Consider the following 57,671-nt stretch of genomic DNA (forward strand, 5'->3'; position numbering starts at 1 on the left):
CTTCTTACCATTAAGCCTACAGGAAAAAGGGCTAAACGGGACAGAGATAGGCTGGATAATGGCGGTAGGACCGCTTGTTTCGATATTTGCCCAACCATTTTGGGGTTATACAAGTGATAAGCGACAAACGGTAAAAAAAATAGTAATGCTTTGCTTAGTCGGTATTATGATTATGAGTCTGCTCTTTCTGCAGATGGAGACTGTACCGTTGTTACTATTAAGTGGTGCTGCTTTCTTTTTCTTCGCATCACCAATTGGGGCACTCGGAGACAGTTTATCTCAACGGCGCGCAGATCAATTGGGAGTTAGCTTCGGGTCCATTCGTACGTGGGGTTCAATTGGTTTTGCCACCTCTTCGCTACTGGTAGGTGAAATCCTCTCTCATACAGGAATCCATTTTATCGCCTGGCCATATTTTATTTTAGCGACTGCCGGTTTTCTGGTGAGTACGCAATTGGTGGATGTAAAGGTGGAAACACCTCCCATCCAATTTAAGGATATTAGTATGTTACTGAAAAAGAAACCATTTATTATCTTTCTTGTACTAATTGTTTTTATTACGATTGCGCATAGGGCGAACGACAGTTTTATTGGCATATACATAGCATCGCTGGGCGGCTCAGAGGATTTGATCGGTATTGCCTGGTTTGCAGGAGTAGCAAGTGAAGCAATTGTTTTTGCGACAGCAGGGTATTGGTTTCGTAAATATCATCCCCTTATTTTTATTATCGCTGCGGGTGTGCTTTATTCGATTCGCTGGTTTTTGTATGCCGTATTTAATGATCCGATGTTAATTGTAGCACTGCAATTTTTACATGGTCTAACATTCGGGGTATTTTATTTAACGGCTTTTCAGTATGTGACAAGGCTAATCCCTAAAATGCTTCAATCGACAGGTCATTTAGTTTTTGTATCTACCTTTTTTGGTTTATCAGGCATTATTGGTTCACTTTTGGGTGGTGTTATGATGGACAACTTAGGCGGTTCTACGCTCTACGCTTATATGGGAATCTTGACTTCAGCAGGGACAGTGATGATGCTTTTGTATCATTGGCTCCCTTTCGGAAAAGCATAATAGAAATGGTGTGATAAGATGGAATTTATCGGTGTATTGATCCCGATATTCAGTATATTTGCAATCGGTTATATAGGAATTAAGTTTTTGCCTATTGATATTAAATCGATTTCTACGATGACGCTTTATTTGATGTCGCCTTTTTTGGCATTTCGTACCTTTTATCAAAATGAGCTGAATATGGATTATATTTATTTGGGTGCATTCTTATTAGTATTATGTATGATCAGTCTGTTATTCAGTTATCTGGTAGGATATATTCGAAAGTGGGACCAGCAGGTGAAAAGTGGATTTGTTCTTTCCAGTGTTTTTATGAATAATGGAAATTACGGGGTACCGCTGATTTTACTCGTGTTTGGTGAGGAAGGTTTTCACTATGCGATTATATTAATGGTATTGCAGACGTTAATTATGTGTACAATCGGTATTTATTTTGCGGCAAAAGGTGGAGCGGATGGCAGAAGGATCAAGATATCGCCATTAAAAGATGTCGTGAAAGTGCCAATTGTGTATGGTGCCATACTTGGAATTCTGTTAAATCTGTTTCATTTACCTATTAATGATCAAATGATGACGGCAATTGATATGGTAGCTGATGCGACGATTCCGACCATTATGGTTGTATTAGGTATGCAACTGGCTAAAATTAAACTTGGAGATCTGGAGTTTGGTCGTGTAAGCTTGGCGGTTGTATTCCGCTTGTTGCTGGCTCCGGTTATTGCTTATTTTCTAACACTTCCTTTACCGGTTGATGAGATGGTTAAAGATATTTTGATCATTACCGCAGCAATGCCGACAGCGGCGAATACAACGATGTATGCTTTGCAATTCGGTTCAAGGCCAGGCTTCGTTTCGAGTGTAACACTCATTACGACTTTGTTGAGTCTGATCACATTGCCATTGCTTTTAACGATTTTAGTATAACAAGGAAGAGGAGGGGGAAAATATTAATACTCCCCTCCAAATATGTGTAATAATTATACAAAAAATTCTGAATTGTCAAAATACACAAATTTTACGAAAACCTATTGATTTTAAGAGTGAATTACTTTAAGATATTCGTTGTGAAATGTATAAATAATAACTGGAGTGAATATTTATGAATAAATGGATAAAAGGTTTTGCTGCTTTGTTACTCACTGTGCTAGTAGCATGTGGTACTGATGATAGTGCAGAACAAACTAACGGAAGCGATAAACCAACCTTAAAAGTAGTAACTGAAGCAGGATTTATGCCATTTACTTATTTAGATAAAGGCGAAGTAGTTGGTTTCGACATCGATTTACTTGCTGCGGTGATGGAAGAAGCAGGTTATAATTATGAGCTTGAGAATGTTGGCTGGGACGCGATGTTACTTTCAGTTGAACAAGGAGATGCTGATCTTGCAATTGCAGGTGTGACGGTGAACGATGAGCGTAAACAATCCTATGATTTCTCTTCTCCATATTTCGAATCAACACACAAAATCATTTTCCGCTCAGGTGAAAATATTACAAGCGGACAAGACATAAAAGATTTGAAAGTCGGTGTACAATCAGGAACTACTGGTGCAGAAGCAGTTGAAAAGATTCTTGGCAAAAACGCTGACAATATCTCGAAATATGATTCCAATACACTGGCATTAACCTCTCTACAATCAGGAGATGTAGATGCAGTTGTAACAGATAACGTTGTTGCGGATGAATATGTGGCAAACAATCCGGAGGCAGACGTTGAAATGATTTCAGATCCAGAAACGTTTGAATCTGAATATTATGGCATTATGTTCCCGAAAGGCAGTGACATCAAAAAAGATATTGATGCAGCTCTTCAAACGCTTATTGAAAATGGAACATATGCAGACATTTATAAAGAGTGGTTTGGTGTTGAACCAGATACTGCCGCGTTAGAACAATAATTTCACATCCTACGAAAAGCGTAGCGAACCCGTTGCGCTTTTCGTTTTGTTTGGTTTATGCAAGTATAAAAAAGGGAAACAAAAGCAAAGTAAAGTAAAGATAGAAAGGAGATTACAACATGGATTTCAGGTTTGATATCATCGTAGAATACTTCCCTTTCTTCATGAAGGGTATGGGGCTTACTGTTCTAATGTCTGTAATCGGCGTCTTAATGGGTTGTATTCTCGGTTTTTTTATAGCGTTAGGAAAGATGTCCCCTGTATGGATCGTACGGTTACCATTTGTCTGGTACATTAACTTTTTGAGGGGAACACCATTATTAGTGCAATTGTTCTTATTTCATTATGCGGTTCTACCGACGGTTATTGGAGAGACAACACCCGTTATTTCGGTGATTGTAACATTGTCGCTAAACTCTTCTGCTTATGTAGCGGAAATATTCCGTGCAGGCTTGCAGTCGATTGATAAAGGACAAGCGGAAGCGGCGCATTCATTAGGTATGAATAAATTCCAAGTCATGCGTCATGTTCTGCTGCCACAAGCGTTCAAGCGCTCCATTCCGCCGTTAGGAAATGAATTCATTGTCTTATTAAAGGACTCTTCATTAGGTGCCATGATTGCAGCTCAGGAAATCCTGTATTGGGGAAGAGCAGCGTCTGGACAATACTTAAGAGTGTGGGAGCCATACTTAATGGTAGCACTGCTTTATTTAATCTTAACGCTTGGTCTTACTTATTTATTAAATTATATAGAAAGAAGGTTTGATGTGAAATGATTTCGGTTAGAAATTTAAAAAAATCCTTTGGCGATTTGGAAGTATTAAAGGATATCAATGTTGATATTGATCAACAGGAAGTTGTTGTTGTCATCGGACCTTCTGGATCAGGTAAATCTACATTTCTCCGTTGTCTTAACTTAATTGAATCCGTTACGGACGGTACAGTGACTATTGATGGGCAGGAATTAACCGGAAAAGGTGTCGATATTAATAAACTACGTGCAGAAGTGGGAATGGTATTTCAGCAGTTTAACCTTTTTCCTCATAAGACGGTATTAGAAAATATTACGCTTCCGATTATGACCGTAAAAAAATGGGGGAAGCAGGAAGCAGAAAAGAAAGCGAAAGACTTGCTGCAAAAAGTTGGCTTGTTAGACAAGGCAGCGGCCTACCCTGAATCATTATCAGGTGGGCAAAAACAGCGTGTAGCCATCGCAAGAGCGTTAGGTATGGAACCGAAAGTAATGTTATTCGATGAACCAACATCTGCTTTAGACCCGGAAATGGTCGGCGAAGTATTAGGAGTTATGAAGCAGCTTGCAGAAGAAGGCATGACGATGGTTGTCGTAACGCACGAAATGGGCTTTGCACGAGAAGTCGGTGATCGCGTTATTTTCATGGATGAAGGATACGTGATCGAGGAAAACGAACCGAAGCAAATTTTCGAAAATCCACAGCATGATCGTACTAAGTCATTTTTGAGTAAAGTGTTGTAAAAGATCATTCTGGTTAGATAAAAAATATCAGTAATGCTCTAATTACGAGCAATACAGATTTGAAGCAAACTGCGAAGTAATGACGATCTCTGGTGATGCTTCACCTAACTAGCGTGAAGACCATTTTGAAATGGAGTAAGTGCTAGGATACCGCTCCCTCCAATCACTCTGCGTCCTGCGGGGCACGGCTGAAGCTAACTTTGTGAAGAAAACCACTTCACAAAGTGGATCTTCAGCACCTGCACGTCCCGCGGGAGTCTCCGTGGTTGGCCTACGCTATGATATTTGTTCTACAACTCGTGCAAGAGATAGTATATAGAGTGCTATAAATGAGTGTTCATACTAAGTCTAGCAATGCTTAATGCCTAGCACCATAGCTTTTAACTGTTGCAGTCGTTGTAGAACTTCCTTAAAGCGTAGGAAATAGGCGGAGACTCCCGTGGGATCAGCGCGAGCCGAAGATCCACTTAGTCTGTGCCTGTGTCTGCAAGTATCGCTTTGAAGCGGGCTTCCTCGGCACAAGGCAGCAATGAAGTAGTTCAAGTAGTAGCCTAGCTAAAGTCGTGCCCCACAGGACGCGGAGCCTATTTCCGGAGCTTGGCTTAGCACCTCAAAAATGTCAAAATCACCAAATTGAAATAAGCGTTTGTTTAAAGAGTTACTTCGCAGTATATACATACAGCACAAAAAAGCCGAACCTAACATGAACGTTATTTAATCAAAGTTTATGATAGGTTCGGCTATTACTTTGGCTTAAATTTTTTTGTCCCAGATTTATATTACTGGCAAAAGTAATCTACTTACTTTTGTTTACTTTGATAAACCCTTCAACCAGTTCCCAGATCAGTCCAATTACCATCAATATAAAAATGCATAATGTGGAATTTTCCCAGATAGAACTTACGGTTTGATAGGCATCGCTTCCTTCATTCAGTAAGCCTGCTTGAGTTAATTCAAGCATGAAGTTTGGATTCCAAAAATCCAGTCCGGTGATCATCAACATTACGGCTGCTAATTGTACCAAATTGAGTAGTAATATAAAGGTTGCCAACTTGGATGTCCATTCCCCAAATACGAGTTTTAATGCCTCTTTTATGATCCCAATCCCTAAATAAATGATGATTAATATCAGTTGAAAGTCGAATGTTTCTGTGTTTAAAAATGGTACCACTCCGGAGAATCCATCATCAAAAACCCAAATACCAAGATATTCGCTTGAAAACATAAAGGCGACGATCAGTATTGCTAAAAATGCAATGCCCACAATTGGTTCATGCTGCTTGATGCGGCCTTTTTTATTGGGAACGGGAGCTAATTTTGCCGGATGCCATTGCTTGTTAAACTCTACATCTTTCGGGTTTATTTTCTCCATATATTCAGCAATTCCAAAACCGAAAGCAGTCCAACCGAACGCTGCGGGAAGAATGGTTACGAGTGAAACGATAAATCCGACGAAATGATCCAGAATCGCAACAGGGTTTATAATGGACTGAACGATGAAAACGATAAAAATAGACAAAGCTGTTGAAATTAAAGTGATTTTAACTACAAGCATGAATGGATCGTATAATTCAGGTCCTATAAAATATTTTTTTGATCCACGATAATTTCTTGCTAATTCTCTAGGGTTTCCTAACTCCAGTAATACTTCTTCCACATCTTTTTCTGTAGCTCCTTCTCCTTGAACTCGTTCTGCCAGCATATCCTCAATCAGACCACGAAGCTCCATTTCAATATCCTTTTGTTGCGACTGTGGCAGCCTTTGGGTAACGGCATAAATATAACGGTCAATCATCTCCATTTTGTTTTTCTCCTTTCTCTTCTATCACATGATTTAGGCTCTGAACAATATTTTCCCATTCTGTAATAAGAAGGTCATAAACCTCTTTACCTGTTTCACTTAAAAAATAATACTTGCGTGGCCGGGATTCGTTGGTATCCCATTTCTGTTCAAGCAGACCTTGTTTTTCTAATCTTCTCAAGAGTGGATAGAGTGTCCCAGGTTCAACGTGAATCCCTTTTTCTCCAAGCATACTGACGAGAGAATATCCATACTGAGGTTCGGATAACTGACTTAATACTCCGATGGTAATGGTTCCACGACGTAATTCTTGTATTAGTTTATCCATATAATCTTTTGCTTCGCTCATATTATCAACTCCTGTTCACAGTATAGTGTATGTCGTACACTATTATAAATTACAAAATATTAAATTGAATTTATCATGATGTCACATAATTTAATAAATCCCTTTCAAGACTGGATGAAGTATAAATATGGATAATAAAATTCCGAAATATTTTGAGTTATTTTTCACTCTTAAACAAGGCGCTAACAGGTTCAGCAGATAATTACTACTTCGTGCAGTTCCTTGGTTGACACAAAGCGACAAATTGAAAAAATCAGGTGTGGTATAATAAGAAATAAATGGGAGGGAGATAGAGATGAAATTAGTACGTTATCGATTCAAACATCCATATGCCCAAAGTAGAATGGGGATTGTACAAGGAGATCATGTGCTTGATATTAGCGGATTACAACATGAGTTGATCGAACGAGGAACGCTGGATGCTGCCACTTATTTAATTCCGTCAGACCCACAAGCTTTTTATCAACAGGCTCAATTTCATATTGAACAAACAGAACAATTGCTTCCACACATGAAGGATACAGATTCTCTGCATATGCATAAGCGAGAAGATGTTGTATTAGAAGCACCTGTGCCAAATCCATCGAAAATTATTTGTACTGGCATCAATTACGCCAATCATGTAAAGGAAATGGGCAGTGATATCCCGAAATATCCAGTCCTGTTTTCTAAATTTAATAATGCATTAATTGGCCCAGAAGACGATATTCATAATCCGCAGACTACCAATAAATTAGATTATGAAGTAGAACTTGCGGTTGTTATCGGAAAAAGAGCTTCATATGTCAAAAAAGAAGACGCTCTTACATATGTTGCTGGTTATACGATTGCTAACGATATATCGGCACGTGATTTGCAAAAAAGAACACCGCAATGGTTGCAAGGAAAATCTTTGGATCATACTACGCCGATCGGTCCTTGGCTGGTAACGAGATCTGAACTGGCGGATCCAAGTAATCTAGCTATTACCTCCTATGTGAATCAAGAAGTCAGACAATCTTCGAATACAAAACATTTAATATTTGATATTGAATATTTAATAAGTTTTATTTCGAGTCTGATGACATTAGAGCCAGGGGATATTATTTTTACTGGTACACCAGATGGAGTAGGATTGGCTATGAACCCCTCTCGATTTTTGCAAGCAGGTGATACGGTTAAACTTGAAATAGAAAAAGTCGGTACGCTTACAAACCGAGTGATTGATAAATAAAAACAGCACCCACAGTTAAGTTATTGTGGGTGCTGTTTCTATCAGTAAGTAAAAGGTATTGTCGTAAATCCATTATTTTCGCAAGGGGATTATAGCGATAAAGTGAAAATAACACTTCTGATAATACGGATTATGTAAAGTGGAACTGTATGACAATAAGGTCATTTTGAAATATTTTACCTGCTATGCAAAGCTCCGGTAATATGCTCCGCAGGACGCGGAGTGGTTGGCCAGAGCTACAAATTATTTCAAAATTAACACTAATCTAGTAAGCTCCTAGTTAACATCACCCACATTATAGTTAGCTATATATTTTTAAGTTAGTAAGGATTGAGTAGGTTTAGGATGGGTTTTTTCATTTACTAAGGTGCGTGTTTAATTCGAACGTTTCTTCCACTTTTGTATATTTATACGAATTTATGTATATAAGCATTTTATGTAATATGCAAGGGATAGTATACGACATACTGGGAATTTTACATGGATAATTAGACGAATAGCTGTTTAAATAATGATTTTTTAAAAATGTTCATAAATAATATTGCATGAAAATACAAAATGGAGTATAATTATAAACTAATCAGACACGGAAATTAGGGGGAACTGTTGTGGATGTAGCAATAATAGGTGGAACGGGTTATGGTGCGGTAGAATTATTACGATTTTTGCATAACCATCCACATGTAAATGTAAAAAAAGTAATTTCACATTCAAATAGTGGGACGGATTTAGCGGATGTATATCCTCATCTTACAGAGGTAGCAGATATTCAAATGTCTGCTTTGGAAGTTGATACGCTTGCAGAGGAAGTGGAGCTTGTTTTCTTTGCGACACCATCCAATGTCAGTAAGAACGTTATCCCATCTTTAGTAGAAAAAGGTGTACGTTGTATCGACTTATCTGGCGATTTTCGCTTACGAAATGGTGACAAGTATCAGGAATATTACGGAGAAGAAATTGCTCCTTGGCAATATATTGATAAAGCAATTTACGGTTTATCCGAGATTAATAAAGAAAGCATTAAAGAAGCTAGTATTCTAGCAAATCCGGGATGTTATCCGACAGCAACAGCACTGGGTTTGATTCCGGCAATTGAGCAAGGGTTAATTGACTCACAATCAATTATTATAGATGCGAAAACGGGTGTTTCTGGTGCAGGGAGAGGGCTCTCCTTAAACTTCCATTTTTCTGAAATGACTGAAAATTTCCGAGCATATCAAGTAGGCGTTCATAAACACATTCCAGAAATAGAACAGACGTTATCAGAACTTTCTCATGAAAATATTCAGGTGATCTTCACACCACATGTAGTGCCGATGACAAGAGGGATTATGAGCACTATTTATGCAGATATGAGTGATGAATACCAAACGAAGCAGTTATTGGATATCTATCATTCTTACTACAAAGATCACCCTTTCGTAAGGGTCCGACCTGAAGGTGTGATTCCGGCTACGAAAGAAGTATATGGAAGTAATTATTGTGATATTGGTTTATACGCGGATGAAAGGACCGGAAAGCTAATCATTGTATCTGTTATTGACAATCTAGTAAAAGGTGCTTCCGGCCAAGCGATTCAAAATATGAATATTATGTATGGATGGGATGAGAAAACAGGCTTAGACCAGTTACCTATCTTTCCTTAAGGAGTGAACAAAGTGGTATTTACGGATCAACAAGACACATTTAAGCTATTGAAAAACGGAAATATTGCATCGGCAAAAGGTTTTCAGGCAGGTGGTTTACATTGTGGGCTAAGAAAGAAGAAAATTGATTTAGGATGGGTATATTCCGATGTACCTGCACAGGCAGCTGGCGTTTATACAACCAATGTGTTTCAAGCGGCCCCCTTAAAAGTAACGCAGGAAAGTATCGCTAAGGAAAATCAACTGCAAGGAATCATTGTTAACTCAGCCATTGCCAACGCCTGTACAGGTGAACAAGGGTTGCAGGATGCGTACGATATGCGAAAACAATTTGCAGAAACAGTCGGAATTGAGGAACACATGGCTGCTGTAGCATCTACTGGCTTAATAGGAGAATTATTGCCTATGGATCGTTTGCAAAAAGGCATCAGCCAGATCAATCACGAAGAGCACCTCGGCGCAGGTAAGTTTGAGACAGCGATTTTGACTACTGATACGAAAGAGAAAGGGATCGCGATCGAATTAGAAATCGACGGTCAAACCGTTACAATTGGTGGAGCGGCAAAAGGATCTGGAATGATCCATCCTAATATGGCGACAATGCTTAGTTTTGTGACAACAGATGCGAATATTGCGTCTGCTGCATTACATGACACACTTAAATCCATTACGAATAAATCATTTAACATGATCACAGTAGATGGTGATACAAGTACAAACGATATGGTGTTAGTATTGGCGAATGGTAAGGCTGGAAACCAGCCATTAACAGCTCAGCATCCACAATGGAACGATTTTTATCAGGCATTACAGTTTGTCTGCGAGTATTTAGCAAAAGAAATTGCTAGAGATGGTGAAGGAGCTACTCGCTTGGTAGAGGTGCAGGTAGATGGAGCTTTCACCGATGAGAGTGCAACAGCTATCGCAAAATCAATCATTTCTTCTAATTTGGTGAAGACGGCTATTCATGGTGCGGATGCGAACTGGGGACGGATCATTACTGCGATTGGCTATAGTGGTCAGGCATTAGATCCAGACAAAGTCAGTGTATATCTTGGTGAGATCTTAGTTGTAGAAAATGGAGTACCAGCTCCATTTAATGAAGAGCAAGCAAAGGAATACTTATTAGAGGATGAAGTTAAAATTATCGCCAAATTAGGCGATGCTAATGGAAAAGCAACAGCATGGGGCTGCGATCTTTCCTATGAATATGTAAGAATTAATGCTTCTTATCGTACGTGAGGAGGAAGTTTTATGAAGTATGTCGTAATTAAATGTGGTGGTAGTGTTTTCGAACAACTGCCTCCTTCTTTTTATCAGGATATTGTCACCATTCAAAAGCAAGGGGAGTGGCAGCCTATTATCGTCCATGGCGGTGGACCGTTGATATCCCACTTATTACAACAAACAGGTGTGGAGACCAAATTTGTCAATGGCTTACGTGTGACGACTAATGAGGTGCTGGATGTCGTTGAAATGGCACTGAGTGGTTCGATTAACAAGGGCATCGTTCGTAAGTTATCGAAAGCAAAAGGGAATGCCATCGGTATAAGTGGCGTGGATGGTACGTTGTTTGCAGCCAAACCAGTCGAGGAAACTGATTCACTTGGTTTTGTTGGCGAAGTAACGAATGTTAATACTAGCTTATTGGAATCGTTTGTTACACAAGGATTGATTCCAGTAGTGTCACCTCTAGGTATTGATGCTTTCGGTCAACGGTATAACATCAATGCTGACATGGCAGCCTCTGCAGTAGCACAGGCGTTAGGAGCAAAATTATGTTTTATTAGTGATATTCCTGGAATATTTCACGAAGTAAATGGGGAAAAACAGGTTTTTCATCAGTTAGACGAAGAAAAAATTGAAGAACTAATTGAACAAAAAATCATTCATGGTGGGATGATACCAAAAGTTCAGTCTGCTTTATCCGCATTGTATCGTAATGTAATGGAAGTATCGATTGTGGACGGAACGAAAGAGCACGGATTTGTTGATTTTATGCAAGGAAAGCAAATCGGTACAAGAATCGCACTAACTCAGGAGGTGCCATATGTCTAATCAAACTGAAACACTTCAACCAGTCATGCAAACATACGGAAGATTCCCGATCACATTAGTCGAGGGAAAAGGGAGTTATGTATGGGATGACCAAGGAACAAAATATTTAGATTATACGTCTGGTATTGCGACATGTAATTTAGGTCATGTCCCAGAACCAGTTGAAAAAGCTGTGAGCGAACAATTAACTAAGCTCTGGCATTGCTCCAATTTGTATCATATTCCGTCTCAGGAGAAATTAGCCAAAGCATTAACAGACAACAGTTGTGGGGACCAGGTGTTTTTCTGTAACAGTGGGGCGGAAGCAAATGAAGCGGCTATAAAAATTGCGAAAAAATATGGTCACGATGTATTAAAACAAGACAATCCACTTATTATTACGTTCCAGAACTCTTTCCACGGTAGAACAATGGCAACCTTGTCTGCTACAGGTCAGCAAAAAATTCAGGATGGATTTGCTCCATTAACACCAGGCTTTCAATATTTACCTTATAATGACCAAGAGGCATTACAACAATTAAGTGCACTTAAGCCTGCTGCTGTATTGTTAGAGCTTGTACAAGGTGAAGGTGGCGTCATTCCGGTTGATGTTGATTGGATAAAGGAGTTATCAGCCATCTGTAAAGAAAATGATATACTGTTGATGATAGATGAAATTCAAACAGGCATTGGCCGAACAGGGAAGTTATTTTCTTATCAGCATTACCAAATAGAGCCGGATGTGTTCACCATTGCAAAAGGTCTTGGCTCAGGCTTTGCAATTGGAGCTATGGTAGCCCAAGAACATGTAGCAAAAGTATTTACGCCTGGTACACACGGAAGTACTTTTGGTGGTAATCCAATGGCAGCAACTGCTGGTCTTGCTACAATTAAGCATGTAACAGAAAATAATGTCTTAGAGAAAGCGAATGAAGTAGCAGATGTTATTTGGTCTAAGCTTGAAGAATTAGTAAGTAAGAAGTCACAGGTGAAGTCAGTTCGCGGCCAAGGTCTTCTAATTGGCTTAGAGGTGGAAGGAAATGCGATCGACTATGTGAATAAAGCGCGTGAAGAACAGCAATTATTGATCGTAGTAGCCGGTCCATCGATTGTAAGAATTTTACCTCCGTTAACAACGACAGAAACAGAAGTGGAACATTTTATTAAAAAAATGGAGCAGGTTTTTTCGTAGAATACTTGACCCAACTGAATAAGATGGTAAAGTATTAATGGATAATAGTATAAAGTAGGGATCAAGATGAAAAGCTATATAGCGGAAAAACTGGAAACATTTAAAAAAAATAATAAGAATAGAGCGAGGCTGTTAATTAACTGTGATGATCAACCAGGTATTGTAGCGACGGTATCACAGTTTTTGTATGATCATCAGGCAAACATACTCGAATCCAATCAATACTCTACCGATCCAAATGGTGGTGGCGAGTTTTTTATTCGCATTGAATTTGAAATAGAAGATCTAAAAAATCAAGTTAATCAACTGGAGCAAGACTTTGAGGAAATTAAAGATCAGTTTCAGTTGGAAGCTACGTTTAAATATGTCGATCAAATTAAAAAAGTGGCGATTTTTGTATCGAAAGAGCCGCATTGTCTGTTGGAGCTGTTATGGGAATGGCAGAGTGGCGATCTGATGGCAGACATCAGTCTTGTTATCAGTAATCATGACACTTCTCGTGAGTTTGTGGAGCCATTGGGGATTCCGTATTATCATATACCAGCTAATAAAGATATACGTAAACAGGTAGAAGAAGAACAGATTGCATTGTTAAAGGAGCATGAAATCGATGTAATTGTGCTGGCTCGATATATGCAAATTTTAACACCTCATTTTGTAGAAACATTCAAAAACAAAATCATTAATATTCACCATTCATTTTTACCGGCATTTATTGGAGCGAAACCGTATGAGCGGGCATATCAGCGTGGAGTAAAATTAATTGGGGCTACTTCCCATTATGTAACCAATGATCTTGATGAAGGTCCGATCATTGAACAGGACATCAGTCGTGTCGATCACCGTGACAATGCCGAAGCAATGAAGAAAATCGGTCAATCGGTTGAAAGAAGTGTCTTAGCACGAGCGGTCAAATGGCAATTAGATGACAGAATTATCGTGTACGGCAACAAAACAATCGTATTTTAACTAAAAAAGCATTCCAGACATTACGGAAACGTCGGGAATGCTTTTTTCTTGTCAGTAAAGAAAGTACACAAGTACAGTCATTCATGCCAAATATAAGTTGGCTTCTTATAATATGGATTATGTCAAGCGTTGAAGTCATTTTGAAATGTTTAGTGTGCTGGCATACCGCTCCGGACAACCACTTCGCGTCCTGCGGGGCACGGCTGAAGCTCCACTTCGTCTGTGCCTCCGTCTGCAAGTATCGCTTCGAAGTGAGCTTCCTCGTCATAAGGTAGCAAAGAAGTTGTTCAAGTAGTAGCCTAGCTGAATCCGTGCCCCACAGGACGCGGAACATATTTCCGGAGCTTTGCATAGCAGATAAAATATTTCAAAATGACCTTATCGTCATACAGTTCCACATGACATAATCCATATTATAGGTAGCTGTATCTATTAAAGATAGATAGAAACGGGCTAGGATTTAAGTTTTGTTTTTCTTAGCGCATATTGAAAATGGGGGGAGTTGGTGAGATCAAATTAGGCACTTTCCTTAGTCGCCAACGCCTATTTAACGGCATATGTTATGGTGAGGTGATACAGGATGCGTATGTTTGATGTGCATATTCAAGGTGACCTGATTTGGGTTAGGCCACTATTTCCTGATCTGGCTTTTAAAGTATATGAGAATAACCTGCACCTGGCTGCAAACAGTAATTCACGCGAAGCCTATTTAACCTTGCAGAAGCCAGCCCCATCTACCTTGATCACCATTGAATATGTTGTAAATGATACATTGCAAAGAGAGCAATATCCGCTAAGACAGTATTTTGTTACAAGGGACCGGACATTCCAAGCGGGGGATATATTAGTAGCAAGTGATAATATAAAGGCAGAATTAACAGGTTATTTGGGGCATGCAGCTATCGTTATCAATGAGAAGGAGTTAACAGAAGCCCCAGGTAGCGAACCGGCGATCGTAAAGGATTCGATTCAGCAGTTCCTCGTAAAACACCCATTGCATGCACAATTTCGACCTAAACAAGCAAAAATAGGGAAAAAAGCTGCAGATTATGCGATTCAATATTTGCAAGATTATCATAATAATTTGAAAAAAGGGGTGCAACAACCAAAATTCTCTTTTAATCTTTCACAAGATTTGGATGATCCGTGGGAAGAAATTTATTGTTCTAAATTGGTATGGCTATGCTATCATTTTGGAGCTGATTATACATTTGAGAATGATTATTTATGGTTTTCACCGGAGGATATGTATCATCAGTTATTAGAAAATGATGACTTTGAACTTATCTATCAGCATCAGGATGTAGAGTTTCTAATTGATACCTAAAAGGATGTATAAAAGCGGCTGTTATTATGTGTACAGCTGCTTTTTTCCATTTTTAACCCTGAGCTGGATAGATTTCTTCAGAATGATTGATGCTTTCGTAGGAAATTTTATAAAAATATGATTTTATTATTGAATGTACGTACGAATTGTATTATTATGAAAGTAATTCATTTTACACATACGTACAAGAAAGAAATGAATAGTGAAAGGGTGTTAACAAAACATGCTTGAAACATTAAAAGAGCAAGTAGTGGAAGCAAATCGCGATTTACCAAAGTATGGATTAGTAACCTTTACTTGGGGTAATGTAAGCGGTTTCGACAAAGAATCAGGATTAATGGTCATCAAACCGAGTGGTGTACCATATGAAGAGTTAAAACCAAAAGATCTAGTTGTCTTAGATTTAGAAGGGAATATTGTTGAGGGTGATTTGAAGCCATCTTCAGATACACCAACACACCGTTTATTATATCAAAAATTCCCTGGTATCGGTGGAATAGTGCATACACATTCCCCGTGGGCGACAAGTTGGGCACAAGCAGGTAAAGGCGTTCCTGCGCTTGGAACGACTCAGGCAGATTATTTCTATGGCACGATTCCATGCACCAGAAGAATGACGAAGGAAGAAGTACAGGGTGAATATGAATGGGAAACTGGCAATGTAATTGTCGAAGCTTTCCAAGATCAAGATATTGATCCACTGCAAGTTCCAGGAGTCCTTGTCCACAGTCATGCACCATTTAATTGGGGTAAAGACCCGCACGAAGCCATTCATAATGCAGTAGTGCTGGAAGAAGTGGCTAAAATGGCATTGCACACTTATCAAATCAATCCTAACACAGAAGATATGGATTCATTCTTGCTAGACAAGCACTATTTAAGAAAGCATGGTGCAAATGCTTATTATGGTCAAGATAAAAAATAATTATATAATGTGCAAATTTGAGGAGGAAAATATATGTTAAAAGTACGTCCGTACACATTTTGGTTTGTGACAGGTAGTCAGCATTTATATGGTGAAGAAACATTACAGGAAGTAGCAGATAATTCAAAGCAAATCGTTGCTGGATTAAATGAAAAAGGTAACTTACCTTATCAAGTAGAGTTTAAAGAAGTATTAACAACTTCAACAGATATTCACCGTCTTCTTCAACAAGCAAATTCTGATGAAGGCTGTGCAGGTGTTATCACTTGGATGCACACATTCTCTCCGGCAAAAATGTGGATTACTGGTCTAAAATCATTGCAAAAACCATTATTACATTTGCACACACAATTTAACCGTGATATTCCATGGGAAAGCATCGACATGGATTTCATGAACACGAACCAAGCAGCACATGGTGATCGTGAATACGGCTTTATTGGAACAAGAATGGACGTTTCCCGTAAGGTAGTCGTTGGTCATTGGGAAAATTCAGAAGTAACTGGAAAAGTGTCTGATTGGATGAAGACTGCTGTTGCTGTATCAGAAGGCAGCAATATTCGCGTAGCACGTTTCGGTGATAACATGCGTAATGTTGCCGTGACAGATGGAGATAAAATAGAAGCACAAATTAAATTTGGCTGGGTTGTTGACTATTATGGTATTGGTGACCTTGTAGAAGAGATGGATAAGGTAACGGATGCAGAATTAGATGCTTTATATAAAGAATATCAAGAGCTTTATGAACTTCCTGCAGAAGCTAGTGAGCCAGGACCAGTTCGTGACTCTATTTTATACCAAGGTAAAATCGAATTAGGTTTAAAATCATTCTTGGCAAAAGGTAACTATACTGCGTTTACAACAAACTTCGAAGATCTTCACGGAATGAAACAATTACCAGGACTTGCGGCACAACGTTTAATGGCAGAAGGTTATGGGTTTGCTGGTGAAGGTGACTGGAGAACAGCAGCATTACTCCGTATGATGAAGATCATTTCTGATAATGAAGGGACTTCATTCATGGAAGATTATACGTATCACTTAGAGCCGGGTAATGAAATGATTTTAGGTTCACACATGTTGGAAATCTGTCCAACCGTTACGGCTACCAAGCCTAAAATTGTCGTGAATCCATTAGGTATCGGTGGAAAAGAAGATCCAGCTAGACTTGTATTTGATGGTCGCGGTGGTGATGCTGTTAATGCATCACTTGTTGAAATGGGTGGACGCTATCGTCTTGTCATCAATGAAGTGAAAGCAGAACAGCCAAAAATCGAAACACCAAATCTGCCAGTAGCAAAAGTATTGTGGAAGCCGCAGCCATCCTTGAGTGAAGCGACAGAAGCATGGATTTATGCAGGTGGAGCACACCACACTGTATTCTCATTTGATGTAACAACAGAGCAGTTATACGATTTCGCCAATATGGCAAAAATCGAATGTGTTGTCATTGATGAGGACACGAAATTACGTCAATTCCGTAATGAATTAAAATGGAATGAAGCAATTTACCGTTAAGTCGATCAGCAGAGGTCTTATTTAAGGCCTCTGCCTTCTTATTAAGGACCAAACCTTGACAGGTGCGATGAATCCTATATGCTTAAGTAAGGGAAAATAGAGTAGTATGAATTAGTAGGATTATTGGGGTGTAGATGAGATGCAAACAAAGTACAGTATTGTGAAACAAGCAATCAAATCAAAAATATTAGATGGTACCTTTCAACCACATGAGAAAATCAGTTCAGAGAGTGAATTAATGAAGCAGTTCGGTGTGAGCAGACATACTGTTCGTCTTGCTATTGGTGACCTCGTCAATCAAGGCTGGCTTTATCGTGAACAAGGTGCGGGTACTTTTTGTGCAGATCGTTCGAAAGAAGAAATCGCCGGGGCTATCCCGCAAAAAAATATTGCAATAATCACGACGTATATATCGGATTATATCTTTCCTTCTATTATTAGAGGAGCTGAATCTCATTTAAGCGAACAAGGCTATCAAGTCAGCTTGTTCAGTACAAATAATGACCATGATAATGAACGAAAATTCCTGGAAAAAATCCTGACCCAACATTTTGACGGAGTCATAATTGAACCAACCAGAAGTGCGATTACCAATCCAAATATTAATTATTATTTGAATTTAGAAAGACAGAATATCCCTTATTTAATGATCAATGCGTTCTATGATGAGTTAGAGCCGTTTCGCATTGTAATGGATGATGAAAAGGGTGGTTTTGTACAAGCTGAGCACTTGCTTGAGCTGGGACACCGAAATATTGTGGGATTCTTCAAAAATGATGATATCCAAGGATCAAAACGGATGAAAGGCTATTTAAAAGCGCATCGAAAACACAAAATCGATATTATGCCGAATAACATCATCACGTACAACACAGAAGAGAAAAACAGCAAACCGGCCGAAACACTGAGAAAGATGTTAGATCAGCCGAAAGAAAAACGACCGACAGCTATTGTCTGCTATAACGATGAATTAGCTATCAAACTGCTGGATGTAATTCGTGAAGCTCAACTAAAAGTACCCGAAGATCTTTCAATGGTCGGATTTGATGATTCATTTATGGCGGAAGTAACAGAAGTGAAACTGACTACAGTTGCTCACCCGCAAAGTGAAATGGGAGAACTGGCAGCCAAAGTCATATTAGATATGGTGAAACAAGAACGTCCTACGAGTAAAGAGAAGCATATGGAAAAAGATTTGATACGATTTGATCCGGAGTTGATCATTCGGAGTTCGACAGCACCCATTAAATAAAAATAAAAGCTATTACTGAACAAAATAAGTAATAGCTTTTATTTTTTTTTGATTAAAATTAGGTCGTATAAGTTTAAATGAATATTTATAGATTGGTGAGTATTGTAAATAACGGGATTTTTGTTATACTAATAGTACGTACATTTCATAAATGAATTTGTTAACTTGTTGATCGTTTGTAAACGTTATCAATAACTTAGTGTAAATGGAAAAAATGTGTAAAAGTTTTTCGTAAGTGGAAACGATCGGAAGGTGATAAAGGGGGTAATACAGATGGAAGCGAAATATAAAAAAATCAAACAATCGATTAAATCTAAAATTCTCGAGGGCTTGATTATACCACATGAAAAAATCAGTTCTGAAACAGTATTGATGGAAAAGTTTAAGGTTAGTCGCCATACTGTACGTCTTGCATTAGGTGAGTTAGTGAATGAAGGCTGGCTTTACCGGGAGCAGGGAGCGGGGACTTTCTGTGCCGATCGATCATCGATACAGAAAAGGTCTACATACGAACTGCCAGCGAAAAACATTGCTATTATAACAACGTATATATCAGAGTATATTTTTCCCTCGATTATCCGTGGAGCGGAGTCATTTTTGAGTGAAAAGGGTTATCATGTAAGTATATTTAATACTAACAATAAGCATGACGAAGAACAAAGAGTATTGGAGAAAATAATAAATGGTAATTATGACGGGGTAATCCTTGAACCAACCAACAGCGCATCAGCCAATCCAAATCTCCGTTACTATTTAATGATGGAGAAAGAGCAAATACCATATGTAATGATTAATGCGGATTACGATGAATTGGAGCCTGTTTCCTTTATGCTTGACGATGTCAGGGGAGGCTATTTGCAAACGAAACATCTATTAGAACTTGGACATTCCGATATTGCATGTATGTATAAAACGGATGATGCACAAGGTCGCAAACGATTGAAAGGGTATATTCGAGCTCATCGGGAATTGCAGGCAGTGATCAATCCGAAGAACATTATTTCCTATCATACTGAAAATATGGGGAGTAAACCATTTGATGCCTTGAAGAAGCTGATGGATGCAAAAAATAATGCACCAACGGCTATTGTATGCTATAATGACCAGCTCGTTTTGCGGTTAATGGATATGTTGAGAGAAGAAAATATTTCTATTCCTGAACATATGTCATTTGTCGGGTATGATGACTCCATGCTGGCTGAGATTTCTGAAGTAAAACTGACTTCCATTGTTCATCCGAAAAGTCAAATGGGAATAGACGCGGCAAAAGCGATGATAAATATGATTGAGAAAAAGAATCAATATCATAACCAAGATTTATCGATTTTATATGAACCAGCATTAAAAGTACGGCAATCTACTGTATCTGTAAAAAAAGGAGCAGATATATCCTGAATGACAGATGTATTTTAAAAGCTGTGGGATACCGAAATACATAAGTGTAAATATTTTTTTAATGTTTCGGTTAAGTTATGATAATTTAACAATGTAAGCCTTGACAAATAGAGCGTAATTTCATAATCTTAATATACGTACAATTAACTAAAAAACTATAATTATGTATTAAATGTACGATCAAGTTAATAGGAGTGCTATTGTTGTAAGCGGTTCACTTGTTGTGATAATTATCATTGTAATGAATGAAAGGATGATATCAATGGCAAACGAAACAGTAAAAGCAAAAATGGTTGTAGACAAAGAATTTCAAATAGCTGAAATTGATCCACGGGTTTATGGTTCTTTTATAGAACATTTAGGTCGAGCTGTTTATGGTGGTATCTATGAGCCAGAACATCCCACTGCTGATGAGCACGGTTTCCGGCAAGATGTCCTGGAACTTGTTAAAGAGTTACAAGTTCCAATCGTTAGATACCCTGGTGGTAATATGGTATCCGCGTATAATTGGGAGGATGGAGTTGGTCCAAAAGGTGACCGTCCCAGCCGTTTGGAATTAGCATGGCGAGTAACAGAAACAAATCAGGTAGGTACCAATGAGTTCGTTGATTGGGCGAAAGCAGCGAATACAGATGTAATGATGGCTGTTAACCTTGGAACTAGAGGGATCGACGCTGCCAGAAATTTGCTTGAATATTGTAATCACCCTGGTGGTACGTATTGGAGTGACCTTCGTAAGTCGCATGGTTATGAAAACCCTCACAATATTAAAACATGGTGTCTAGGAAATGAAATGGATGGTCCATGGCAAGTAGGTCAAAAGACGGCTCAGGAATATGGTCGTTTAGCATATGAAACAGCGAAAGCAATGCGACTTGTAGATCCGGAAATCGAACTGGTAAGCTGTGGAAGCTCTAATTCAAACATGCCAACTTTTCCTAGCTGGGAAGCAGAGACGCTTGAACATACGTATGAAGTAGCGGATTTCATTTCACTTCACCAATATTATGGAAATCGTAGTGGAGATACTGCCAACTTCCTTGCAAAATCAATGGATATGGAAAATTTCATTCAAACAGTGATCGCAACTTGTGATTATATCAAGGCTAAGAAACGAAGCAAGAAGAAAATGTACTTAAGTTTTGACGAATGGAATGTATGGTTCCACTCTAATGAACAAGATAAAGAAATCGAGCCTTGGACTGTAGCACCACCACAATTAGAAGATGTTTATACATTCGAAGATGCATTGCTTGTAGGTAGTATGTTAAACACGATGCTTCGTCATTCAGATCGTGTGAAGATTGCTTGTATGGCTCAGCTTGTCAATGTTATCGCACCGATTATGACAGAAAATGGTGGAGCAGCTTGGAAACAAACGATCTTCTATCCATATTATTATACTTCAGTTTATGGACGTGGTGTGGCGCTTAATCCAGTAGTTAGTTCACCGAAATATGACAGTAAGGACTTTACAGATGTTCCTTATCTAGATCCTTCTGTTGTATATAATGAAGAAAAAGAGGAATTAGTCATTTTCGCAACAAACCGTCACTTAGAAAAAACATTAGAAGTCGACATCGATGTTCGTGCGTTTGAAGGGTATGAAGTTGTTGAACATGTCGTGTTAGAAAATGAAGATGCAAAAGCAGTGAATTTAGCAGGTCAAGAGAATGTTAAACCACATAGTAATGGTGAATCGTATCTTGATAGTGGAAAACTTACAGGTATTTTCCCTAAGTTTTCTTGGAACATGGTTCGTCTGCAAAAGAAGCATTCATAATATAGCAAACAGGATAGGAGAAGTAGATTGTGAGACTTCTCCTTCTTTAGTGGACAATGAATGAGGGGTGAACTTCTGGTTATGAAACACCATCAATATGCATTAACACCGCCAATGGGATGGAACAGTTGGGATTGTTATGGGGCAACTGTCCGAGAAGAGGAAGTTAAAGGTAATGCAGACTATATGGCCAAGCATCTGAAGGGTTATGGCTGGGAATATATTGTCGTAGATATTCAATGGGCAGAGTCTGGGGCTGTTTCATCTGCTTATCGTCCATTTATACCGTTAGAAATGGATGAGTATTCACGATTAATTCCTGCGACGAATCGGTTTCCATCTGCTGAAAATAATCAGGGCTTTAAGCCACTGGCAGAATATGTGCATCAGTTAGGTTTGAAATTCGGTATACATATCATGCGTGGTATTCCAAGACAAGCCGTTCATCAAAATACAAAAATATTAGATACAGACGTAAGAGCCCGTGACATTGCAAAGCCAAATTCTATTTGCCCGTGGAATACAGATATGTATGGAATAGACCACAATAAAACAGGGGCACAGGAATACTATGACTCGCTTTTTCAACTGTATGCCGAATGGGGCATCGATTTTATAAAGGTCGATGATATTGCCGATTCCAAATTGTATGGTACACATGCAGAAGAGATAGAAATGATTCGCAAGGCTATTGATAATTGTGGCAGACCAATGGTATTAAGCTTATCACCAGGGCCTGCGCCACTTGACCGTGCTAGTTTGTTAGAAGAAAATGCGAACATGTGGCGGATGACAGATGACTTTTGGGATATCTGGGAATTGCTATATGACATGTTCGAACGGTGTTATAAGTGGAGTAAAAATATTGGACCCGGATTTTGGCCGGATGCCGATATGCTTCCATTAGGACATATCGGAATTCGTTCGGTAGATGGTGGCGCGTCAGATCGCTATACTCGTTTCACTAAAGATGAACAAGTCACCATGATGACGCTTTGGTCGATGTTTCGTTCACCTCTCATGTTCGGTGGGGAATTACGAGATAATGACGAATGGACATACTCTCTCTTAACCAATCCTGAAGTGCTGGAGGTACATCAAACAGGATTCGGTGCACGTCAAATTTATCGTGATCACGATCGAGTAGTGTGGAGTTCCAATGGTTTAGATGGCTCCATTTATGTTGCATTGTTTAATTTATCAGATCAAAAACAATTAGTTAAGGTTAGTCTAATAGATTTGAACATTCAAACAGAAGAAGCAATCATTCGCGATTTATGGAAAAGGAGAGACGAAGTGTCGCAACAGGGAACGATAGGTTATGAGTTAAAACCACATGCTGCCAAGTTTATTAAGGTGGAAGCTGCGAATCTATCAGGACAATCATAAATTTTAAATGAGGTGAAAAGATGACTAGAAAAATTGTAGTAAATGCAGATGTTGGTAAAGGGAAAATTAACAAAAATATCTATGGCCATTTTGCTGAACATTTAGGTAGATGTATCTATGAAGGCTTTTGGGTAGGGGAAGATTCTGATATCCCAAACACAAAAGGAATCAGAAACGATGTAGTGGAAGCACTAAAGAACATTAACATTCCAATATTACGTTGGCCTGGTGGATGTTTCGCAGATGAGTACCACTGGAAAGATGGTGTCGGTCCAAGGGAAGATCGTAAACGTATGGTAAATACACACTGGGGTGGCGTAATCGAGAATAATCACTTTGGTACGCATGAATTCTATCAGTTGTGTGAATTATTAGAAACAGAACCGTACATTAATGGTAACGTTGGTAGCGGAACTGTTCAGGAAATGTCTGAATGGGTAGAATATATGACATTTGACGGTGAATCACCAATGGCTAATTGGCGTCGTGAGCATGGTAAAGAAGAACCGTGGGCACTAAAATATTTCGGTGTTGGTAATGAAAACTGGGGTTGTGGTGGAAATATGCGCCCGCAGTATTATGCAGATCTTTATCGTCGCTTTCAGACATACGTAAGAGATTATGGAGATAATAAGATTTTCCGTATTGCTGGTGGCGCAAATGTGGATGACTATAACTGGACGGAAGTATTAATGAGAGAAGCGGCTCCTTTCATGGATGGTTTAAGTCTGCATTATTACGTGCATCCAGGTGGTTTTTGGAACAAAGGACCTGCAACAGGATTCACTGAAGATGTATGGGATATCACAATGGAAAAAACAGTTCATATTGAAGAGTTAATTGAAAAGCATAGTACGATAATGGATAAATATGATCCGGAAAAACGTATTGCTATGATAATTGATGAGTGGGGTGCATGGTATGATGTAGAGCCAGGAACAAACCCAGGTTTTCTATATCAGCAGAATACAATTCGTGATGCACTTGTAGCGGGTGTTTCCCTTAACATCTTTAACGAACACAATGACCGTGTTCAAATGGCAAATATTGCGCAAACGATTAATGTTATTCAATCGATGATCCTAACAGATAAAGAGAAAATGATTTTAACCCCAACGTATCACGTCTTTGAAATGTACAAAGTGCACCAGGATGCTGAGCGTTTAGATCTGAGTGTTGAAAGCGGATCGATTAAAGTGGGAGACAAAGAAATCCCTCAGGTATCAGCATCCGCATCAAAGGCAAAAGATGGTGCTGTAACGATCACGCTATGTAACCTTCATAAAGCTGAAGCATCAGACTTGTCTGTTGATCTACGTGGTCTAGCTTTCGAAAATGTATCAGGACGCATCATAACTGCAGAAGAAATGGACGCGCACAATACATTCGAGCAGCCAGACAACGTGAAACCAGTAGAATTTGATCAATTCCAAGTAACAGATAATGAATTAACACTTACATTACCGTCGAAATCTGTATTGAGCTTAACAATTAAATAATGAGAATAATAGAAAAGCTGGTAAGTGTGGATACTTATCAGCTTTTTTTATGAGAAGCGTATATAAGTACAGTTATAGCAGTAATATGCTAAATATGAAGATAGGTTCTCATAATGTGGATTATGTAAAGTGAAACCGCCTGACAAGGTAGTCATTTTGATAGGTTTATATGCGTAGCAAAGCTTCGGAAATATACTCCGCGTCCTGTGGGGCACGGGAGTGTACGCATATTTCCTACGCTTAAGAGAAGTGCTACAATGATTGAAAGAGCTAATAGCAGTGGCACTAGGAATTATGTTATAAATTCAAATGCTGTTATTGATAGATATGCTCAATATACTAGCTCTTACACAAGTTGTAGAGTACCTATCCTAGCGTAGGCTAACCACGTAGACTCCCGCGGGATCTTCAGCCGTGCCCCGCTGGACGCGAAGGTTGGCCGGAGCGGCATTTCAGCATACAAATCATTTCAAAATTAACACTAATCTAGTAAGCTCCTAGTTAATATATATCCACATTATAGGTAGTTGTATATTACTTATGCTAGTTAGGATTGGGGAGGGTTGGCTGGTTTTTCTTATACGGTAGGAAAGCAATATGGCCCTATGAGTTTTCAGTGGATAAATTCATGTGTTTATAAGTTATCGCCAATGATAAATGAATTTTACATAATCGCACTACAATGTAAAACCAACCATTATAGATTTAGATAAAAACAAATCAACGCAAATAAACATAAAGGATAAATAAATACAAAAATTATAGATGAAAATAAATTAAAAAGTTTAAAAATATAGAGTTTTTTTCTATAAAATGATTGAAAAAACTTATGCAGTTATATATAATATAACCATACATTACTTATACGTACGTTTTAGTGGCAAGGAAAGAATTGGTTACTAGAACGAATATTAAGGAATAAGCTTAAAAAAAGCATGGAACCGTTGAAAGCGTATTCAAAAAATGAGGAGGGGTTATGTTGGCAACAAATCAATCAGCACAAACATCAAGCGCAAATAAAAGGTCAAATCCAATATTAAACTTTTTAAATTCAAAAAAAGTTGTACCTTATATTTTCGTATCACCATTTATTATTTCTTTTATCGTGCTAACTTTATATCCGGCGATACGTGGTATTATGATGAGTTTTCAAAGCGTATTACCTGGACAAGTAGAATTCATTGGGTTAGCTAATTATGAGAGGGTTTTTAATCCAACCTTTTATAAAGCTTTAATGAATACTTCGATTTATGTAGTTCTAACAGTCGTGATTCTAACCATCTTGCCAATTATTTTTGCCGTTATATTAGATTCAAAATTAGTGAAATTGAAAACGCTATTTCGTGCATCGTTATTTATGCCGACTTTAGCATCTACCATCGTAGCTGGTATGATTTTTAGATTAATGTTTGGTGAGACCGAGAGTGGAGCAGCCAACCAAATTATTAGCTTGTTTGGTTTAGATCCGGTCAATTGGCGTTACCATGCATGGTCTGGTATGTTTCTAATGGTACTTCTTTGTGTATGGCGCTGGTTAGGTGTTAACATTTTATATTTCTTAGCAGCGTTGCAAAATGTACCAAATGAATTGTACGAAGCAGCAGATATTGATGGCGCAACCATATTTCAAAAATTTCGCTATGTTACCTTACCATTCTTGAAACCGGTAACGATCTTCGTAGTAACGATCTCTATTATTAACGGATTTAGAATGTTTGAAGAAAGTTTCGTTTTCTGGGAAGCAGGTTCACCGAATAATATTGGTTTAACCGTTGTTGGTTATATTTATCAGCAAGGTATTCAGCAAAATGATATGGGATTCGGTGCAGCGATTGGTGTAATTCTTATGATTATCATATTTATCATCAGCTTCATTCAATTAATCCTAACAGGTGCGTTTAAACGAGGTGATCAATAATGAATAAAAGAGGAACAAGTAACACATTGAAGTGGATTACTAATATTGGGATGGCAATAGTTTGTTTAATAGCATTATTTCCAGTCATAATGTTATTAATTTCATCTTTTAGACCGTCCACAGAATTAATGCGAACAGGTATAAGCCTGAATTTTGACTGGAGCATGCTAAATCTTGATAACTATACCTACATCTTTACACAGTCAGCAGAATATTGGACATGGTATACCAACAGTTTAGTTATTTCGGCGATTACAGTTGTACTATCGTTATTTTTCTCATCAATGGTTGGTTATGCGCTTGCCGTATATGATTTTAAAGGGAAACACTTATTCTTCACCTTTGTTGTATTCATTCTGATGGTACCATTTGAGATATTAATGTTGCCTCTATTTCAAATGATGATTTCGTTTCAATTAGTCAATTCTTATTTAGGGGTAATTGTCCCGATGATTGTTGCACCTATTGCTGTTTTCTTCTTTAGACAATATGCACTGGGGTTGCCAGTACAGTTAATGGATGCAGCACGTATAGATGGCGCAACAGAATACGGTATTTTCTTCAAAATTATGTTACCGTTAATGGCACCTTCCTTAGGGGCTATGGCAATATTACAAGGTTTAGGAAGCTGGAATAACTTCTTATGGCCATTAATCGTACTACGTTCCAATGATATGTTTACATTACCAATAGGATTAGCTACTTTATTAACACCTTATGGAAATAATTATGATGTATTAATAGCAGGATCTGTTATGACGATTGTACCGATTATCATTTTATTTATCTTTTTCCAACGTTACTTTGTTGCTGGATTAACAACAGGCGGTGTCAAAGGATAATAGCTAAACATTAGGATGTGACAATACATGTTTGGAAAACAAATAGTTAACTCATTGGATCAATTTCTAAATGTGATCTTAAGAATAGCGTGGCTTAACTTTTTGTGGATTATTTTCACACTTATAGGAGTAGTGGCAGGGGGATTTTTCCTGCTACTACAGCTTCTATTAGTGTTGCAAGAAAATGGATTCAGCAAAAAGATGTAAATTCGGTATATCAAGCTTTTAAACAAGCCTATAAACAAGAATTTATCCGGGCTAATATTATGGGATATATTCTCGTCGTAATAGCAGCCATTCTTTTCTTGAATTATCAGGCGATATTGCAACTAGGTGATCAAATTCCTGTATTTGTTGTGTTTGCTTATTATTTTGTCATCTTTCTATTCAGTATATTAGCTTTGTGGATCTTTCCATTACTAAGCCATTATCAGACAACTGTACAAGAGTACTTTAAAAATGCGCTTATAATAGGCATAACGAAAATGCCAGTTACTATTACAATGGCGTTAGTCTTATTTATAATCTTGTATGTCTCATTAGAATTACCAACGATGCTGTTATTTTGCACGATAAGTTTGATAGCTGTTGCAATGGCATTCTTGTCTGTTCAGGTCTTTGAAAAAATAGATAAGGAACAGACTAATTGAGAAACGTACGTACTATTCTTTCATGTAATTAAATGAATAAAAACGTTAATGTAAAACTTATTTTTTATGTTAACAAAACTTATTGACAAATTAAAAACTAAATGATATTGTTTAGTTAACAACAAGATAAACTTTAAAAAGTAAGCTTTGGAATAAGTGAATCAAAATGAAGTGCTATTCCTGTATGAAATAGTACGAAATACTTGAAAGCGGTTACTATCTTTAATTAATATTTTAGGGGGTTTAGTAATGAATAAAAAAAGTTTATTAGTTTTATTAATTGGTATGCTAGCAATGGTACTTGTTGCTTGCGGTGGAGGAGATGACTCGTCATCAGAAGCATCAGATGTATCCACTACCGGTAGTGATATGGAAGGGGCAACACCATTGAAAATGTGGGTGTTTGCTGCACAACACGTGGACTTCTATATTGATGCAGCAGAAAGATGGAATGAAGAGAATCCTGACAATGCGATTGAATTATCAGTAGAAACATATCCTTTAGATCAAATGCACAATAATTTATTGCTAGCTTTACAATCTGGTAATGGTGCACCTGATCTTGCAGACATTGAGATTGGGCGCTTTCCTAACTTCTTAGAAGGGGAACCGCAGTTATTACCAATGAATGATTATGTAGAACCAGAGTTAGAAAACTTTGTACAAGGTCGCTTTGAAATTTACGCGAAAGATGGACAATATTATGGTATGCCAACACACGTAGGTGCTTCCGTAATGTACTATAATACAGAAATTATGGAGCAGGCAGGAGTAGATATTGATTCCATTAAAACATGGGATGATTTTAAAGCAGCTGGCCAAAAAGTGGTAGATAATACAGATGCATTTATGATTAACTCTTTCCCTGGTGACTTCTTACCATTCTGGAGTCGAGTATCACAACAACACTCTGATTTAATGACTGAAAGTGGTGAATTAACAATTAATACACCAGAGAGTGTACAAGCACTTAACGTAATGAAAGATTTACAAGAAGCAGAAATTGCTGAAGTTGCACCTGGTGGGGCACCGCATGCGGAAGAATTCTATTCGTATATGAATGACGGTAATGCGGCAGCAGTCTCTATGCCAATTTGGTACATGGGACGCTTCACAGATAGCATGCCAGATCTAGAAGGTAAAATGACAATTCGACCAATGCCAGTATTTGATGAAGATGATAACCGCTCTGCAGGTATGGGTGGTACTGGTACTGTTGTAACAAACCAATCAGAAAACCCGGAATTGGCTAAAGAATTCTTGGCATATGCTAAGCTTACGAAAGAATCTAATATTAAACTTTGGACGATCTTAGGTTTCGATCCGCCTAGACACGATGTTTGGGATGATCCGGCGTTACGCGAAGAAAACAAGTATACGAAATACTTTGGCAATAACATTTTCGACGTACTTTTAGGTATTAAAGATGAGATTGAACCACTTCAAATCTCACCAGCTACACCTGATATTGCCAATGAGCTTAACACGACCACTCTTAATACTGTATTAAGAGATGGAGAAAAAACAGCAGAAGAAGCACTTGCCGAAGCGCAAGAAGCTGTACAATCACAGCAAAGCGAATAAAATCATTAATGAAAAGCCCTATCCGGTAGAAAGAAATCGGATAGGGCTTTTCTATTCCGGTAAAGATGAAAACACATTGGAGCTGGAGCAAATCAATGCAGGAATTATAATAGTATTAGAAAAACTACTTATAATACGGATTATGTCAGCTTAGGTGGTAATTTTGATTCATGTGCTAGGATATCGCTCCGGACAATCACTTCGTGTCCCTAGGGATCGGTCGTGTCTGAGGTCACTGAAAAACATATTATGGAAATTCATTCTCCCACTAAGATAGCTATAAAAGTGGTTTCAATCCACCACTTTTATATGATATTCAACATGAATTTTTGGATTCGATTTTCCTGTCGCAAATTTTTATGGACTTTTTCAGTGGTCTCCGTGTCCGAAAATCCCACAGGAAAGTGTAATTCTTTCCGAGGAAGTTGAGGCCGACCCCACAGGACTGGGAGCATATTTCAGGAGCTTGACTACGCATATACAGCCAAAATTACCACTTTGAGAAATCCACTTTACATATCTATATTATCGAACCTAGTTGCTGATCATTACGAGTTTTCCTTTATTTATTAAACTATTTAGTCCTCTCCGATGATAACTCGTAACACATTAGGATGATCTTTAAATGTTTTGGTGCCTGCGCCGTAGCCTATTTTGTCCACTTTCATCGTTGGTAACGTCGAGAATGCGTTAACCTGGGTTTTTATAATGGCTGCTCCTGTTGGGGTAGTTAATTCTCCTTTTACACTGCTTGACGCCAATGGAATGCCTTTTAAGACTTCTAATGTAGCTGGAGCAGGAACAGGATAGATGCCATGGTCGATATGAATATGTCCTGAACCAACTGGAACTGTCGCAGCTATAATTCGATCCACAGCCAGATCCTCCAGCAAAATCGCAGTACCGACAATATCAATGATTGAATCAATCGCACCGACTTCATGAAAGTGCACTTGAGCAATGTCCATTCCATGAATTTTTCCTTCTGCTTCACCAATGACACGAAACATATCAAGTGATCTGGATTTTACATTATCATCTAGTTCACTATTGTCTATTAATTTCACGATATCCTGATAGGTTCGATGATGGTGGCTGTGTGTATGGTTATCGTGATGATGATGGTGATCATGGTCTTCAGATTCTGTATGCTGATGGGATCGCTGATGTGTATGGCTTTCCTTCATCATCACATTAAACTTATTACTATGAATACCGTTTTTTACCACTTTTTCTACCGATAGTTCATATTCTTGCTCCAGTTGCAGCAATGCCAATTGACTTTCTAGCGCATGAAATGAAGCACCAGCATCTAATAAGGCGCCGATCGTCATATCACCACTGATTCCTGAAAAACAATCTACATACAATATTCGCATATCCAATCTCCTCTATCATCTATTTACTCTATTAATTATAAAGCATTTAATCACTTATACCTATGTATCTTCATTTTACAACGAAGCATAGTCTTCGTAAATCACACATTTGTCTGAAAATACAAACAGTTTTTCTGCCATTCGTTGCATGTATTAGAACATTTCAATAGCTTTAACCGATTATTTTTTTGCGACTAACGTGTCAAATGTATTTTATATTGCTTTTATCTTTTTTTTAATGCGCTTAGACCGCCATATATTTCGAGTAAGAAATCATAAAATAATTCTTCCGTTGGCAATAGCTTGCGTTGTGTTGGGAAAATAACACCAACTGTTCTGCTAACCGTCCGATCAGAAAGTGGCACAACGACAGTTGATATGGGAGTATTATCTACAAGTGTCATTTCAGGCATTAGTGCTACGCCTAAACCAGCCGAAACCAATCCTTTCAACGCATCAATATCTTTCCCTTCAAAGGCTATTTGTGGAGAAAAACCAGCTTTATTACAGGCGTCAATGACTTGATCACGGAACACAAATCCTTCTGGCAGTACAACAAATGGATCATCTCTTAGTTCTTCGAGCATGATGGATTTCCTTTTAGCAAATGGGTGATTAAGTGGAACAAGCGCTACAATACTCTCGGTAAACAGTGTAGTGCCGTTAATCTTGTCATTGCCTTTGTCTGGCATTGGTGCAATCATCGCCAGATTAAAATTACCATCAGCTACACCATCGATGAGATCATAATAGAGAGCATTACTCATTTGAAATTGCGCTTCCGGATGACGTTGACGGAATGCATAGATAATAGATGGCAAGGTATGTGCAGCCATACTGATAGGAAAAGCAATCCGTACAGTTCCTTTCTCCGGATCTAAATATTCTTTCACTTCTCTTTTTGCTTCTTCCATCATATAAGTAGCCTGCTTCATTCTTTCGAAAAAAATCTTACCTAAAGGCGTCAGCTTTACACTTCTGCCTTCACGAATAAATAGGTCTACGCCTAATTCATTCTCTAAGTTATATATTTGTCTGCTGACAGATGATTGTGCCACATGTAAATGCACAGCTGCTTCTGTCATATGTTCCCTTTTGGCTACTTCCATGAAATATTGAATTTGTCTAATTTCCAAATTAAACACCTCATTTTCCATGCGTTAAACGCATTAATATCATCGTTTATTAGTATTGAAGCTATCACTCCCAAAATTATAAAATGAAATCACACCAAAAAGAAAGAGTTTTAATTCAAAATTTAGATAAATAGGAGTGGACGTAATGAAAACCCTTGAAGAAGTGCAAGATATCCATATGGAATCTGCTAAGGTCTATGTAGATGAATTATTTGAGAAAGTTCAACAACGTAACCCGAATGAAGCAGAATTTCATCAAGCAGTTAAGGAAGTATTCGAATCGTTAATTCCAGTATTGGCAAAAAACCCTGAATATATCGAACAATCCGTATTAGAAAGAATGGTTGAGCCTGAAAGAATGATTATCTTTCGCGTACCATGGGTAGATGATCAAGGGAAGACACAAGTAAACAGAGGTTTCCGTGTACAGTTCAACAGTGCAATCGGTCCTTACAAAGGTGGATTACGATTCCACCCGTCAGTTAACGGAAGTATCGTTAAATTCCTAGGTTTTGAACAAATCTTTAAAAATTCGTTAACAGGTCAACCGATTGGCGGAGGAAAAGGTGGATCAGATTTTAATCCAAAAGGGAAATCAGATGTTGAGATTATGCGTTTCTGTCAAAGTTTCATGGCTGAGCTCAGCAAACATATCGGTCCTTACACGGATGTACCTGCAGGTGATATCGGAGTGGGAGCCAGAGAGATCGGTTACTTATTTGGAGAATACAAAAAAATCCGCGGTACATTTGAAGCGGGTGTATTAACTGGAAAAGCAATTGGTTACGGTGGTAGTCTTGGTCGTAAAGAAGCAACAGGCTACGGTACCGTATATTTTGTAGATGAAATGCTCAAAGCACAGAAACAAAGCTTTGAGGGATCAACTGTTGTTGTTTCTGGCTCTGGTAATGTATCGATTTATGCGATGGAAAAAGCGACACAACTTGGTGCTAAAGTGTTGGCATGCAGTGATTCCAGTGGTTATATTTATGACGAGAACGGAATTGATTTAGATTTAATCAAGCAATTAAAAGAAGTGGAAAGCAAAAGAATCCATGAGTATGTCGATACACATCCAAAAGCTGTGTTTGTAGCGAATCACTCTGACATCTGGTCGATTTCTTGTGATATTGCATTGCCGTGTGCAACTCAAAATGAGATTGATAAAGAAGCAGCTGAGCAATTGGTTGCTAATGGTGTGAAAGCAGTTGGAGAAGGTGCCAATATGCCTTCTACCCTAGATGCTATTGATGTATTCCTTAAAAATAATGTGTTATTTGCACCTGCCAAAGCAGCCAATGCAGGCGGTGTTGCTGTTTCCGCTCTGGAAATGGCACAGAACTCGGCAAGACTTTCATGGACATTTGAGGAAGTGGATATGAAATTAAAAGATATCATGCGTAATATTTATCAAAATAGCATGGAAGCATCTGTAGAATACGGTTCACCTGGCAACTTGGTAGTCGGAGCAAACATTGCCGGTTTCACGAAAGTGGCAGATGCGATGGTTTCACAAGGAGTTATCTAAACCGTTTATCTCTAATAAATAAACCCTTATTGAAAATCACCAGAGCAGCAAAATAGCGCTTTGGTGATTTTCTTTTATGCATCAGAGTAACCCTTAACTGTCCAAAAATGTAACAAAGAAAAGGGGAAAAAGCTTATTGTAATACAGGTGATGTAAAGTGGAACTGTATTACAATGTGGTAATATTGATAGGTGTATATGCTAAGAAAAGCTCCGGAAATATGCTCCGCGCCCTGAGGGGGCAGCCTCAATTCCCTCGTAAAGAAGTACACTTTCTATGGAATTTTCGGACACGACTGATCCCACAGAAGTCTCCACATATTGTAAGAGTTCTACAACGTTAGTAACAGCAATAAGCAGCAGCTCTACGTATTACGTATGAGAGTATGAAAATGAATCTGCTAGAACGGATGGATGATCAGATCGGCATACTAATCAATATGCTACCACGTGCATTCGGTGTATAGGTCATAAAATAGCACTGGCCAAACACGCAGACTCCAAGGGTACATTATGAGTTGAAGATCCACTTTGTCTGTGTCTGTGTCTACTAGTATCACTTCGTAGCGTGCTTCCTCAGCGCAAGGCAGCAAAGAAGTAATTCATGTAGTAGTCTAGCTGAAATTGTTCCCTCAGGTTGGCCGGAGCGTTATCTTAGCACATTACACATTTCAAAACAATTAGTAAGCTAGTTCACACAATCTGAATTATCTGAATTTTAAAAAGGACCGGGCTGGCGCCGGGTCCTTTTTAAATTAAGCTTCTTTACTTTTGTATTGTGCACGGTATTTGCCTGGTGTGATTTCCTCCATTTTGCGGAAGGACCGAATAAAGTTCTGTGAATTGTTGTATTGTAACTGCTCGGCAATTTCTTTTACTGACATATTCGTTGTCGTTAACCAGTCTTTTGCTTTATTCAGCCGATATCTTAGTAGATACTCACTAAAGGAATAACCGGTTTCTTTTTGAAAGATACTGCTTAAGTAGTTCGGATTATAGTGCAATTCAGCAGCGATCAGGTCAAGTGAAATATCTTTATTAAAATTATCACGGATGAATCGAATCATTTTATCTGATATTTTCTTGTTCTTAGAATCGTCCCGTGCATCGATATTTGCGATCAGTGGAAGAATAATGTCTTCTTTTACCCATTCATGGATCGCTTCTAAGGACCTTAAGTTTTGGAAATTAGTAATCATTTCTGTCGATTGGAACCTCTCCACATTCACACCTAGCATTTCTTTTAATTCATACAGTTCATATAGGAAACGAGATATGATAATCTCCAACTGCTGGTGATTCATATCATGACGATTTACATAACCAAAAAATTTGTCAAGCTCATTTAAAGCTTGTTCTTGATCTGTCAGTTTAATCGCATCAATGATTTTATTCTTAAGCTGGCTTGGATAAGGGGCGACGCTTGAATAGCGTCTGTTTAGATTTTCATAGAAAATGATCGACGCTTCGCCCATTTTTAACCGGTATTTTAGAGCTTCTTTACTTTCTTTAAATGCAGTACTGGCATCTTCTAATGTTTGATAGCGTTGGCTGATACCGATGCTGATTGATAAATGTAATAATTCTTTGATTTTGGCTTGAATTAATTTTACCCGTTCATTAATGACCTGCATGTAGGCAGCGGAATCCTCTTCATCAGTTAGAATAATAGTAGATTGTGTATCATTACTAACGACAGGAGTAAGTCTTTCATTAGAAGGGATCAAGTCTTCTATTAAATTATTAATCGCAAACAAGATAAGATCCTGATCGTTTTTATTAAATTTCTTTTGGTCTATTTCGTCAATTTTTAAAGAAAAGATGGTAAGTGAATTCCATTGATCGTTATAATTAAATGATTTAATTTTTAACGGAATTTCACTCGATGACACTTTTCCCTGTAATAGACGGATCATAAAAAGCTGTTTCAATTGTGTGATTTGACTTTGTACACGTTTTTCCAATTGATCGTTCTGGTTTAATAGTTTTTCAATATGAGTTTCAATAAGTTCGAATTCATTTCCAGAATGAGAAGGAAATGATTCCTCATCATTTATTTTAATTGCACTCTTAAGTTTCTTGACTGGACGATACAAAAATTTGCTACCGATAAAAGCAAAGCAGGATGATATAATTAATAAGATCGTAACGATGAGAGCAGTCAGCCATCCGATGGAACTAGACTTTGTGTGTAAATCACTTAATTTTACTAAAGATAAATAAGTCCAGTTGTTATAATCAGATGATTGATATGAAATTTTATAATCTGTCCCATTAATGGTGTACTCAAATTGTCCTTCCAATTCATTTCTGTCAATTTTGTCGTAGAGTGCATTAGGAATGTAACCATCATCACCAGTGTATTCAGAATTGCTATGAGCAATTATTTGATTATTTTCATCTAAAATAACGAATGATTCACTATCGTTGCTTTGGGCCATAATGTCATTCAATTCACAAGTAGGGACGATGACAGAGATTAATCCATCAGGATTGGAAGATAAGATAGGTAACCTCTTAATCAGGTTAATGTATTGTGGACAACTATTGGTCGTTGCATTCGGTAAGTTAATATCCTCAGCATCTTCCATAACCCACATGGACTTTCTTGGCAAGTTCAAATAATTAAGATTGATTTGCTCGTAAGTCTGATTATCAAGGTGAACTAAGCCATCATTGTTAATTAGCCATCTCTTCTCCAGACTGACAAGAATGATGTCCTCGATACCTGTTTCCAACGTCTGGAGATGATTCAAATCTTTTCGCGAACTTTGAAAATCATTAAATGCCATTCCGTTCATTTCTTCATTCAGTAGTGATTTTGTCTGAGCAGAACGTACAAAGTAAGTAGTAGATAAATCTATATAACGTAGCACCTGTTCCACATTTGTCTGTATTTGAAAAATGTTTTGTTTCTTTTCATCGTTGGAGTAATCAACAATCGCATGTGAGGATTGCCAATAAGATAATACGCCTGTAATGATAACGGGAACGGTGCTTAGAATGAAGAGAACAGATATTATCTTGAAATAATGTTTATCAGAAAATTTTTTCATAGGCAATCTTCCTTAATCGTGAAATTTATTGCTATGAAGCAGACACCGTTGTCTGATCTAATTGTTCCTGTTGTTTTTTGAAAAGCTGTCTGAAGCCGATGTGAACAACAAACATCGTCACATAAGAGCTAATACTGAATGTAAAAAACAACGTTACACCAGGATATTTTAACGAAAGGTAATAGATGCCCGCCAAAATAGTCAATGCACATATAGAATAATGCAAGTTAACAGCACCGATCGAGACCGCGTATCGAATATATTGCCAGAATGACAGTTGATAATGTACATAGACTGGTCCTATATATAATACAAGCATGACATAAAGAAAGGCAGCAATAATAAAAATACCTAATAGTAGAGGATATACACTACTATCGCTCATTAGTCCTGTATATTTTAAGAATACAGACAGAAAGTAACCAATAATATATAAGATGAGGCCAAATAAGTTAGCACGAATGAAATTTTGCTTATATGCGTGCCAAAATGTTTCTGCGACAGCGGTATCAAATTCTTTTAAGACCCATTTCCGGACAATTGTAAACATTGCAATAGTCGCTGGCATGATGCCGAAGAATACGAGTCCGAGCAGGGTGAAGCAGATCCATAAAATATTCAGCCATGCAAATCGTGTAATCCAGACACTGATCCGGTAAAACCCACCCCAAAGTCCTGACATTTCCATCATTGATATCACCTGTTTCCTAAATAAATGTTAATATATATAAGGATAACTTTTTTTCCTTAATTAGTAAATAGTACTATTGAAGCGCTTTCAAAAATAATCATATTATAAGGAGGGCAAAACACTTGTGGTTAAAGGATTTGAGAAACAAAGATAAGTAAAAATAATCATTATCTTATATGTTTCTTAAGGCTCATAAAATAATGATTATTTAACCAAAAAACACGTTGTGCAGTAAGCGTTTACACACACACTGTAAAACTGATTATATACAAAATGTTAGCGCTTCCGTACTATTAATGATGTACACAGCAAATTGTTGTGATACCAAAAAAACAATTTTTTGGAGGGTGGTTAATTTGAGTAAGTGGAAAAAATTATTAGGAATTATGCTATTGCTTTTATTGCTTGCATTAACAGCATGTAATAGTGATAGTGCATCTGAAGATGATGGATCCGCAGAAGGCGATGATTCTTCTGAAGAATCAGGGGATAGTGGTGAAGAAGGTTCAGATGAGCCATACGCATTTACTATCATGGCAAACTTACACACACCAGAAGTTCCAAATGAAAAAGTATTAACAGAAATAGAATCCGCAACCAATACAGACATCGAAATTCAATGGGTACCGGATAACAACTATGAAGACAGATTAAACACAGCATTTGCAACGAATTCATTACCAGAAGCAGTATTCTTAAAAAACCAGACTTCTTTCATTCAATTCCGTGATGCAATGGAGGATGAGCAGTTCTGGGAAGTTGGGCAATATTTAGATGAATTTGAGAACTTGTCTAAATTGAAAGAGAATGTATTAGATAATACACGCGTAAATGGGAACTTATATACCTTATATCAAGGACGTCCTCTTTCAAGACAAGGTCTTATTTATCGTAAAGATTGGGCAGATAATTTAGGATTAGAGGCTCCGACAACAACAGAAGAATTTATGGAGATGGCTAGAGCATTTACAGAAGATGATCCAGATGGAAACGGTAAAGACGATACATTCGGTGTTACAGATCGAAGCGATTTAGTATATGGGGCATTCAAAACAGTTTCCTCATGGTTTGGTACTCCAAATAACTGGGGTGAACAAGACGGTCAATTATTACCTGAGTTTATGTTCGATGAATACAAACAAACAATGGATTTCTTTAGAGAAATGCATGAGAACGGATACATCAACCAAGACTTTCCTGTAACAAGTAAACCAGATCAGCAAGAATTCTTTAAGAACGGTACGGCAGGTATGTATGTAGGTTCAATGGGGGATGTTGGCAGCTTGCACAATGATGCAGTAGCAATTAACCCTGACGTTGAATTTGATGTGCATAATAACATTGCTGGTCCGGATGGAGAATTTGGTATTTGGGCCATTCCGGGGTACGGAAGTTTAGTTATGTTCCCGAAAAGCTCTGTAGAAACAGAGGAAGAGTTAAAGAAAATCTTAGGTTTCTTTGATCAGATGATGACACCAGAAGTAATTAACCTTGCTTACTGGGGCATTGAAGGCGAACACTATAATGTAAAAGAAGGAAAAGCATTACCTGTTGAAGATCAAGACTTAACAGATCGTGAAGTAAAACCATATCAGTCAATCGAAATTGGTGAACCAGAAACAAATGGTCGTTATGAAGGTTTCTTCGATTATGATGTGAAAGCAAAATCTGAAGAGTTATTTAAAGATAACGAGAACCATTTAATCGAAGATCCAACTGTACCACTTTATTCTGAAACATATGTAAATGATGGTGCTAGATTGCAAGAGATTATTACAGATGCAACTTACCAGTACATTCTTGGTCAAATTGACGAGGCTGGCTTTGATGAAGCAGTAGAGAAATGGAAATCTGAAGGTGGAGATGCCATTATTGAGGAATATAACGCATCGAAATAATCAAAAAAAAGTGGAGCTGTCTCAGTTAGACAGCTCCATATCTATCAAACAACAGGATCAGAGGAGATGATCATTATGTTATGTTAGTTGCTTTAAGAGTTCAAAAAATAGACAAAACCCTTGAATAACAGCTGTTTCAGCAACTCGTAAGATAATGATTATTTACGTTATACCTGATTTTAGCGTACGATTTTAATAACACATTAAGGTGCTTGTTCAATAAGGAGGACAAAAAGCGCAAAGAAATTCAAGGCGGAGTAGCTTCGAGTACCGGAATGTATGCTTATCAATACATGAGGAAAGGAAAAGCAAGCCAACGCAGAAGTTCACAGCAATTTTTTCCGACTTTTTGAACATCCTCTAATAGACAAGAAATTTTAAAAGAAAGGATACTGCTTATGGAAACAACAACACTAACTGCAAAAGAAAATGCGAAACAAGTAAAAAAGATGAAACGCTCCGAAACTTGGAGAAGAATCAAACGAAACAAGATGATCTACTTAATGATTCTTCCGGGAATTATTTACTTCCTCATTTATAAATATTTGCCTATGTATGGTTTGATCATCTCGTTTCAGGATTATAAACCATACAAAGGAATTATGGGTAGTGAATGGGTTGGATTTGAGCATTTCCAACGTCTGTTTGAGAGTACCGAATTTTGGATGATTTTTAAGAACACGCTAGTATTGTTTGGATTACAGATTTTTATCTTTTTCCCGATCCCGATTATTATCTCTTTAATGTTAAATGAAGTGCGACACAGCTTCTTTAAACGAGGTGTCCAAACGCTTATTTATATTCCGCACTTTATGTCATGGGTAGTTATCGTATCGATCAGTTATGTAATGCTGACACTTGATGGCGGTATTGTAAACGCTATCTTAGAAACACTCGGCTTTGAGAAAATAAACTTCCTGTTAAATGAAGATTGGTTTAGGCCGATGTATATACTTCAGGTTATCTGGCGTGAAGCTGGCTGGGGAACAATTATCTTCTTAGCTGCTATTACCGCAGTAGATCCTCAGTTGTACGAAGCAGCTCGAATGGATGGTGCCAATCGTTTCCGGCAAATGTGGCATATTACAATCCCGGCAATTCGTAACGTTATCATTGTACTTCTTATTTTGAAAATTGGAGATGTACTGGAGCTTGGTTTTGAACACGTGTACTTATTGTTGAACTCGTCCAACCGAAGTGTCGCAGAAATTTTTGATACGTATGTATACGTTGCCGGTCTGCAGCAAGGTCAGTTCAGTTACAGTACCGCGGTCGGTTTCTTTAAAGGTGGGGTCGGTCTTGCGATGGTTGTGTTTGCGAACTGGCTAGCTCAAAAATTCGATGAAGAAGGTATTTACTAAGATAAACAACAATTGGCGAGGTGATAATATGGCAAAACAACGAATCTCTGCAGGTAGTAAGGTGTTTGACTTTTTTAACTACTTCCTGTTGGCGCTATTAGGTATCATTACGATACTTCCATTTATACACGTAGTAGGAAGCTCTTTCGCTACAAGTGCAGAAGTGGCAAATACAAAATTTTTACTTTTTCCAACTGATTTTTCCATAAAAGCTTATGAGTATATCTTCTCTACTGATACGATCTTTCGTGCATTAGGGGTATCGATACTTGTAACTGTGGGTGGGACGTTATGGAGTATGCTATTTTCTACGTTGACTGCATATGGATTATCAAGAAGGGATCTTGTCGGAAGACGTGCGATTAACTTTATGATCGTATTCACACTATTATTTAATGGTGGGATGATCCCAACATTCTTGGTAGTTCAACAAACCGGATTGTTGAATTCCTTATGGGCATTGGTTATTCCGGTCACGATTAACGCTTTTAACATGATTATTTTACGAAGCTTCTTTATGAACTTACCAGCAGGCTTAGAAGAATCAGCAAAAATCGATGGTGCCAATGATTTCAGTATACTATTTCGGATTGTATTGCCGATCTCCTTACCGGCGATTGCAACCATTTCGTTATTCTATGCGGTAACTTACTGGAACACGTATATGCACGCCATTCTATATTTAGCTGATGCGGATAAGTGGCCGGTGCAAGTACTACTGCGACAAATCGTCGTATTGGCAAGTGGTATGAATTATGATGCAGAAACATATACGGATGTGCCACCACCAGAAGTAACGGTGAAAATGGCGACCATCGTCGTAGCCACAGTTCCTGTTCTGTTAGTTTATCCATTCTTACAGAAATACTTTGCGAAAGGTGCATTGCTAGGATCTGTCAAGGGTTAAGGAAAATGATGGAGTGGTGTGCATCCTTTTCGTTGGTGTACAAACCTTGGCATTAGCTCATTATATTTTATAGAGGCATTCTCTTTTATAAGAAATGCCTCTTGCTTTTAACTAAAATCTTATTTAGATCCGACTGTTTTTACTGTTAAAAAGAGAAAGAAGTGTACATCTTGACACAAGCGATAGGAAATAAAGAGAAGAGGTTATCCTCTCATGCTGTTCAAATTTTAATCAATCATGCCCTTTTCCAATTTGGAGGTTCCTTATCGATCATTTTCGTCAATTTATACTTATGGCGCTTGACGAATAGCTTGTGGGTCAATGGTATGTATAATTTGCTTGCAATTTTTTCGCAGGCTGCCACTACCTTTTTGATTGGCAAGGTGTCGAAGAAAAAGGGACGAACCATCATATATCGTTACGGTATTTTGATGACTGCAGTATTTTATTTAATGATTGTCATTGTTCAGGAAGCAATTGTTGACTATTTTTATATTTTTGCCTTATTACGTGGTGTTGCACAAGGTCTTTACTGGGTTGCCTATTTTACCATTGTGCATGAAGTGTCATCAGATCAGAACAGGCATCGTTATTTAGGCTGGAATCAGATTGTAATGGGTTCTACCAAGTTGCTGGCACCAGTAATTTCGGGGTATATTATCAGCTTATATACTGGATTAACGGGTTATCTGATTGTTTTCTCGATGGCTTTTTTCATGTTCTTTATCGCAACCGTCGGCAGTTTCCGGATTAAAAAAGAATCGATACGACACCGCACTTATTATATGAAATATCTTCGGCAAATTATCGATCGGCAGAAGTTATTCCGAAACGCTTTGATTGGTTGGTTTATCATCGGCTTTCCTCAAGGGATTTTAATGTATGTGCCGCCAATTCTTATTTATAGTATTTTTGAAAAAGAGAGTGTTGTAGGTTATTTAAATGCGGCATTTCTAGCTGTCTCGATTGTGGCAAGTTACATCATTTCTCGATTTGCGAATATTGAACATACCACAGGTTATTTATGGGTGGCAGCGATCGGTTTATTTATCTCTGGAACATTTTTAGCTTGGGAGATTGCAATTTGGAGTGTGATCCTGTTTATGGTAACGAAAAATATGTTTAATCCACTCCAGGCAAATGCGTATGCAGCGTATTATTTCCAGTGGATCAATCGTCTTCCATTAGGTGCAGAATTCCGTGTTGAATCGGTTGTTTTAAGAGAGACAATTATTAACATAGGCAGAGGATTAGGTATTATTACGTTTATGATTTTTTCTAATGAAATAGATACAAATACGGTGGCCTATGTCATTATAGCGGCAATGGCGATTCAGGTTTTATTACCATTACTAACAAAGGTAAAGGAGGAAGGATAATGGCCGTGAATGAATGGGAACAGGCAGAACCAGGTGTGACACGGAAAATTCATACACCAGGGGAGCAACTGATGATGATGGAAGTAGCGTTTGAAGAAGGTGCTGAGGGTTCCTCACATTCTCACCCCCATGAACAGTTGACCTACTGTTTGGAAGGGAGTCTGATGTTTCATGTTAATGGTGAAGAAATCATGATTCAAGCAGGGGAGTCTTTACGAATACCTTCTAATGCGGTGCACGGGGTGAAAGCTTTAGTGAATAGTAAATTGTTAGATGTATTTACGCCATTAAGAGAGGATTTATTAAAAGAGAGGTGAATAGTGTGACAGTATATAATATTAAAGAATTTGGAGCGGTACCAGGAAGGGATGCAACAGATGCGATTCAACGCGCGATAGATAGTTGTGAAGAACATGGTGGTGGAACGGTCTACATACCAGCCGGGATATACGAAACAGGTCCAATTGAGTTAAAAAGCAATATCACCTTGTATTTGGAAAATGGTGCTCGTTTATCTTTTTCAGAAGATTTCGAGAGGTACCCAGTTGTAGAGACTCGTTGGTCCGGCTATGTATGCCACGGTTTTATGCCGTTAATTTATGCCAATCGAGTTACGAATGTATCGATAAAAGGTGATGGTGTGATTGATGGGAATGGTCGTGCCTGGTGGGACATTAATAGCAGACTGCGTCAGGGAGAAAGCTATCAATCTCCTAGAACGAAAGAAATAGCGGAAGCGAATGCGGATTTTACTGAGCCCGCAGATACAAATTTGGTAGAGTGGCCATCTCAATTCTTACGTCCGCCACTAATTCAATTTTTCCGTTCTGAGCATATAAGAATTTCTGAGGTAACCGTATGTAATTCACCATTTTGGAATACACATCTCGTATTTTGTAACAATGTTTCGATTCAACAGGTGCATTTTCAGAATCCCTCTGATACACCAAATGGTGATGGACTGGATATTGACTCCTGCCAAAATGTTCGCATTGCGGATTGTCATTTTGATGTTGGGGATGACTGTGTTGTATTGAAATCAGGAATAAATGAGGATGGAAGGAAATATCATGTACCGACAAAGAATGTTACCGTTACCAATTGTACAATGCATCATGGACATGGCGGTGTGGTACTTGGCAGTGAAAATTCTGGAGGTATTGAGAATGTAACGGTAGCCAATTGTGTATTCGATGGGACGGATCGTGGTATCCGAATCAAAACGAACCGCGAAAGAGGCAGCTACATTCGTAATCTGTTAGTGCAAAATATCATGATGGATGATGTACTTTGTCCAATCGCAATCAATTCCTTCTATCGTCACGGTGTCAGCAAAAGTAATCCAGAGCTGTTGGATGCAGCACCTGTCGAAGTTTCCGAGAAAACACCAGTTGTCGAACATATTAAAATAAATAACATTATAGCGAAGAATTGCCGGGCAGCGGCAGCGTTTATTTATGGTCTGCCGGAAATGCCTGTGAAGCATGTCAGTCTGGAGCACGTAACACTGGAAATGACACAGGATGAATCAATTCCAGGCGGAGAGCCTGACATGGTACGGGAAGTCATTGACATGGCTGGTGAAGGCATGTTTGCAAAATATGTCGAGAACTTGACCCTGCACCACGTTCAGGTACAGCCTCGTTCAGGGCCAGCATTACGATTGAGTCACGCGAACGATGTGAATATTGAAGCACTTTCTTTTGTACAGCAAGAGGAGCAGGAAACATCTGTCATACTATATGAAGAAACAAACAGACTGAATGTCAAAGATATAGAGGAAGGTCAAAATTTTATTCAAAAAGTAGGTGTAACAAAATGAAAATGTTTAAAAACCCAATCATTCCAGGATTTTATCCAGACCCATCAATCTGCAGAGTAGAAGATGATTATTACTTAGTCACCTCAAGCTTTGAATATTTTCCGGGTGTTCCGATTTTCCATAGTAAAGATTTAGTCAACTGGAAACAGATTGGTCATGTGTTGGATCGTCCTGAACAGCTTAACCTTGATCAAACTCCTAATTCAAGAGGGATTTATGCTCCAACGATTCGTTATCATCAGGGTACTTTTTATATGATTACGACATTTGTCGTCAGTCAGACAGGTGCTCGTCGTAATTTTTATGTGACAGCAACAGACCCGGCAGGGCCGTGGTCTGATCCAGTTTGGCTTGAAGGAGCACCAGGGATCGATCCGTCCTTATTGTTTGATGATGATGGGAAGGTATATTATACGGGTAATCGCAAGCCACCATCCGGCAGGCAGTATAAGAAGCACAACGAAATCTGGCTGCAGGAGCTCGATTTGGAGAAGCAACAATTAGTAGGACCGACGTATAGCCTGTGGGATGGTGCTTTAAAAAATGCTCACGCTCAGGAATCACCCCATTTATATAAGATTGGGGAGTGGTATTACTTAATTATTGCAGAAGGCGGAACAGGACACACACACGCAGTCACGATAGCGAGAAGTAAGCATGTGACAGGACCATATGAGATGACGGAAACGAATCCGATTTTAACGCACAGACATTTAGGCAGGAATCACCCCATTGTCAATGTAGGTCACGCAGATATTGTTCAGACGCAAGATGGTGACTGGTGGATGGTTTGTCTCGCTTCGAGGCCATACGGTGGGTATTACCGTAATTTAGGGCGCGAAACGTTTCTCGTACCATTTGTATGGGAAGACGGCTGGCCAATTGTAAATCCGGGTCAAGGGAAAATAGAGTCTGAGATGCCATTTCCAAAATTAAAAGAACATAAGTGGCCGGCATTGCCTGCATGTGATTCATTTGAAGCGGAACAATTAGATGACAGATGGAATTTTCTGCGAACACCAAGAGGGGAGTTCTGGTCTGTAACAGATCGTCCAGGATACTTGCGCTTGAAGGCGAAGAAAGAGACCATTATGGAAGAAGAAAACCCTGCTTTTGTCGGCAGAAGACAACAGCATATTGATTTCGTTGCACAAACTGTCATGGAATTCGAACCAAAAGCTGCGAATGAGTCTGCTGGACTTGTACTCCTGCAAAATCATGATTATCAATTCCGTTTAGAAGTATTGATAGAGGATGATCAACAGGTTATTCAGCTTGTTCGCCGTGAAGCGGGAGAAGATCAAGTGCTTGCTAAAGAACCAATGGACCATCACCGCGTGTTCTTGAAGGTGGAAGCAGTTGGGCAAGCTTATTCTTTCTTCTATACGACAGAGCCATTCGAGTGGCGTGAGTTAGCGGTTGATACAGATGGAAGAATCTTAAGTACAGACTTGGCTGGCGGGTTTATTGGAGCTTATATCGGTCTTTACTGTTCAGGTAATGGGCAGGAAAGTGATCAATATGCTGACTTTGATTGGTTTGAATATCAAGGTACAGAAAGCGAATAAAAATTAAGAAAAGAGTGATAACATGCCAACTCGTTTATTTTTGGCAGGGGATTCTACGATGGCAGAAGCGGAAGATTTTAAATATCCGCAAATGGGATGGGGCCAGACGCTTCAGCAATATTTTACGGAGAATCTAATCGTGGAAAATCATGCTTCTTCTGGCCGCAGTACGAAGTCTTTTATAGATGAAGGCCGTTGGGATGCTATTGAAAGAGAGTTCCAGTCTGGTGACTTTGTTTTGATTCAGTTTGGTCACAACGATCAGAAGCCAGATGAAGAACGAGCGACAAAACCGTATACCAGTTATCAGGACAATTTGCGTTTTTTTGTTCAACGTGCCCGTTCGTATCAAGTAACACCTCTTTTACTGACTTCTATTGCCAGAAGACATTTTGATGATACAGGTAAACTTAAAGAGACACATGGAGATTATCCGAAAGCGATGCGAGAACTTGCTATTGCTGAGCAGACAGATTGCCTTGATATGCTGCTGCGAACTAGAGAAGCCTTGCAGCAGGTGGGGGATGAATCTTCTAAACAATGGTTTATGCGATTAGCACCTGGTGAGTATGATGCCTATCCGAGTGGTGAACAAGATGATACGCATTTGCACGAAAGAGGTGCACATCAGCATTGTCAGCTTTTTGTTCAGGAACTCGTACGACTGCAGCATCCCCTTGCAGCGTTTGTACAGCAGCACGCCATAAATTGATATTACTGCTTATAGACAGTGGAAGATGAATAGAATTTTAACTATTACAAGCATACTTTTTTTATAAAGAGAAGAAACTAACGATATTCGTTAACGTTTCTTCTCTTTATTTTAGTGAAATTTTTAGCTTGTGCAGTAGCTAGTGATCTGTAATCATCAAATTTTCATTATCTGTTAAGCTTGGTTACAATAGAAGCAGGATAAGCTTACTTTTGCTAAATGAAATGGAAAATGTGTATAAGCTCATTCGTTTTACTTTACTGATACCGTACTGTATAATCGCCAAAGGATATTAAATCCGACTAAAATACTGGGGGTTTGAACAACATGAAAAAATTTCATCTCGTACTTATAACAATGCTGTTTATCAGTGTACTTGCAGCATGTGGTACTTCTTCTGATGAAGATAATGCAAGTAGTGGACAAGAGGGAGATTCCTCTAATTTATATGAATCAATTCAGGAAAAAGGCGTCATAACAGTTGGTACAGAAGGAACGTATCCACCATTTTCATTCCATAATGATAATGATGAATTAACGGGATATGATGTCGAAGTAATGCGTGAAGTAGCGTCACGTCTCGGAGTAGAAGTAGAGTTTAATGAAACGCAATGGGATTCGATGTTTGCTGGTTTGAATGCAGAACGTTTTGACGTTATTGCAAACCAGGTAGGGATCAATGTTGGTGATCGATCAGAAAAGTATGATTTTTCTGATCCGTATACGTATACAGGAGCTGTCTTGGTTGTACCATCTGACAATGATGAAATCACTTCCTTTGAAGATATAGAAGGCAAAAAATCAGCCCAATCCCTGACAAGCAATTTCAAAGATATCGCAACAGAGTATGGAGCAGAGGTTGTTGGTGTAGAAGGAATGGCACAGGCTGTAGAGAATATCAAATTAGGCCGTGTGGATCTAACGGTAAACGATAAATTAGCTGTCTTACAATATATGAATGAAACAAACAATGAAGATGTAAAGATTGCAGCGGAACTAGATGATGTATCTGAAACGGCATTTACCTTCCGCAAAGGAAATGAAGAGCTCGTAAGAGCATTTAATGACGCATTAGCGGAAATGAAAGAAGACGGTACATTAGCAGAAATTTCAAAAGAATGGTTTGGTGAAGATGTTTCTGTCAAATAACATAATCATGACGGTAACAAGCGGTGCAGAAGCATGGGATTTAATTTCCCGTGCTTTTGGTCCTATGGTAGAAGGAGCAATTAAATATACAATTCCGCTAACGCTTATTTCCTTTGCATTCGGACTTCTTATCGCTTTATTGACAGCTGTGATGCGCTTATCATCCTTAAAAATTGTTAGAGCGCCGGCTGTTTTTTATGTTTCAGCTGTGAGAGGAACCCCGTTACTCGTTCAATTATTTATAGTATTTTACGGGCTTCCTTCTATTGGTTTGACAATTGATCCGTTGCCGAGTGCTGTCATTGCTTTTTCATTAAATGTTGGGGCATATGCTTCTGAAATAATTCGGGCATCGATTTCTTCGATTCCAAAGGGACAATGGGAAGCAGGCTATACGATCGGTATGGGGTATGGAACGACACTAAGAAGAATAATCCTTCCCCAGGCAACGAGGGTATCGATACCACCACTTTCCAATACATTTATTAGTCTAGTAAAAGATACATCACTAGCATCGATGATCTTAGTAACTGAACTATTCCGCGAAGCTCAGGAAATCGCCTCATCTACGTATGAGTTTATGATCTTGTATGTCGAAGCAGCTGTTCTGTATTGGATCATTTGCTTTATCTTATCGCTCATACAAGAAGTGGTCGAACGCAGACTGGAACGGTACATTGCTAAATAGAGGGGGGATAAGATGTTTTTATCAATTAAAGAATTACAGAAAAGTTTTGGTTCGTTAGATGTATTAAAGGATATTTCAATTGATATTAATAAAGGAAAAGTCGTTACCATCATGGGACCATCAGGATCAGGAAAAACAACATTACTTCGGTGCTTAAATGGTTTGGAGATTCCTGACCAAGGCCGGTATCAATTTAATGATGGTTTTTCACTTGATTTTGGCGGCAAACGTAGCAAAAAAGACATGCTTACGTTAAGAAGAAAAGCTGGCATGGTTTTTCAATCCTATAATTTGTTCCCTCACAAGACAGCCCTGGAGAATGTCACAGAAGGGCCAATTGTCGTTCAAGGTAAGGATAAACAAACTGCAGAAAAAGAGGCCAAACGTTTACTGGAAAAAGTCGGCCTGGCAGATAAGATTGACTTGTATCCTTACCAATTATCTGGTGGCCAGCAACAGCGGGTAGGGATTGCACGTGCGCTTGCCATTGAACCGGAGTTGATGCTGTTTGATGAACCAACCTCTGCATTGGACCCTGAATTAATAGGTGATGTATTAGGTGTCATTAAAGAGCTTGCCAATGAAGGATGGACCATGGTAGTGGTGACGCATGAAGTTTCATTCGCGAAAGAAGTTTCTGATCATGTTTTGTTTATGGATGATGGTTACATTGTCGAACAAGGTTCACCGCGAGCTGTTTTGGAAAATCCGAAAGAGCCAAGAACAAAGCAATTCCTGCAACGGATTTTACCTCACGTCTAATCTATGCTATTAATAGATAAAAGAACGTGTTCAATAAGGAGCCAAAAAATCGCAAAGAACTTCAAGGTGGCTTAAATACGCAGAAGTTCACCGCGTTATTTTTTGAAAAGGTTAGAAGGTGAATTGAATGAGCAAGCACCCACCAGATCATGAACATATCGATGAGAACATGATAAAGGTAGAAGTCAACTTAGATGATACACCTGGTGAATGGCTTGGCTATGTAATGGATAAGCTGTTCGATGCCGGTGCGAATGACGTATACTACACATCGATTTATATGAAAAAAAATCGACCTGCAGTTCAGCTGCAGTTGCTATGCAGTGAAAATCGCTTTGCGGAAATGAAAGATATTCTGCTTGCTGAGACAACGACACTTGGGATTCGCTATTATCCTATATCCGTCTATCGGATGGAACGGCAGATTCGACAAGTCGATACCAAATGGGGACCGGTCACCGTGAAAGAAGGATTGCAAGGGAAACAAGTCGTGAAGGCAGCACCAGAATATGAGGACTGTAAGGCATTAGCAGAGCAGCACCACGTTCCATTAAAGGATGTATATCATGAAGTGTGGAAGAAATTAAAGTAAGGGGAGGAATCGAGGATTCTCCCCTTACTTTTTTGTGAGCCGGGAAGTCGCGAATAAATCGTTGAACGCGCGAATAAAAGGAGAAAGTCCCTTTTAACCGCTCTAGGCACTTCCGTTTTGTTCTCTGTAAAGAAAGTATAAAAGTAAAGTCATAGAAGTAACCATACTTAACAGGAAGATGGATTCTTATAATATGGATTATGTAAAGTAGAACTGTCTGACATTGTGGTCATTTTGATAGATTTGATTTGCTTAGCAAAGCTCCGGAAATATGCTCTGCGTCCTGTGGGCACGGCTTCAGCTAGGCTACTACTTGAACTACTTCATTGCTGACTTGTGCCGAGGAAGCCCGCTTCAAAGCCATACTTGCAGACACAGGCACAGACAAAGTGGATCTTCAGCTCGCGCTGATTCCACGGGAGTCTCCGCATATTTCCTACGCTTTAGTGAAGTACTACAACGTTTGTACGAGGTAGAAGCGGTGGTGCTAAGCATTATGCAAGATTAAATCCAAATATGCCACTGATCGGTAGCGCTCAAAATGCTAATTGTTACATCAGTTGTAGAATTTATACCTTAGCGTAGGCCAACTACGGAGACTCCCGCGGGACATGCAGGTGCTGAAGATCCACTTTGTGAAGTGCCCTTCTTCACAAAGTTAGCTTCAGCCGTGCCCCGCAGGACGCGGAGTGGTTGGCCGAAGCGGTATCCTAGCACATTAAATATCTCAATATGGATGCTTGGTTAGTGATGGTTAGTTTACATAATCCATATTATAGGTAGTTGTATATTATTTTGTTAGTTAGGACCGGGTGAACTTTACCGGTTTTTCTTATATCTCGAATTTTACCGAGACCGATTAACTCTCTAGGACATCATCCATTTAAAAAATAATCTTCCATCCAATCCTCTTCATGATTGCGGGGCAGGGCCAGCACTTTTTCTTTCGGTAAGCGATGGGGTTAATTTTTTAATGAATTCATCCTCTTCCCCTGATTCTATGTGATGGATAATAGTAGCAACAATTTCTTCCGCAAGTATATCGACAGGTACGCCTATACAGGTCATTGGAATTTCCATCGTTTCCATCTGTGGAATATTATCATAGCTTACGACGGACATAGCATCCGGAATGCTAACACCTTTTTCGTGCAGTGACCGGACAATCCCGCCGCTAATATCATAACTACCTCCAATAATTGCGGTAGGCTGGTGAGTAAGTCGTATGATCTCCTCGACTGCTAAATAGCCATCATACCAATCCAACCCATTCGTATCGATACTTTGTTGTTTGAGGTTACGTTTTTTCATTGCTTTCTGATAGCCTTCTACTTTTTCTCTCTGCAGGGCATCCTCGGTATCCAAATGCCCGACGTAAGCAATATGATGATGACCTAGTTCTGCTAAGTATTGCACGGCTTGTTCCATTGCTTGTTCATGGTTGGCATCGATAATGGGATACGACACTTTCCTTTTTCCTGAAACACCATAAGCGACAAGCGGAATTTGATCTTCTGGTACCATCTGATGGGATTCCGCAAAAACGATCATGCCATCAACCTGAAATTTTTTGAACGTATCAAGTGAAGTTTCAGCAGAATCTACGGACAGGATCATCGAGTATTTGGTTGCTTCAAAGGCTTTGCTAATATTCGTCACAAGGGTAGCGAGCACAATCCGTTCAATTGTTGGCCAGATTAAACCAATTACTTCTGTTTTTTTACGGACGAGCTGTTTAGCAGCCAGGTTTGGTTCGTAGCCCATTTCTTTAGCGACTCTTAATATTTTTTGTTTGGTCACTTCTTTTACTAAAGGACTATTGTTTAATGCCTTAGAAACTGTCGAATAGCTGACATTAGCTTCTTTGGCAATATCTTTTATCGTTATACCCATGATTGCTCTCCTTTTTCTTTCGGTAAATTTTGTGTTTATTGTTGTGTTCTATTTTTAAATAGTATATCATAAAAATAACAACGTTGTTATAAAAACGAGAAAATGTTATGAAAACGTTAACAAAAAAGGAGAGGATATCGGTGGGACAAGTGAAAACTGTAGAATTAAAAAATGTAGTGGAAGCATTAGAGGCTGGTAAATTACCGGAATCATCTGATACGGTTCATGTTTATGATCAGTCTTTTGAGCAGGTAGATGGATCTTCTGTTGTGATGGTGAAAACAGGGACAGAGAAATTTTTAGTTGTAGCAGGTGATGGTACTTTATTTGATTCTTTACAAGGGGAAGCCGTAGAGAATGGGAAAGTGTGTTCACTAACACATGAAAATGGAAGAGTACTGAACGAATTTTTCGTTTATACAAAACCACAAGCATTCGGTACAGAAATTGCCACAATGGGACTTGGGGACCGACTTGGTGTTGCCTCTCCAGGACACATCGAAACCGTTAAAGGCCGGAAAGTAAAGCCGATTTTGGCACAGCAAAGTGTTCGTGAATTAACATTATTAAATCGTACAATGACGGATATTCTCGATGCAGCAACTTTTGCTGTTTTTCAAGAAGGATATAAGGATGGTTTCGGCGCAGATGCCGACCATATTAAATTAGAACGAGACATTGAGTATGCACTCGGATTGGGCTTCTCATTTTTGACACTGGATTGTTCCGAGCAGATTCGCAATGATATTGAAGGGGCAACAGCAGAAGCGATTGAAAAAGAATTCGCTGATTTACCAGTTGACCGAAAAGAATATTTCCAGAACCATTATTTAAATAAATCGTTTGACATACAAGGCTTAACGGTATCATTTGATGAAGCCAGTCTTCACAAAAATGTCCTTGTGTACGGAGAAGCAATTGATTTCATGGAGCATGTGTATAACCAATATATCCAAAAAGCAGACAAAGCGATTGACTTCGAGATTTCGATTGATGAAACAGAGACTGTTACTGCACCGGAAGCACACTTCTTTGTGGCTGAAGAATTGCGCAGAAGAGGCGTTACCGTACAAAGTCTGGCACCTCGTTTCTGTGGGGAATTCCAAAAAGGGATTGACTATATTGGTGATCTTGAGCAATTTGAAAAAGAATTACATGAGCATGCTGAAATTGCAAAATATTTTGGCTACAAATTAAGCATTCACTCTGGAAGTGATAAATTCAGCGTATTCCCGATCATCGGTAAATATACAGAAGGCTTATTGCATATCAAAACAGCAGGTACAAACTGGCTAGAAGCGGTTCGTGTGATCGCACAGGTTAATCCGGATTTATACCGTCGCATGCATGTATATGCGGAAGACCATTTTGAAGAAACATTGAAGTACTATCATGTAACTCCGGACTTAACCAGTTACGCACCACTGGATGATACATCAGATCAAGACTTGCCGTTATATATGGACAATGATGCATCACGTCAATTATTCCATGTCACATACGGAATTTTATTAACGGCAAAAGACCAAGCCGGAGAAGCCCTTTTCCGAACAGAATTCTTTGATACGTTAATGAACAATGAAGATACGTACCGAAATGGCTTAGTCAAACATATTGGTCGTCACTTAGACTTATTAGGGTTATAAAAAAGATAGAAAGTAGGGATAGGATATGATAGAGAGTAAACAAATGAAGGCATTTATGGATGAAAACTTTGTATTGCATAACGAAACAGCAGAAAAACTGTATCATAATTATGCCAAGGACCTGCCAATCATCGATTATCACTGCCACCTAAGCCCGCAGGAAATCTATGAAAATACGCAATTTGAAAACATTACAAAGGTTTGGTTATACGGTGATCACTACAAATGGCGTGCTATGCGTGCCAACGGGATTGAAGAAAAATTTGTGACAGGCGATGCCAGTGATTATGATAAGTTTCTGGCATGGGCCAGCACCGTGCCGCAATTGATCGGAAATCCGCTTTATCACTGGACACACCTGGAACTGAAGCGTTATTTCGGAGTAGAAGAACCGTTAAATGAGAAAACAGCACCTGCGATTTGGGAACAAGTAAATAAGTTATTGAACAGCGGAGAATGGAATGTACGTGATTTCATTGTGAAATCTGGTGTCGAAGTCGTTTGTACAACAGATGATCCGACTGATTCACTGGAATATCATGAAAAAATCAAAGCAGATCCCGATTTTGATGTGAAAGTATTGCCTAGTTATCGCCCGGATAAGGGGTTGGAGATTAATCGAGACGGCTTTACCGATTGGGTTGGAAAATTAGCGGATGTATCCGGCGTATCCATTGATTCCTATGATGCCTTTCTGCAAGCATTAAAGCAACGAATCGATTTCTTCCATTCTGTGGGGGGACGCGTGTCTGACCATGCGTTAGATACGATGATGTATGAAGAAGCGACGAAAGAAGAAGTAGCAGCCATTTTTGCTAAAGCAATCAAAGGTGAGAAAGTCACACTTGAGGAAGAGAAAAAATACAAGTCCCATACGCTTACCTTTTTAGGAACAGCATATCATGCCAAAGGATGGGCGATGCAGTATCATATTAATGCCCATCGTAATAACAACAAACGCATGTTTAACGAGCTTGGTCCTGATACAGGATATGATTCGATGAACGACAGTCTGCTTGCACAGCCGTTAGTAAAATTGCTGGATTCACTGGATCAGGCAGACGCCTTGCCGAAAACAATCCTGTATTCGTTAAACCCTCGTGATAACGTCACGATCGCCACCATTATCGGCAGCTTCCAAGGTGGAGGTGTACCAGGCAAAATGCAATTCGGTACAGCATGGTGGTTTAACGATACAAGATTAGGCATGATCAATCAAATGGAAACATTAGCAGATATCGGCGTGTTCAGCCGTTTTATCGGTATGCTGACCGATTCGCGCAGCTTCTTATCTTACACAAGGCACGAGTACTTCCGCCGCATCATGTGTAATTTAATAGGAGAATGGGTGGAAAACGGAGAATACCCAAACGATGAAGAGACATTAGCCAACATTGTGCAAAACATTTCGTACTACAATGCGAAAGAATATTTTAATTTCTAAACGGGAGAGAGCACTCAGCTGTTTTAAAATAGCTGGGTGCTTTTGTTATGGACACGAATTAGAGGAAAGGGCAAAAACTGTCCGTAAAAATGAGAATCTTTTCATTTATTGGAATATTCTAATAAATGAAGTCCTTTTTATGGTAAAATAAGATGGAATAAAAAGGGGTATTAGGAGGCAAAGGAATGTTAATTTTTTCTGTCATTGCTTATACTTCATTAATCCTAGCAATTGTTTCATTATTATTAGCCATTAGGGGCAAGTATCTATATTATTGGGTTTCGGCATTAGCTATGTATCTTTTTAGTTATATAGCAGGTTTTTCGATTGGCCAGCTGACAGTGGGTTTTACATTTATACCTTTAGCTTTGGCTATCGGACATTCGTTTAGTTGGATTAAAAACACCTCTCACAGTATGATGTTTCTTTGTTTAGGGATGGCTGCTGGGTTTATACTAGTTTTTTACGTCGACAATTATTGGTTGTTTTTACCCTTTTGGTTATTTAGTTAGTTGGAGGTGACAGTAGTGAAAAAGAGTTTGACGGAACAATTGAGAGAATTAGAGGAAAGCCATATACAATTTGAAGTACGTGCAAGTCGAGAAAAATTGGACAGCATTCTTGCTGATGACTTTTTTGAAATTGGTAGTTCAGGTAGGATGTTCGGCAAAAAGGAATGTCTGGAAAGTGGCGTTGTATTAATGGAAATGACACTCCATAATTATCAAATACAACCACTAGCAGAAGGTGTCGTTCTAGCTACATACTTTATAACCGACAAGACTCGAAAACGTAATACGCTTCGAAGTTCAATATGGAAACACATAGATGGCAGATGGCAGCTATATTTTCATCAGGGTACTATTACAGATTTAAAGTTAAGCGATATATAGTAAATGAGGGAGGGATAAGATGGAAATAAATGGACTGAATCACTTTTTGTTTTCTGTTTCCAACCTGGAGCGTTCGATTGATTTTTACACAAACGTATTTGATGCAAAATTATTAGCAAAAGGCAGAACCACAGCCTACTTTGATTTGAACGGCATCTGGCTTGCCCTCAATGTTGAAAAAGATATTCCTCGTAACGAAATCAATCAATCCTATACTCATATTGCTTTCTCCATAGATGAGAGTGAATTCGACGACATGTACGAAAAATTATTGCGTTTAAATGTTCATAAGGTCGTCAGCGAGATGAACGAGATAAACAGTCGATATATTTTACTGATCCTGATGGTCATAAGTTTGAGTTTCATACAGGGACATTACAAAATCGATTAGATTATTACAAAGAGAAGAAGCCACATGTGGAGTTCTTTGAATAAATATTTCCATCATTCTATTGCACAAAAAATATAGTCGGGAAGGGAGGGTATTGCCACAATGGAATCAACGTTAATTATTCTAAGAGGAAACTCCGCCAGTGGAAAAACAACAACGGCTAAACATCTCCAACAACATTTCGGTCGCGGAACACTCTTGGTTTCTCAAGATGTCGTTCGCCGTGAAATGCTGAAGGTTCATGATAGAGATGGGAACCTTTCCATTGATTTAATTCGCCAGATTGCAGAATTCGGCAAAGATAAATGTGAATGGGTTATTGTCGAAGGGATTTTGTATACACAACGTTACGGTGACATGCTGAAAAATTTAATCCCATTCTATCATCAGCAAGTCTACACCTTTTATTTTGATTTACCATTTGAAGAAACCGTTAGACGTCACAACGCAAGTCCCAAAAGAAATGAATTTGGTGAAGATGCATTACGGAATTGGTGGAACCCGCAAGATTATCTTGGTGTCGACGGCGAAATGATATTGACGGAGGATATGTCGCAGGATGATGTAATGGAAACTATCTTAAATAAGGTAAAAGAACGAAAATGAGTTACTTAGTATTGGGAAAGGAGATCTTATGACTCAGATCATTTTAAGTAGTATAGCTGTAACATTGATTATTTCAACTTTTTGTTGTTTGTCAATCTACACGAGGAAAAACAATAAATGGTTAAGTCTAATGATTGCTATAGCAGTAAATACTTTGATTCTTACTACCATAGCAATCATTTTGTATAGAGCAGACGGACAGTATTTTCATAAGCATGCAAGTGGGATGTTTGAAAGTTTAGGTATTCTTGCCATTCCTTTTTTTATCACGGCGCTAACCGTCCGTAATACCCCCACTTCAAGATTGGAGAGATAAATAAGAAGCTAAGTGGGGGATAAACGGACGATAACTTCCTGATAAGTTTCGCTAGCAATCAGTGGGGGGCAAAACCCCCACTGATTGAAGTCTCACTTT

The 57,671-nt window shown here is 38.6% G+C and carries 48 protein-coding genes and 1 pseudogene (1 of these 49 only partly in view); 42 read left to right on the top strand and 7 right to left on the bottom strand.

Annotation, left to right across the window (positions count from 1 at the left end; genetic code table 11):
* The 5 genes from MUN88_RS08060 to MUN88_RS08080 all read left to right on the top strand — a co-directional run.
* Positions 1 to 1,075, top strand: partial view of an MFS transporter gene (locus tag MUN88_RS08060; RefSeq protein ID WP_244723132.1) — the 3' portion only. Its footprint begins 80 nt before the window's first position; only the last 1,075 of its 1,155 coding nucleotides appear in the window; its start codon lies beyond the left edge, outside the window; its stop codon occupies positions 1,073 to 1,075.
* Between the two features lie 18 nt (positions 1,076 to 1,093).
* Positions 1,094 to 1,999 (top strand): AEC family transporter, encoded by a 906-nt coding sequence (locus MUN88_RS08065; protein WP_244723134.1) that lies wholly within the window; start codon positions 1,094 to 1,096, stop codon positions 1,997 to 1,999.
* 175 nt (positions 2,000 to 2,174) lie between these two features.
* Positions 2,175 to 2,972 carry a basic amino acid ABC transporter substrate-binding protein gene (locus MUN88_RS08070; protein ID WP_244723136.1) on the top strand — a complete coding sequence of 266 codons (798 nt, stop codon included), beginning with the start codon at positions 2,175 to 2,177 and terminating at the stop codon, positions 2,970 to 2,972.
* 119 nt (positions 2,973 to 3,091) lie between these two features.
* Entirely contained in the window at positions 3,092 to 3,748 is a 657-nt protein-coding gene (locus tag MUN88_RS08075) for an amino acid ABC transporter permease (RefSeq protein WP_244723138.1), read from the top strand.
* Positions 3,745 to 4,467, top strand: coding sequence for an amino acid ABC transporter ATP-binding protein (locus MUN88_RS08080; protein ID WP_244723140.1), 723 nt, complete (start codon positions 3,745 to 3,747; stop codon positions 4,465 to 4,467). Before MUN88_RS08075 ends, MUN88_RS08080 begins: the two co-directional genes overlap by 4 nt.
* Positions 4,468 to 5,263: 796 nt before the next feature.
* Here MUN88_RS08080 and MUN88_RS08085 read toward each other — a convergent pair.
* Together MUN88_RS08085 and MUN88_RS08090 are read right to left on the bottom strand one after the other, a co-directional pair.
* Positions 5,264 to 6,268: an HAAS signaling domain-containing protein gene (locus tag MUN88_RS08085; RefSeq protein WP_244723141.1), complete on the bottom strand. Its 1,005-nt coding sequence runs from the start codon at positions 6,266 to 6,268 to the stop codon at positions 5,264 to 5,266.
* On the bottom strand, positions 6,255 to 6,617 hold the full coding sequence (locus tag MUN88_RS08090) for a PadR family transcriptional regulator (protein ID WP_244723143.1): 363 nt from the start codon (positions 6,615 to 6,617) through the stop codon (positions 6,255 to 6,257). Before MUN88_RS08090 ends, MUN88_RS08085 begins: the two co-directional genes overlap by 14 nt.
* 295 nt (positions 6,618 to 6,912) lie before the next feature.
* Between MUN88_RS08090 and MUN88_RS08095 the strand changes: the two genes are divergently transcribed.
* The 18 genes from MUN88_RS08095 to MUN88_RS08180 all read left to right on the top strand — a co-directional run bounded on the left by MUN88_RS08095 (position 6,913) and on the right by MUN88_RS08180 (position 29,756).
* A complete protein-coding gene (locus MUN88_RS08095) occupies positions 6,913 to 7,830 on the top strand; it encodes a fumarylacetoacetate hydrolase family protein (protein WP_244723145.1) in 918 nt (305 codons plus the stop codon).
* A 608-nt stretch (positions 7,831 to 8,438) separates the two neighbouring features.
* On the top strand, positions 8,439 to 9,476 hold the full coding sequence (gene argC, locus MUN88_RS08100; protein ID WP_244723147.1) for an N-acetyl-gamma-glutamyl-phosphate reductase: 1,038 nt from the start codon (positions 8,439 to 8,441) through the stop codon (positions 9,474 to 9,476).
* 12 nt (positions 9,477 to 9,488) lie between these two features.
* Positions 9,489 to 10,718: a bifunctional ornithine acetyltransferase/N-acetylglutamate synthase gene (gene argJ / locus MUN88_RS08105; RefSeq protein ID WP_244723148.1), complete on the top strand. Its 1,230-nt coding sequence runs from the start codon at positions 9,489 to 9,491 to the stop codon at positions 10,716 to 10,718.
* A 12-nt stretch (positions 10,719 to 10,730) separates the two neighbouring features.
* Positions 10,731 to 11,534 (top strand): acetylglutamate kinase, encoded by an 804-nt coding sequence (argB, locus tag MUN88_RS08110; RefSeq protein WP_244723150.1) that lies wholly within the window; start codon positions 10,731 to 10,733, stop codon positions 11,532 to 11,534.
* Entirely contained in the window at positions 11,527 to 12,705 is a 1,179-nt protein-coding gene (gene argD / locus MUN88_RS08115) for an acetylornithine transaminase (RefSeq protein WP_244723152.1), read from the top strand. The genes argB and argD overlap by 8 nt, the downstream gene beginning before the upstream one ends.
* Before the next feature lie 66 nt (positions 12,706 to 12,771).
* Positions 12,772 to 13,674 carry a formyltetrahydrofolate deformylase gene (gene purU / locus MUN88_RS08120; RefSeq protein ID WP_244723154.1) on the top strand — a complete coding sequence of 301 codons (903 nt, stop codon included), beginning with the start codon at positions 12,772 to 12,774 and terminating at the stop codon, positions 13,672 to 13,674.
* Positions 13,675 to 14,254: 580 nt separating this feature from the next.
* The gene (locus MUN88_RS08125; RefSeq protein ID WP_244723156.1) at positions 14,255 to 15,001 is read left to right on the top strand and encodes a C40 family peptidase; all 747 of its coding nucleotides are present in this window, start codon (positions 14,255 to 14,257) and stop codon (positions 14,999 to 15,001) included.
* A 223-nt stretch (positions 15,002 to 15,224) separates the two neighbouring features.
* Positions 15,225 to 15,926, top strand: a complete 702-nt coding sequence (gene araD / locus MUN88_RS08130; RefSeq protein ID WP_244723159.1) for an L-ribulose-5-phosphate 4-epimerase — start codon at positions 15,225 to 15,227, stop codon at positions 15,924 to 15,926.
* A gap of 33 nt (positions 15,927 to 15,959) precedes the next feature.
* On the top strand, positions 15,960 to 17,444 hold the full coding sequence (araA, locus tag MUN88_RS08135) for an L-arabinose isomerase (RefSeq protein ID WP_244723162.1): 1,485 nt from the start codon (positions 15,960 to 15,962) through the stop codon (positions 17,442 to 17,444).
* A 139-nt stretch (positions 17,445 to 17,583) separates the two neighbouring features.
* A complete protein-coding gene (locus tag MUN88_RS08140) occupies positions 17,584 to 18,696 on the top strand; it encodes a GntR family transcriptional regulator (protein WP_244723165.1) in 1,113 nt (370 codons plus the stop codon).
* A 273-nt stretch (positions 18,697 to 18,969) separates the two neighbouring features.
* Positions 18,970 to 20,091: a GntR family transcriptional regulator gene (locus MUN88_RS08145; protein WP_244723167.1), complete on the top strand. Its 1,122-nt coding sequence runs from the start codon at positions 18,970 to 18,972 to the stop codon at positions 20,089 to 20,091.
* A 262-nt stretch (positions 20,092 to 20,353) separates the two neighbouring features.
* Positions 20,354 to 21,874, top strand: coding sequence for an arabinosylfuranosidase ArfA (arfA, locus tag MUN88_RS08150; RefSeq protein ID WP_244723168.1), 1,521 nt, complete (start codon positions 20,354 to 20,356; stop codon positions 21,872 to 21,874).
* Positions 21,875 to 21,955: 81 nt separating this feature from the next.
* Positions 21,956 to 23,263 carry a glycoside hydrolase family 27 protein gene (locus tag MUN88_RS08155; RefSeq protein WP_244723169.1) on the top strand — a complete coding sequence of 436 codons (1,308 nt, stop codon included), beginning with the start codon at positions 21,956 to 21,958 and terminating at the stop codon, positions 23,261 to 23,263.
* A 20-nt stretch (positions 23,264 to 23,283) separates the two neighbouring features.
* Positions 23,284 to 24,762: an alpha-N-arabinofuranosidase gene (locus tag MUN88_RS08160; protein WP_244723170.1), complete on the top strand. Its 1,479-nt coding sequence runs from the start codon at positions 23,284 to 23,286 to the stop codon at positions 24,760 to 24,762.
* A gap of 976 nt (positions 24,763 to 25,738) precedes the next feature.
* Complete coding sequence (locus tag MUN88_RS08165; RefSeq protein ID WP_244723171.1) at positions 25,739 to 26,680, top strand: carbohydrate ABC transporter permease; 942 nt, start codon at positions 25,739 to 25,741, stop codon at positions 26,678 to 26,680.
* A complete protein-coding gene (locus MUN88_RS08170) occupies positions 26,680 to 27,522 on the top strand; it encodes a carbohydrate ABC transporter permease (RefSeq protein WP_244723172.1) in 843 nt (280 codons plus the stop codon). Before MUN88_RS08165 ends, MUN88_RS08170 begins: the two co-directional genes overlap by 1 nt.
* Before the next feature lie 104 nt (positions 27,523 to 27,626).
* Positions 27,627 to 28,172: a YesL family protein gene (locus MUN88_RS08175; protein WP_244723173.1), complete on the top strand. Its 546-nt coding sequence runs from the start codon at positions 27,627 to 27,629 to the stop codon at positions 28,170 to 28,172.
* 249 nt (positions 28,173 to 28,421) lie between these two features.
* Positions 28,422 to 29,756, top strand: coding sequence for an ABC transporter substrate-binding protein (locus MUN88_RS08180; protein WP_244723174.1), 1,335 nt, complete (start codon positions 28,422 to 28,424; stop codon positions 29,754 to 29,756).
* A 578-nt stretch (positions 29,757 to 30,334) separates the two neighbouring features.
* On the opposite strand, the gene larC is transcribed toward MUN88_RS08180, so the two are convergent.
* Both larC and gltC read right to left on the bottom strand, forming a co-directional pair.
* Positions 30,335 to 31,135 carry a nickel pincer cofactor biosynthesis protein LarC gene (gene larC, locus MUN88_RS08185; RefSeq protein ID WP_244723175.1) on the bottom strand — a complete coding sequence of 267 codons (801 nt, stop codon included), beginning with the start codon at positions 31,133 to 31,135 and terminating at the stop codon, positions 30,335 to 30,337.
* Between the two features lie 224 nt (positions 31,136 to 31,359).
* A complete protein-coding gene (gltC, locus tag MUN88_RS08190) occupies positions 31,360 to 32,271 on the bottom strand; it encodes a glutamate biosynthesis transcriptional regulator GltC (RefSeq protein ID WP_244723177.1) in 912 nt (303 codons plus the stop codon).
* A 145-nt stretch (positions 32,272 to 32,416) separates the two neighbouring features.
* On the opposite strand from gltC, the gene gdhA reads away from it, so the two are divergent.
* Positions 32,417 to 33,799, top strand: coding sequence for an NADP-specific glutamate dehydrogenase (gene gdhA, locus MUN88_RS08195; protein WP_244723180.1), 1,383 nt, complete (start codon positions 32,417 to 32,419; stop codon positions 33,797 to 33,799).
* Positions 33,800 to 34,553: 754 nt separating this feature from the next.
* Here the strand turns inward: gdhA and MUN88_RS08200 are convergent.
* Positions 34,554 to 36,854, bottom strand: a complete 2,301-nt coding sequence (locus MUN88_RS08200; protein ID WP_244723183.1) for a helix-turn-helix domain-containing protein — start codon at positions 36,852 to 36,854, stop codon at positions 34,554 to 34,556.
* Between the two features lie 31 nt (positions 36,855 to 36,885).
* A complete protein-coding gene (locus MUN88_RS08205; protein WP_244723185.1) occupies positions 36,886 to 37,545 on the bottom strand; it encodes a YesL family protein in 660 nt (219 codons plus the stop codon).
* A 386-nt stretch (positions 37,546 to 37,931) separates the two neighbouring features.
* Here MUN88_RS08205 and MUN88_RS08210 point away from each other — a divergent pair, with 386 nt between their 5' ends.
* From MUN88_RS08210 to larC2, 12 genes are all read left to right on the top strand, one after another.
* Complete coding sequence (locus tag MUN88_RS08210) at positions 37,932 to 39,443, top strand: extracellular solute-binding protein (RefSeq protein ID WP_244724395.1); 1,512 nt, start codon at positions 37,932 to 37,934, stop codon at positions 39,441 to 39,443.
* Between the two features lie 398 nt (positions 39,444 to 39,841).
* Positions 39,842 to 40,804, top strand: coding sequence for an ABC transporter permease (locus tag MUN88_RS08215; RefSeq protein WP_305852498.1), 963 nt, complete (start codon positions 39,842 to 39,844; stop codon positions 40,802 to 40,804).
* A 28-nt stretch (positions 40,805 to 40,832) separates the two neighbouring features.
* Positions 40,833 to 41,711: a carbohydrate ABC transporter permease gene (locus MUN88_RS08220; RefSeq protein ID WP_244723188.1), complete on the top strand. Its 879-nt coding sequence runs from the start codon at positions 40,833 to 40,835 to the stop codon at positions 41,709 to 41,711.
* A 170-nt stretch (positions 41,712 to 41,881) separates the two neighbouring features.
* Positions 41,882 to 43,090 (top strand): MFS transporter, encoded by a 1,209-nt coding sequence (locus tag MUN88_RS08225; protein ID WP_244723191.1) that lies wholly within the window; start codon positions 41,882 to 41,884, stop codon positions 43,088 to 43,090.
* Positions 43,090 to 43,407, top strand: a complete 318-nt coding sequence (locus MUN88_RS08230; protein WP_244723194.1) for a cupin domain-containing protein — start codon at positions 43,090 to 43,092, stop codon at positions 43,405 to 43,407. Before MUN88_RS08225 ends, MUN88_RS08230 begins: the two co-directional genes overlap by 1 nt.
* A 5-nt stretch (positions 43,408 to 43,412) precedes the next feature.
* Positions 43,413 to 44,912, top strand: a complete 1,500-nt coding sequence (locus tag MUN88_RS08235) for a glycoside hydrolase family 28 protein (RefSeq protein ID WP_244723196.1) — start codon at positions 43,413 to 43,415, stop codon at positions 44,910 to 44,912.
* Entirely contained in the window at positions 44,909 to 46,480 is a 1,572-nt protein-coding gene (locus MUN88_RS08240; protein WP_244723199.1) for a glycoside hydrolase family 43 protein, read from the top strand. Before MUN88_RS08235 ends, MUN88_RS08240 begins: the two co-directional genes overlap by 4 nt.
* 22 nt (positions 46,481 to 46,502) lie before the next feature.
* On the top strand, positions 46,503 to 47,192 hold the full coding sequence (locus MUN88_RS08245) for a rhamnogalacturonan acetylesterase (protein ID WP_244723201.1): 690 nt from the start codon (positions 46,503 to 46,505) through the stop codon (positions 47,190 to 47,192).
* A 327-nt stretch (positions 47,193 to 47,519) separates the two neighbouring features.
* Positions 47,520 to 48,341, top strand: coding sequence for an amino acid ABC transporter substrate-binding protein (locus MUN88_RS08250; protein WP_244723204.1), 822 nt, complete (start codon positions 47,520 to 47,522; stop codon positions 48,339 to 48,341).
* Positions 48,325 to 49,029, top strand: coding sequence for an amino acid ABC transporter permease (locus tag MUN88_RS08255; RefSeq protein WP_244723206.1), 705 nt, complete (start codon positions 48,325 to 48,327; stop codon positions 49,027 to 49,029). Before MUN88_RS08250 ends, MUN88_RS08255 begins: the two co-directional genes overlap by 17 nt.
* Positions 49,030 to 49,041: 12 nt before the next feature.
* Positions 49,042 to 49,791, top strand: coding sequence for an amino acid ABC transporter ATP-binding protein (locus tag MUN88_RS08260; protein ID WP_244723209.1), 750 nt, complete (start codon positions 49,042 to 49,044; stop codon positions 49,789 to 49,791).
* 127 nt (positions 49,792 to 49,918) lie between these two features.
* Positions 49,919 to 50,383: a nickel pincer cofactor biosynthesis protein LarC2 gene (larC2, locus tag MUN88_RS08265; RefSeq protein WP_244723212.1), complete on the top strand. Its 465-nt coding sequence runs from the start codon at positions 49,919 to 49,921 to the stop codon at positions 50,381 to 50,383.
* A gap of 912 nt (positions 50,384 to 51,295) precedes the next feature.
* On the opposite strand, the gene MUN88_RS08270 is transcribed toward larC2, so the two are convergent.
* On the bottom strand, positions 51,296 to 52,276 hold the full coding sequence (locus tag MUN88_RS08270; protein ID WP_244723215.1) for a LacI family DNA-binding transcriptional regulator: 981 nt from the start codon (positions 52,274 to 52,276) through the stop codon (positions 51,296 to 51,298).
* 140 nt (positions 52,277 to 52,416) lie between these two features.
* Here MUN88_RS08270 and MUN88_RS08275 point away from each other — a divergent pair, with 140 nt between their 5' ends.
* The 6 genes and pseudogenes from MUN88_RS08275 to MUN88_RS08300 all read left to right on the top strand — a co-directional run bounded on the left by MUN88_RS08275 (position 52,417) and on the right by MUN88_RS08300 (position 57,256).
* Positions 52,417 to 53,922, top strand: a complete 1,506-nt coding sequence (locus tag MUN88_RS08275; RefSeq protein WP_244723217.1) for a tagaturonate epimerase family protein — start codon at positions 52,417 to 52,419, stop codon at positions 53,920 to 53,922.
* 43 nt (positions 53,923 to 53,965) lie between these two features.
* The gene (uxaC, locus tag MUN88_RS08280) at positions 53,966 to 55,366 is read left to right on the top strand and encodes a glucuronate isomerase (RefSeq protein ID WP_244724400.1); all 1,401 of its coding nucleotides are present in this window, start codon (positions 53,966 to 53,968) and stop codon (positions 55,364 to 55,366) included.
* 185 nt (positions 55,367 to 55,551) lie between these two features.
* On the top strand, positions 55,552 to 55,878 hold the full coding sequence (locus MUN88_RS08285) for a hypothetical protein (RefSeq protein ID WP_244723220.1): 327 nt from the start codon (positions 55,552 to 55,554) through the stop codon (positions 55,876 to 55,878).
* 15 nt (positions 55,879 to 55,893) lie between these two features.
* Entirely contained in the window at positions 55,894 to 56,259 is a 366-nt protein-coding gene (locus tag MUN88_RS08290) for a nuclear transport factor 2 family protein (protein ID WP_244723223.1), read from the top strand.
* Between the two features lie 19 nt (positions 56,260 to 56,278).
* Positions 56,279 to 56,694 (top strand): annotated as a pseudogene (fosB, locus tag MUN88_RS08295) (metallothiol transferase FosB).
* A 58-nt stretch (positions 56,695 to 56,752) separates the two neighbouring features.
* Positions 56,753 to 57,256: a kinase gene (locus MUN88_RS08300; protein ID WP_244723226.1), complete on the top strand. Its 504-nt coding sequence runs from the start codon at positions 56,753 to 56,755 to the stop codon at positions 57,254 to 57,256.
* Positions 57,257 to 57,671 lie beyond the last annotated feature (415 nt).

The organism is Gracilibacillus caseinilyticus (assembly GCF_022919115.1).
GTDB classification, from domain to species: Bacteria; Bacillota; Bacilli; order Bacillales; family Amphibacillaceae; genus Gracilibacillus; species Gracilibacillus caseinilyticus.

Coding starts and splice junctions, on each gene's coding strand:
- MUN88_RS08065 (WP_244723134.1), top strand. CDS start 1,094: ATGGAATTTATCGGTGTATTGATCCCGATATTCAGTATATTTGCAATC.
- MUN88_RS08070 (WP_244723136.1), top strand. CDS start 2,175: ATGAATAAATGGATAAAAGGTTTTGCTGCTTTGTTACTCACTGTGCTA.
- MUN88_RS08075 (WP_244723138.1), top strand. CDS start 3,092: ATGGATTTCAGGTTTGATATCATCGTAGAATACTTCCCTTTCTTCATG.
- MUN88_RS08080 (WP_244723140.1), top strand. CDS start 3,745: ATGATTTCGGTTAGAAATTTAAAAAAATCCTTTGGCGATTTGGAAGTA.
- MUN88_RS08085 (WP_244723141.1), bottom strand. CDS start 6,268: ATGGAGATGATTGACCGTTATATTTATGCCGTTACCCAAAGGCTGCCA.
- MUN88_RS08090 (WP_244723143.1), bottom strand. CDS start 6,617: ATGAGCGAAGCAAAAGATTATATGGATAAACTAATACAAGAATTACGT.
- MUN88_RS08095 (WP_244723145.1), top strand. CDS start 6,913: ATGAAATTAGTACGTTATCGATTCAAACATCCATATGCCCAAAGTAGA.
- argB (WP_244723150.1), top strand. CDS start 10,731: ATGAAGTATGTCGTAATTAAATGTGGTGGTAGTGTTTTCGAACAACTG.
- argD (WP_244723152.1), top strand. CDS start 11,527: ATGTCTAATCAAACTGAAACACTTCAACCAGTCATGCAAACATACGGA.
- purU (WP_244723154.1), top strand. CDS start 12,772: ATGAAAAGCTATATAGCGGAAAAACTGGAAACATTTAAAAAAAATAAT.
- MUN88_RS08125 (WP_244723156.1), top strand. CDS start 14,255: ATGCGTATGTTTGATGTGCATATTCAAGGTGACCTGATTTGGGTTAGG.
- araD (WP_244723159.1), top strand. CDS start 15,225: ATGCTTGAAACATTAAAAGAGCAAGTAGTGGAAGCAAATCGCGATTTA.
- araA (WP_244723162.1), top strand. CDS start 15,960: ATGTTAAAAGTACGTCCGTACACATTTTGGTTTGTGACAGGTAGTCAG.
- MUN88_RS08140 (WP_244723165.1), top strand. CDS start 17,584: ATGCAAACAAAGTACAGTATTGTGAAACAAGCAATCAAATCAAAAATA.
- MUN88_RS08145 (WP_244723167.1), top strand. CDS start 18,970: ATGGAAGCGAAATATAAAAAAATCAAACAATCGATTAAATCTAAAATT.
- arfA (WP_244723168.1), top strand. CDS start 20,354: ATGGCAAACGAAACAGTAAAAGCAAAAATGGTTGTAGACAAAGAATTT.
- MUN88_RS08155 (WP_244723169.1), top strand. CDS start 21,956: ATGAAACACCATCAATATGCATTAACACCGCCAATGGGATGGAACAGT.
- MUN88_RS08160 (WP_244723170.1), top strand. CDS start 23,284: ATGACTAGAAAAATTGTAGTAAATGCAGATGTTGGTAAAGGGAAAATT.
- MUN88_RS08165 (WP_244723171.1), top strand. CDS start 25,739: ATGTTGGCAACAAATCAATCAGCACAAACATCAAGCGCAAATAAAAGG.
- MUN88_RS08170 (WP_244723172.1), top strand. CDS start 26,680: ATGAATAAAAGAGGAACAAGTAACACATTGAAGTGGATTACTAATATT.
- MUN88_RS08180 (WP_244723174.1), top strand. CDS start 28,422: ATGAATAAAAAAAGTTTATTAGTTTTATTAATTGGTATGCTAGCAATG.
- larC (WP_244723175.1), bottom strand. CDS start 31,135: ATGCGAATATTGTATGTAGATTGTTTTTCAGGAATCAGTGGTGATATG.
- gdhA (WP_244723180.1), top strand. CDS start 32,417: ATGAAAACCCTTGAAGAAGTGCAAGATATCCATATGGAATCTGCTAAG.
- MUN88_RS08200 (WP_244723183.1), bottom strand. CDS start 36,854: ATGAAAAAATTTTCTGATAAACATTATTTCAAGATAATATCTGTTCTC.
- MUN88_RS08205 (WP_244723185.1), bottom strand. CDS start 37,545: ATGATGGAAATGTCAGGACTTTGGGGTGGGTTTTACCGGATCAGTGTC.
- MUN88_RS08210 (WP_244724395.1), top strand. CDS start 37,932: ATGCTATTGCTTTTATTGCTTGCATTAACAGCATGTAATAGTGATAGT.
- MUN88_RS08215 (WP_305852498.1), top strand. CDS start 39,842: ATGGAAACAACAACACTAACTGCAAAAGAAAATGCGAAACAAGTAAAA.
- MUN88_RS08220 (WP_244723188.1), top strand. CDS start 40,833: ATGGCAAAACAACGAATCTCTGCAGGTAGTAAGGTGTTTGACTTTTTT.
- MUN88_RS08230 (WP_244723194.1), top strand. CDS start 43,090: ATGGCCGTGAATGAATGGGAACAGGCAGAACCAGGTGTGACACGGAAA.
- MUN88_RS08240 (WP_244723199.1), top strand. CDS start 44,909: ATGAAAATGTTTAAAAACCCAATCATTCCAGGATTTTATCCAGACCCA.
- MUN88_RS08245 (WP_244723201.1), top strand. CDS start 46,503: ATGCCAACTCGTTTATTTTTGGCAGGGGATTCTACGATGGCAGAAGCG.
- MUN88_RS08250 (WP_244723204.1), top strand. CDS start 47,520: ATGAAAAAATTTCATCTCGTACTTATAACAATGCTGTTTATCAGTGTA.
- MUN88_RS08255 (WP_244723206.1), top strand. CDS start 48,325: ATGTTTCTGTCAAATAACATAATCATGACGGTAACAAGCGGTGCAGAA.
- MUN88_RS08260 (WP_244723209.1), top strand. CDS start 49,042: ATGTTTTTATCAATTAAAGAATTACAGAAAAGTTTTGGTTCGTTAGAT.
- larC2 (WP_244723212.1), top strand. CDS start 49,919: ATGAGCAAGCACCCACCAGATCATGAACATATCGATGAGAACATGATA.
- MUN88_RS08270 (WP_244723215.1), bottom strand. CDS start 52,276: ATGGGTATAACGATAAAAGATATTGCCAAAGAAGCTAATGTCAGCTAT.
- uxaC (WP_244724400.1), top strand. CDS start 53,966: ATGAAGGCATTTATGGATGAAAACTTTGTATTGCATAACGAAACAGCA.
- MUN88_RS08285 (WP_244723220.1), top strand. CDS start 55,552: ATGTTAATTTTTTCTGTCATTGCTTATACTTCATTAATCCTAGCAATT.
- MUN88_RS08300 (WP_244723226.1), top strand. CDS start 56,753: ATGGAATCAACGTTAATTATTCTAAGAGGAAACTCCGCCAGTGGAAAA.